The organism is Kitasatospora sp. NPDC032757, from assembly GCF_055579305.1.
Window position 1 is genome coordinate 434,018 of record NZ_JBVINN010000001.1, and the last position, 55,534, is coordinate 489,551.

Below are 55,534 nucleotides of genomic sequence, written 5' to 3' on the forward strand. Positions count from 1 at the left end.
CACCGTCAACGGCTGAAAACTGACGAAACTCCCCCCCCGCAAGGCCCTGGTTTATGGACGGCTGTGCCTGTTGGGGGGTGGTGGCCTGGGGTGCCGCCCACCCCCCTTCGCCGTTTCCGGGGCCCGGAGCCTCGAACTCCCGAGGCCCCAACTGCCCGATCGGGCAGCGTCCTCCGCCCCCTCCGGCACTCGGTGGCGCCGCCATTGACACCCAAAGTTGGTCTAGTCCACCGTAGGGGACAGCGCCACCGCCCCGGCCGGGGCCGTGACCGCAACCCCTCGGCCGGAATCCTGGACTCGCTTGTAAGGCTGCCGAGTTGAAGTACTCGGGCACCCTCACCGCGCACCGCCCGGAACCCCCGCGGCCGCGCGTCCGGCCGCGGCCTCGCCACGCCCCGGGCCGCCCCGGGCCGGCGGCCGCATGCCCCTGACGACCGAACGGAGAACAGGCATGAGCAGAATCTGTCCGGCCCTGCCCACCAACCTGGCCTGCGCAGCCACGATTTCGGCGGTCGGCACGGAGGCGGCGCACGCGGCCGAGCAGTTCGGCGTCGAGGTGCACGCCGAGTCCGCCGACCACCTGGCCCTCCGGCGCGAGCAGCTGCTGGACGAGGCACAGGCCAACGCCGAGTCCTTCGCCCGGCTGATCGAGGCCTGGGGCCCGTTGGTGGCGGCCGCGAGGTGTGCCGGAATCCCGGCCGGAGGGGCCGAGTAGATGACCGACGACATCACCGTGACGGCCGACGACGCCACTTTCCGCCGGCTGGCCGACGCCGACTGGGATGCCGTCGTGGCGCTGGAGTTCGCCGCCTACGCCGCGGACAACCTGTCCGAGGGACGGGCGTCCCTCCAGTCCCGGGGGCGGTCCTCGCCGGACACCTGCTTCGTGGTGGAGCGCCGGGGAGAGGTCATCGGCTACCTGCTGAGCCTGCCCTACCCGCTGTACCGCTGCCCGGACCTCGGCGCGGTCGACGAGGGCGGCACCGAGGCGTCCGAGCCCGCCGCGACCGGGCCCGAGCCCGCGTCCGATCCCGAGCCGCGCAACCTCCACGTGCACGATCTCGTCATCGCCGAGGAGTGGCGCAGCAAGGACGTCGCCCTGCGGTTCATGCGCCACCTCAAGGAGTACGCACGGACCCAGGGGTTCGGGCGGATCTCGATGGTGGCGGTCCGGCGCAGCGACATCCTGCTGGCCATGCTGGGCTACCGCACCCACCGCGAGGTCGCCGTCCCGGAGTGCTACGGCAAGCGCGCGGTCTACATGTCGATGGCGATCTGACAGCCTGCCCGAAACTCGGGGGACGCCGGTTCGATTCGCTCCTAAGCTTCCGATCATGCTTCCCCGACGACTGGCCGCACTGGCCCTCGGCACCCTCGCCCTGGCCACGGCCTGCACCGGCTCGCCGCCCCCCGGTGACGCGCTCGGCTCATCCCCGCCGTCCTCCTCGGCCTCACCCGAGGCGGACGAGTCGGACCCGCCGATCGTGGTCCGCGACCTGACCTCGGCCGAGCTCCAGAACCGTTGGTGGGTCTGGGCCGCGTCGACGGAGTCGGCCCGCAACCCGGTCCTCGACCAGGACGGGCGCCGGTGCGCCCAGGGCCAGAAGGAGGGGATCTGGCTCCTGGCCGGAACGACCGGTGGCGCCGCCGAGCGCTCGTGCACCGTCCCCACCGGGGTCCCGGTCGTGTTCCCGCTCGTCAACCTGATGGGCCCCGCGCACGACTGCCTGGGCTTCATGGATGCGGCCAAGGGCGGTGCAGTCCTCGACGGGAAGGCCCTGACGCCCGAGAAGCTCGACGCGACCCCGATCGACATGTTCACCGCCGCCGGCAACCCGTTCACCGACAAGCGGGACCACTTCCACACCTGGTCGTGCGGTCTCTGGGTGCGCCTGGAGCCGCTCTCACCCGGAAGCCACGAGCTGAGCTTCCACGGCGAGTCGGGCTCGTTCTCCGACTCCGTGGACTACCACCTCACGGTCGCCAAGCCCACCCCCACCGGCGCCGCCTGAGCGGACCGGCCCGATCGGGGCGGGCGGGGGTGGAAGTCGGCCGGTCCGACTTCCACCCCCGTGCGCTCCCGTCCACCCCCGTCCGCGCCGCCGGCTTGCGGGAACTGTCGCCCGCTCAGCCTTGGCGGGGTACCGTCATCGGCACGGTCCGCTCCGACGGAGACGAGGCGTCACATGCCCGACCAACAGCCTGGACGGATATTCGAGACCGCGCGCGAGTTCGCCCGCCGCGACGACTGGGACAACGCGGTCGTCTGGTACCGCCGGGCCGCCGACGCCGGCGTCACCGACGCGATGCTGATCCTCGCGGCCCATCACGCGATGCGCGACGAAATGCGGACGGCCCAGGACTGGTTGAGACGAAACCTGGCCGCCGGCGACGACGACCGGGAGGGCGTGGCCGGGTACCTCCGGGGCGCCATCGCCGCGCACTTCGCGAAGAGCCCCGCCGACGCCCGGCTCTGGGAGACGCGGATCCGGACCAGCGTCGGCTATCCGACGCCGAACGATCCGCTCAAGGTCCGGCAGGACGCCGTGGCGGTCGTGTTCGGACTTCTGGTGGAGGGCATCGATCCTCCCGGCGGCCCGGCGCATGCGGGCGGTTCGGCGAGCAGCACGGCGGGTGCTTCGGGAGGCTGTCTGCTGGCCGTGCTCGCCGTCGGCTTCCTGCCCGCCCTGTTCGCCGTCCTCCTCGCCGTACGCGGCGGCGCCTGACCCTCGCACCGCCTGGCGCTCGCGCTGTCTGACCCTCGCGCTGTCTGCCCCGGCCTCAATTCGCTTTCACACCAGGCTCACCGAGGGCTACTGTTCGAGGCCGGCGAGCAACCCACGAGGAGTCGAGACATGCCCGGCCGTCCGAGCACGCGTTGACGTCGTAGGCCGTGATCGGCCCGTCATCGAGTGCTGCCCTTGATTGCGCGGCACAGCGAGCCTTCCCCCACCTGAACCGTCGGTGCGCCCATCGGTGCGCGCCCGTCGGTACGGGCCTGCCGGGCGCCGGGTGGGGGCCTTGTTCTCGGCAACCCGAGGGGTCCCTGTGCCGTTCGCTTCCTCCGTCGTATCCGATGCGGGCCGGCCCGCGCCGCCGGGCCTCTGGCGGGACGGTGACTTCCGCCGGTTCTGGGTGGGCCAGACGCTGTCCCAACTCGGCGAGCACACGGGCCTGGTGGTCCTGCCGCTGATCGCCGTCGTCTCGCTCGACGCGGACGCCGACCAGGTGGGCACCCTCCGCGCGGTGGGGCAGGCGCCGACTCTGTTGCTCTCGCTCTTCGTCGGCGCCTGGGTGGACGGGTGGCGGACCCGGACCGTCATGGTGCTGGCGGACCTCGGCCGGGCCCTGGCACTGGGCGGGGCCGCCGTGGCCGGCCTCCTCGGCGGACTCGGCCTCCCGGCGCTGCTCGCGGTGGCCCTTGTCGTCGGCGCCCTGTCCGTGTTCTTCGACGTGGCGTACCAGGCATCGCTCGTCCGGCTGGTGAAACGTGATCAGCTCGTGCGAGCCAACAGTGCAGTGGAGAGCAGCCGCTCCGCCGCACAGATCGGCGGGCCTGCTCTCGGCGGAGCACTGGTGTCCCTGCTGTCGGCACCGATCGCCGCCGCGTCCGGCGCGCTGTTCTTCGTGCTGTCGGTCCTGTCGATCCGCCGGATCCGCAGCATCGAATCGGCCCCGGAGCGATCGGACCGCCCCTCCCCGGTCCGGCGGCAGATCCAGGAGGGGCTGCGCTTCGTCGGCGGCAACACCTCACTGCGGGCGGTGGGCCTCGCCTCGGCCGCCTTCCAGTTCTCCTTCGCGGCGATGATGACCGTCTACCTGCTCTTCCTTCCGCGGGACCTCCACCTGTCGGGCGCCGCCGTCGGTCTGGCGCTCGCGGCGACGGGGCCGGGCGCACTCCTGGGCTCGCTGCTCGCCGCCCGTCTTCCGAGCCGGTTCGGTCACGGCCCGGTGCTCGTGTTCGCGGCAGTGCTCGGTGACGGCGCCATGCTCTCTGTACCTGCCCTGCACGGCCCCTCCGTCGTCACGATCCCCGTACTCGTGGCGGTCAACCTCGTGTTCGCAGCCTGCGGCCAGCTGGTGAACGTCACGGTCATGGCCGTCCGGCAGGCCGTCACCCCCGACGGGATGCAGGGCCGCGTGGCCGCGACGATCACGTTTGCCGGCATGGGCCTGACCCCGTTCGGCTCGCTGCTCGGCGGGCTTCTCGCGGAGGAGTGGGGGCTGCGCGGCAGCCTCCTGGTGACGGCCGCCGGCATGCTGCTGTCGCCCGTGCTGATGGCCCTGTCCCCGCTGGCCCGCCTGGGGAGGACGCTTCCGCTCCCGTCTCGAGAGGCGCCGGCGGCCGACGGGCGCCTCGGCACTACAGGTGCGACCCGCAACCGTGACGCCGGGACGGCTCAGCGTGCCCGGCAGTGACACAGGGGCGCGCACCCGGCGATTCACGCCCCTCGTGCGCGCCTCACCCCAGGACGCGCGGCACGGTCACCCGTACCCATTCCTCCGGCTGGGACAGATGCGGAGCGTGACCGGCACCCTCGTACAGGTGCCGTTCCGCCTTCGGCAGCGCGAGGTCGACCAAGTCCAGCACCTCGCCGTACATCGGCGCACTGTCGTCGCTCTGGGTGAGCAGTGCGGGCTCGGTGTAGTGGGCAAGGGCGGCGAGGTCGAGGTCCAGCGCGTCCGGGTCGCGCAGCTCGTCCAGGTACGTCGGCGCGTTGCGGATGTAGGTGTGCCGGATCGGCGCCGGCAGCTGCGCCCACGCCCCCGGCCCGAACGCCAGGGTCTCCACGAACAGCTCGGCCGCGGCGGCCGACTCCGCCTGCTCCAGCAGCTCCCGGACGGCCGCGATCCGCCCGGCGAACGCCGTCCCGATGGGCCGCAGCTCGGGATCGGCCAGCAGCATCCCCGCCCCCGGCGGCTCGTGCACGGCCACGCCGCGCAGCAGGTCGGGGCGGGCGGCCGCCAGGCGGAGCGTGATCAGCGAGCCGTACGAGTCCCCGCAGACGAAGGCGGGGGCGAGGCCGAGCCCCTGGATCAACGCGGCCAGGTCGGCCGCGTCCTCGTACACCGAACCCTGGGTGAGCAGGTCCTCGCTGCGGCTGTGCCCGCGCCGGTCGTACGCGACGACGGTGGCCTGCTCGGCCAGTCCGGGCACCACCCGTGCCCAGTTGTCGGCATCGCTCCAGGACCCGTGGACCAGCACCACGCCCGGCCCGGACCCCCGGGCCTCGTAGTACAACGACACCCCGTTCACCCTGATCTCGGCCATCGCGAGCCTCCCGACCGCAGTCGCGCTCCAGCCCCTCCCCACCAGCCTGACACAACCTGATCGGGCCCGGTCAGATCAGCGGACCGAACACCCCGCGGTCCCAGTGCCCCAACCACGAGCCGGTGACGGACGGCAACTCCTGCCCCTCGGTGGACTCGTCGTAGGGGAGCACGGCCGTCGGCGCGAACCAGCCCTCGCCGGGGTCGATGCGCAGGCGCAGGACGTTCAGAGGACGGCGGAGCGTGACGAAGAGCCGCAGGTCGGCGGTGCGGGGGTGGTGGTCCTCGTAGCGGTCGTGGACGGTGCGGCAGATCGACTTGATGTCGGTGTCGGAGAGGAGGAGGTACCGGCTGCCCGGCCCGAGGTTGACGCAGACCCGCCGGCGGGCGGTCTCCCGGGCGGCGTACGGGAGGTTCTGGTGGTTGTCGACGTGCAGCCCGGGGCGCAGCCCGGTGACGGGGTCGACGTGCGTGAGCAGTTGTCCGGGGTCGTCGTGGGTATCACCGAGGGTGACCGGGGTCGGGTCACCCAGGGTGTGCACGAGGGCGGCGAGGGTGTGGAGGTCGAAGACGGTGTCGGGGACGCGGAACAGCTCGATCAGGCCGCTGTCCCTGGTGAAGATGCTGGGCGCGAACCGCTCGGGATACCCGTCCGGGAGGGGCTTCCAGTCGCCGTCGGGGACGACGACGGTGGTCTCGTAGCCGGGTTCGAGGGTGAGGCGGCGGACGCCGCCGATCTCGCAGCGCTCGTAGACGGCCGCGGGGTCACGGAAGGCGATGGCAGCGGGGTGCATGGGGGCTTGCTCCTTGGTGCGGAGAGTGTGGAAACCGGGTGACCTTCGCCTGCGCGTGATCGCGCCCGGTGGTGATGCGGGGTTGCTTCAACTGGCGAGCGGGGGCTGCTGATTGGCGGCATCCAGCAGGACGCGCACCCAGACGCGCTTGCCGGCGCCCCGGCGGACGACCACCCCGAAGTCGAGGGCGAGGTCGCGGACAAGCTCGATCCCGCGACCGCCCTCGTTGAAACGGCGCGGACGCCGCTCCTGGAGCGGCAGGTCGAAGCGCGAGTCCCAGACTTCGAGGCGACAGTCACCGCCGAACTCCTGGAGGCAGAGCCGGACTTCACCCTGCCCCTGACAGGCGTGGACGACGGCGTTGGTCACGAGCTCGGAGGTGATGAGGACGAGGTCGTCGACGCGCTCGCCCTCCCAGCCCCAGGCGGCGAGTTGGTCGCGGATGTGGCGGCGGGCGGTACGGACCGAGCTGGAGTGCTCGGTGAGGGTGGCCTCCCAGGTACGGAGGGCGGGTGTGCGCAAAGTGGACATAGTTCACCCCTTCGCATCTAGACGCTCCATCAGGAGCGTGTTCGTGCGGTCACGTTGAGTGTGGGGCATGCGAAATCGAACCTGCAACAGCAATGCTCGAAGAAATTAATTGATCTTGAATCGGACTTGAGTCCTCGCCCGCCATCTGGCGAGACTGGTCGTCCACACCCGGAGGGAGGGGCGCCACTTGAGCAAGGACCTGTCAGCGATCCGGCAGATCCGCCTCGGCGACGAACTGCGCGCCTGGCGGCTGGAGAACAACAAGACACTCATCGACGTGACGGCCGGCCTGAAGGGCTGGAGTCCCGGTCGGCTCAGCAGGATCGAACGCGCCCAGCAGCCGATCAGCGCAGCCGACCTGGCCACGCTGCTCGATCACGCCGGCGTCGCGGGTCAGGAACGGGAGGACCTTGAGAACCTTCTGGGAAACGCCCCTACCAAACAATGGTGGCGCGACCTCGACTACGCCGAGGCGATCACGCCGGCCTTCGCGGAATACCTCGCACTCGAAGCCGATGCCTCGCACATACTCAACTACTTCCCCTCCGCGTTTCCCGGCCTGGTCCAGACCGAGGGGTACGCGAAGGAGATGATCGCCGCCGGCTTGGACTCTCCCAACGAGGAACGTGTCGAGGCGGGGGCGGAGGTCCGCATCCTGCGCCAGCGTCGGCTGACCCAGGAGCCGGCACTCACCTTCGAGGCCTACTTCGGCGAGGTCGCGCTGCTCGTGGCCGGCGACGGTACCGTGTTGGTCGAACAGATCCGGCATGCCATCAAGGTCGCCCAGTTCGCCAACGTCACGCTGGGAATGGTGCCACTGAGTGCCGGACGGCCTGGCATTCTGTCGTCCGGAATCACCCTGATGCGCTTCCCCGATGATCCCGAAAACGGCTTCGCCTTCATCGAGGCAGTCGGCGGTATGCTCCCGCGTAGAACGGGACGCGACGTACGACGAGCCGAGCGAGCGCTCGCCCGGGTGAAGCGGTGCGCCCTGTCCCCACAGGACACCATCGCTGCCCTTGAACGCAAGTTGGAAGAGCTGACGTGAGCGAGAAGCAGGATCCCTACGACCACAACCCCGCCGACGCCACCTGGACCAAGTCCCCCTTCTCCGGTGACGGCAACGGCGACTGCGTGATCATTGCCCGCTTCCCCAACGGCGACGTCTGGCTCGGCGACGACAAGCACCCCGACCGCCCCCACCTCGCCTTCGACCAGGCCGAGTGGACCGCCTTCGTGAAGGCCATCGAGACCCGCTCCCCCGACTTCACCGCTTGAGTGCCAACGGCCCTGCCCACCATTGGGGCAGGGCCCAAGGCCCTCTACCGCGACCGCAACGTGCGTGAACGATTCTTCGCGCGCCTCAAGCAGTTCCGCGCGATCGCCACGAGACTCGACAGGCTCGCCGACCGCTACCGCGCCGGAGTCGTCAGGTCTCCGCTCCGCGACTCTAGCGGCAGACCTCGTGCTGCTGCTCGGCCGCGACCTTCCCGGCCAGGGAACCCAGCGCCTTGGTGAGGGCATCCCGGTCGGCGTTCGCCTTGAAGAACATACCGGTGTCCGCGATGACCGACACGATGAACGCCCGGGAGTGGTCGCCGGCACAGTACTCCGTCACTCCGGCGCCCGGCCCCGAGGCCAGGACGCCCCGGCCGATCAGGTCCTTCGTGGTCGCATGGCCCTCCTCCTCCGGGCCTTCGGGATCGACACCGAGCAGGGAGAAACTGAGCACTTGCTCCCCGTCGACCGAGATCTGGCAGGACACCTTGCCGGCGTCCACCTCGCGCTGCTCGGTGCCGGGGCGCCCCTTGGGCAGCAGGGCGCCGAGCGGGGTCCCGTCGGCCCGCTCAAACCCGCACAGCGTCTGCTTCAGCCCCTGCTCGTCACCGCCCCCGAACAGCAGCACGGATCCGACCGCGACCGCTGCCACCGCAACCACCGCCCCACCGAACAGCCAGAGCCGGCGGCGGCTCCGCCCACCCCCCGGGCCGGAGATCGTCTCGGTCGGTACCGGCGCCTCGGCAGCTGCCTGAGTGTCCGTCATGGCTAGTCCCCCTGTGGATGTTGTCCTGATCGACGCAAGAGCGTATCGGGGAACGACGGATTCGATCAGCGCAATTTCGTCACGTTCATCGGCAGACGGGCACCAAGACCTGTCTGACAAGCCGACCGCCGTCGCTCCCTGGCCTCGGCGCCGCCCATCCCCACCCCGTCACACAAGCGTGGAGGCCCTGCCCCACGGCAGGGCCTCCACGCCAACGACCTACCGCAGGGACCACCCGTTCGACGGCTGGTCGAGCCAAGCCCAGTGCCGGCCCTCAGGGGTGACGGAGACGCCGAACCGGCTGGGCCCGGGGCGGCCGCTGTCCGTCCACCACCCATATGCCGCCTCGACCTCGTCCCAGAGCCGGCGCGGCCCGTGCTGGTAGACCGTGAACAGGTCCTCCGCGCTCCCGTCGTGGTCCACTGCTGCCCACGAGCACGCGTCCGTAGTGGCGATCCACAACCGGTCCGCCACCCCTTCCACCGGAACGTCCTCCCAGGTGTGCCAGACATCGCCGAGGCGGTGCCCGATGGCGAACGCCGCCTCTCCCCCCACCACCGCACGGCGGGGCAGCGTCGTCGTGGACTCGGCGGCCCGGTGATCGTCCTTCACCACGTCCCGGTAGATCCCCAGATGAGTACGTTGGGTGCGCATCAGCATGAACGCACTGTCCGGGCTGTACCGGCCGACCGCCGTCCCGTCGTCGCCGACCGCCAGGCGCAGAAGCCCCCAGTGTGCCCAGGGGTTGTCCCACGGGGTGAGGATCACACCGCCCGGCCTCGTCTGGCCGATCCACGCTGCCGGGATCCTCTGAACCGCGCAGGTGGCCACCACCCGGTCGTAGGGGGCATGCCGACCCCACCCCAAAGCCCCGTCTCCGTAGACGACCTCCGGGCCGAACCCGGCTTCCCTCAGGACGGCGCGGGCCCGCACCGTCAGGGAAAGGTCGAGCTCGATCGTCGTCACGTTCGCGTCGCCGAGCCGGTGCGACATCAGGGCGCTCGTCCAGCCGGTGCCGGTGCCGATCTCCAACACCTTCATACCCGGCTGGAGTTCGAGCATCTCAAGCATCCGGAACACGATCGACGGCGCCGAGGACGAGGACGACGGCCACGCGTCGGCCAGATCGTCGGGCACCGCGCCGTCGTTCAGCTGCGTCACCACGGGCTCGTCGTAACCAGCGGCAGCGAACCACTGGTCGGGGCTGCCCCGGCGGTCGCACGGCCGGTAGCCGTCGCCGTCGTCCAGCCAGACCAACTCGGGCAGGAAGCAGTGTCGAGGTGCCGCTTCGGCGGCCTTCGTCCACTCGGGGGCCACGTCGTGGCCGAGGGTGTCGCGAACGGCCTGGAGCAGGCCACGCATGGCGGCCTGCTCCGGGGTGTGCCGGTGCCTCTTCACCGTGAGGTCACTTCCGGTGCTTCGGGTCAGGGGTGGGACCGCTGCCGTCCTTCGAGGGGGAAGGTCCGATCACCGGCCCTCCCGGTTTGGCGTGGCCGCCACCCTTGCCGTCGTTCGGACCGCCCTTGTTGTGGTCGCCCATCAGGGTCGTCCACTTCGTGAAGGTGGTCGTCGCACACCTGACCGCGCCGCTCGCCGGGACCATGGGTCCCGGCCCGGGCGGCGCCGGCGGCTGAGGGGTGGGTGGCCGCGGGGTCGTGAGCGTTGTCATGCCGCTGCTCCTCCTGGTTGTCGCGAGCCGTGCGGTCGACCCGTGTGACCGGCCGCGTCACGGAGGCGTCACATCGGGTGACCAACCACACCGTAGAGAGCACCGGAAAGCGCCCTCAACGAAGTTGCGAAGGATTGCGCAACTTCATCCGAGCGCGGTGTGCGGCTCGTTGCAGCCAGCGCCCCTCCGCGCCCCCGTGCGCCCTTGACCGGGGCTCCGCCAGGCCCAGGAGGCGGTTCGCCCGCTCTACGAGCGCACCCGGTGCTTTCGCGCGTACTCGTCCTGGCTGCTGCCCGGCATCGTCCAGACCTGCGCCTACACGACGGCGATCCTCTCCGCGATCCGTGACCGGCGCGGCCTGGTCGACGACGTCTCCGCCGCCGTGGACGAGCGCATGGCGCGCCAGCACATCCTGACTGACGGCGCCCACCGCTTCGCCCTCCTGATCGAGGAGAGTGTCCTGCGCAACGGCCTGGGTGGCCGGGAGGTCATGCGCGAGCAGTTGCACCACCTCATGGTCGTAGGCAGGCGCCCGAACGTCAGCCTCGGAGTGCTCCCCATGCAGCCGGCCCGCGACAAGGCGTGGCCCGTCGAGGGCTTCTGGATCTACGACACCACGCAGGTCAGTGTCGAGCTGGTCTCCGGATACCTCACGATCACCCAACCGAGCGAAGTAGCCATGTATGGAAGCGTGTTCGCCGAGTTGGGCGAACACGCCGTCCGCGGGCCCGAGGCTCGCGCACTGATCACGGCGGCGATCGACGCTCTCGGGTGAGATCACGCAATCGACCGCAATCGCGTTGGGCGGTGGATCGACCACTCACTACCGTCGTTGAACATCAGCCACCACTGTGGGGCGACTCCCTGCCCCAAGCCGACGTCGCCATCGCGCCGAACCCTCCGCCACATTCGGAACGAGCGCCTTGTCCACCACGGCCGAGAGGCCCCGCATGACCACCGACACCGCCGCCGCCCGCTTCGACCTCGCCCCCGCCGACCTCCGCATCGCCATCGCCGGTGGGCGGCTCTCGCTCACCCCTACAACAGCCTGGCCTTCCTGCCAACGCGCGCTGCCGACGGTGCTGCTCGCGCCGGCGCAGGACAGGCCGACCTCCGGCGAACTCGCCGCCGCACTGGCCGCTCTGTGACGGCCACCTCGGAATCACCCGGCTGAACTCGGCGGCGGAGCTGCTCCAAGGGGCGCGCCGAAGCGCAGTGGCCGTGGGCGTACGCCACCACTGGCGGCAGCCCCGGAGGAGCCCGTCCGGCTGACCGCACCTGCGTGCGCCTGCCCGCCGGCCGCCGAGTCGTCCGCGCTCGCCCGACTCTCGACGCCTCGTGCGAGCGGCGAGCCACGTCTCAGCGCAGTGCGGCAGCCAGGGCCGTGGTCCAGGCCGTGGTGGTGCGGCGGGCGAGCGAGCTGGTGGGGGCGTAGCCCTCGAAGAGGTGGAACGCGCCCGGCACGTGATGGATCTCGGTGGGGACGCCGGCGGTAATGAGCCGTCGCGCGTAGTCCAGGCCCTGGTCGCGCAGCGGGTCCTGCTCGCAGACCACGAGGTAGGTGGGCGGCAGGCCGGCCAGGCTCGTTGCCCGGGCCGGGGCTGCGTACTGGTCGGCCGGCCTCGACCCCAGATACAGCGGCCACATTCCGCGCACTGCTCGCCCGTCGATCACTCGGCCGTCGCTGACCGAGTCGACCGACGGCTGGTCGCACCGGTCGTCCACGGTGGGGACGAGGAGCAGTTGGTAGGCGAGGGCGGGGCCACCACGGTCCCGGGACGCCAGGGCGGTCGCTGCGGCGAGTGCCCCGCCGGCCGAGCGCCCGGAGACGGCGATCCGGTTCGGGTCCGCGCCGAGAGTGTCGGCGTTGGCGGCAGTCCACTGCAGTGCGGCGTAGCAGTCGTCGAAGGCGGCGGGGTAGGGGTGTTCGGGGGCGAGGCGGTAGTCCACCGAGACGACGACGGCGTCGGCGGCGAGGCAGATGTCGCGGCAGTTGGTGTCACCGGTGTCCAGATCGCCGGAGATGAACGCGCCGCCGTGGAAGTACATCACAGCGGGGCGGGTCGACGTCGTCTCACCGGTGGGCCGGTACAGGCGGACCTGCAGGTCGCCCGCCGGGCCGGGGATGGCGAGGTGCTCGACGACCAGGCGGGGGTCCACGAGCGGGGGTTTGGCGGCCAGCACGCTGCGCAGGTGGGCCCGGGTGGCCGGCGGATCGGCCAGCGGGTCGAACTCCGGCAGCGTGGCCAGGACGTCGACCAGCTCGAGGTGCACGTTCATCGGCTCCCAATCATCTCATTGCGACCATCTCAATGGAACTAACCTATAGTCTCATTGAGACGGTTGCAATGGCGTATCTGGTCGACCGCTGGGTCGACCATCGGGTCGACCGGAGGACGGGATGATGGACGAGCTGACGCCCTCGCAGTACGTGGTGCTCGGGCTGATCGCCCGCAACGGCCCGATGACGCCGTACGAGCTGAAGACGCGGGTCGAGCAGAGCATCGACAACTACTGGCCGATCCCGCACGCCCAGCTCTACCGAGACCCGCCCAAGCTGGCAGAACTCGGCCTGCTGACCGAGCACGCCGAGGAACACGGCCGGCGACGCCGCGTCTTCCACCTCACCGACGCCGGGCGCGAGGCCCTGCACCGCTGGCTGGCCGATCCGACCACACCCCCGCCGGAGACCCGCAACCCTTCGCTGCTCAAACTCACCTTCACCGACCTCGCCTCCCCGGCCGAGGTCGCCGTGCTGGCCCTGACCCAGGCCGCCCGGCACCGGAAATGGGCCGACGACTACCGCCGGCGACTCGCCGACCTGGACCCAGCGGATCCGGCCAGTCCATCCCGGGCCCGCCTGCTCGACCTCGGCGTCCGGCACGAGCAGAACTACGTCGACTTCTGGGAGACCCTGGCAGCCGAGTACGCCTGAACCCGGGTTGTCGCTGCTTTCTTGGCGTGTCTCACATTCCTCAACTCCCGTTGGTGGGGTGTGGGGTTAGCAGTTGCTGAGGGGCGTGTCCGGGACCTACCGTCCCGGCGCATGTTGGTGCACTTCTTCTCTGCGGAGGGCTGGCAGTCCTGGGGGCTCGATGGCGAGCCGTTGATCCCCGAGCGGATGCCGGTGCTGTTCGACGACGACTTCCTGTTCGAGGACGAGGCCGGCCCGCGGGCGACGCGGGCGGTGAACACCTGGCTTCGTACGCTGCCGTCGAGTGGGGCGCCGTCGCCGAATTCGTGGCGGGCGTACGCGCTGGCGGCGAGGGACTGGCTGATGCATCTACGGCGGCACCGTGTCGCGGTGTTCGGTACACGGCGGGAGCTGGTGGCCGCGCTCGGTACGTACGCGGACCGCCGGCTGTCGGGGCCGTTGGACGAGAGGCTGGAGTCCTCGTCGTGGGAGTTGCAGGTCACAGCGCTGAGCCGGTTCTACGACTGGGCTGAGGACGAGGGTCTGGCTTCTGCGGTGCCGTTCACGGTGGGCACCGGCAGGCGGATGGTCGAGGGCCGGCTGGTGGAGACGGGGCGGAAATACCGCACGACGTGGATCGACTACGCCTCGCTGGCGGCGGTGCACTCCTACATCGCACTGGACAGGGAGATGTCGCAAGGATCTTGGCGGCCAAGGAGGCCGCTGGTGGTGGAGGCGGCGGACTTCCACGGCGGCCGGGTCAACGGCCGGGCACACGCTGGGCAGCACTTCGGCCGGAGGAACGGCTGCGGCTGGTCGGCCCGGAGGGCGGCTCGCTGCTGCTGGCGCTGAGCTACGACGGGCGGCCCTTCGTGGACTGGGGCACGCTGTTTCGCCGCACGGCCCGCCGGATCCGCGAACGCTTCGAGCCTCGGTTTCCCGATGTCGCGCCGCACCGGTGCCGGCACACCTTCGCGATGGCGACCCTGGAGAAGCTGGTCGAGGGCCACTACCGGCAGGCCGCCCAGCTCGCCGCGGCGACGCAGATGCCTCCGGTCTCGCGCTCTACCTACTGAAAGCCGATCCGCTGCTGATCCTGCGGGACCTGCTGGGGCACTCCAGCGTGGTCACCACGGAGATTTACCTCAAGCGCCTGGATGTCCACTGGATCTATCGCGCGGCCTGGGAGAACGGCCGCGACGTCACCGATGCGGCCGCGTTCGCCGAGGCCGATGCCGAGTTCGCCGAGGAGTTCTGATGCCGGCCGAAGTCCTGCGCGATCCGCTCGCACTGAAGCTGTCCCTTCCCGGCGAGGCGGCGACGGTCATCGTCATCGGTGACCTGCCCAACCCCCGGCTGGCGGCCGATCTGACCGAGGGCCTGGCGGCTGCAGTCCATCCCGACGGGCCGCTCGCCAAGCTGACCACGGTGAAGAGCTTCACCTACAACCTGCGCCGGATGGTCCGCGAACTGGCCGATGACGGCTTCACGGGCTCCGCGGCCGATCTGACTAGGGCGGTGCTCGGCGCGTTCTGGCTGCGGTCGCACTACCTGGTCGAATACCGAACGCGCACGATCCTGCGCGCTTTCGATGCCCGGCACCGGGTGCTTCCCGAACCGGTGCGGCAGATGGTGTTCGGCACGAACTACAAGCGCCCCGCCGTCAAGGGTCCGCTGCCGCCCTACGCGCCGACCGAGTCGAACCGGCTGATCAACCTCTGCAAGCAGGAGGTACGCCGCCTGGGGAACGAACAGAAGGGAATGATCGCCCTCGCTGAAAGGGGCCAGGATCCGGCGGTCGGCGGTTGGAGCAGGGCGAACGGGGCCTGGCTGATGCTTCGGATGGGGCCGGTGACGAGGACGGAGGCCGCCGCCCATCTGGGCATCACGCCGGATGTGTTCACCAAGTGCCACCGGGGCATCGAGGGCGTCCGGGCCGGGCTGTTCCCGTCCCACAGGGACGCTATTACCTTCATGTTGCTGCTGGCGGCCTGGACCGGCATCGTCCCGGACGGGCTGGCCGGCCTGGATGTGTCCGGGATCCGCTGGGCCGGCAGGCAGGCGACGCTGCTGTCCTACACCAAGGGCCGCACTGCGGACGAGAGCCTGGTGCTGTCGCCGCGGGCATCGCTGCTGCTGGAGCAGTGGCTCCAGCACAGCGCCCTGCTGCGCGGGCATGCCCCGGACGGGCTGGCCGGCGATGTGTGGCTGGTGAAGCGGCAGGGCCGGTGCTCCCGCGCCGCCTTCGAGGAATACATGATGCGCGGGTGGGTCAAGGCCCACGACCTGCGCAGTGATGACGGCCACCCGTTGCGCATCGACCGCCGGCGGCTGAGGACGACGTTCATCGCCCAGCGCGGTCACCGGCAGTCGCCGGAGGTCGAGGGCGATCACTACCTGTCGGCCGCGACCCCGGCACAGAAGGCGGTGGTCGAGGACATCGCCCGGGACGCGCAGCGCGATCTGCTGCGGCGCGCCCTTCAGGGTCTGCTGCGGCCCAGTGGGCACCGCGATATCGGCGGGGCACTCCTGGTCCAGGCCCGCCGGCTGCTGGCCGGGCAGCTCCCGCCCGGCGGCGCCTGCGACGTCAAGACGCTCGCCCGTGAGGCGGGCATCTCCCGCGCGTCCCTCTACCGGACCTGGGGCCACCTCAAGGACGAGTTCGAGAAGCGAAGGGCAGCCGCCTCGGCGGCAGGCCAGCAGCCCGACCCACGCGAGGCCCGCATCGCACGGCTGCGGGACCTCAACCAGCGGATCACCGGCAAACTTGCCCGCCCCCACACCGAACTCACCCAGCTCAAGGAGCGCCACCAGCTCCTCCTGTCGGTTTTGGCCGCCAAGGACGACGAAGTCCAGAGGCTTCGCCGCCAGCTCAGTACACCCGTCACGGTCCCCGATCAAAGGCAGGGGGACGGCGCCACAGGCGTCGTCCCCCTGCCCCGCCGCTGATGTCACACCGGCGTGATCAGCAGAGCTGAGCTCAGTCGTTATAGCCATGCACGTCGAGCATGAACTCGTCGCCGTGGACCTCGACCCCGAATCGAGTGAGCTTCGCGCAGACCTGGCAGTCCTCCATGTATTCCTGATCGCCCACCGACAGGTCGACCGTTATCTCGATCACTTCCTCGCAGTAGGGGCAGATATAGAATGCAGTTTCGAGCGCCATGGCAACCTCCGCAGTAGTTGTGCCACTTCGTTGGACAGCTTGGTGTCCCGGACCACGGATGATCTTAGGATCGAGACCGGCGCAGCGAACGAGAAGCACCAACAAACCAACCGCAGGCAGTCATCCAGCCTCGCAGCCACGGCGAAGAAGGCGCGGGTCACAGCCAACACGGCTATGCCCACCGCCAGACCAGGCAAGGACATCCGCAGCGACAGAACGACCCAGACCAACGTCAGCGTCACGCCCATCACCAGGTGGTACTGGGCAACATGGCGCAGGCACGAACCCCAGCCCCGCCGAGGGCTGACACACTCGGCGATCTCTGCCTCCGTCGGCGCCGCCTTCCCCGCGGCCGGCTGGTCGGTCTGCCCAATATCGTGGTCCGCGAGGTTGTGAGCAACAGCGACCACGGCCCACACCGAGCCGAACGTCGCCAAGGTGGCGACTCATCGACGGAGGCCATCAGCGACCGCCCTCAAGAGCGAATCGCGAAGCGAGAGCGTGACGCCGCACGACCGCGACACCGTGGCCTGCAACGGGATGCTGCTGCCCTCGGTCGAGAGCCTCGGGACCGAGACACTTGACATAGTGGACACGGTCCTTGCCGCGTTAACCCAGTGATCCGCCATCGGAGCCGGGCGGACGCACCAACCGACGGCCCGGCCCCAGTGCCGACCGAGTGCTCCCGGACGGGTCCTCACAGGTTCGGCGGACTGGCAAGCTGTCATGGTCGGGCTGCCGCGGGGCGGTCCTCGGACAGGGGGAGGTCCCGTGACGGGCACCGGACGAATGCCGTCGGAGCACGGCCCTGACGGGACAGCCCGGCAGGCACCTCCCTTCGACCCGGAACTGCGGGCCGTACTGGCCGCCACGGGAGCGGAGGCGTGGGAACCGCTCACCCCGGAGAACCTGGCGGCCCGGCAGGAGCAGGATGTCGCGACCCGGCCCAGGCCGACGGTCCGGGAGCTCCGGGCCGACGGCCGCTTCGAGGTGGCGGAGCTGCGTGCACCGGGAGGGCCGGGCGGGCACGACGTCACGCTCGTCAGCGCACGGCCTGCCGGCATCACCGGGCCGCTGCCGCTCCTGTACTACATGCACGGCGGTGGAATGGTCATGGGCAACGCGTGGTCCGTCCTTCCGCAGACGCTTCACGAATGGGCTCTCCCGCTGCAACTCGCCGTCGTCTCCGTCGAGTACCGACTGGCGCCGCAGGTGCGCTACCCCGGCGCCGTGGAGGACTGTTACGCCGGGCTCACCTGGGTGGCCGACCGGGCGGCGGAACTGGGATTCGACGCGGACCGCATCGTCCTGGGAGGGAAGAGCGCCGGCGGCGGACTCGCCGCAGCACTCGCCCTGCTGACCCGCGACCGCGGCGGGCCCGTTCCGATCGGTCAGCTGCTGCTGAGCCCGATGCTCGACGACCGCGACAACACCTTCTCCAGCCACCAGATGGCCGGCATCGACACCTGGGACCGGACCTCCAACGCGGCCGCCTGGCAGGCCCTGCTGGGCGAACGGTACGGCGCCGCGGACCTGCCGCCCTACGCGGCCCCCGCCCGGGCCACGGACCTGTCCGGGCTGCCTGCGGCCTTCCTGGAGGTCGGGTCGGCCGAGAGCTTCAGGGACGAGGCCGTCGCCTACGCCAACGCGCTCTGGCAGGCCGGCGGCGCGGCCGAACTGCACGTATGGCCGGGCGCCTTCCACGGATTCGACAGCCTCGCGCCGCAGGCCGTCCTCACCCGGGACGCCCGCGACGCGCGCACGCGCTGGCTCCGGCGGATCCTCGGACGATGAGCCTTCCCCGGCGCGGCGGCCACTGACGCGGCGGCCACGACCAGGACGCGCACCCGGACGGGCACCGTGGGACGAAACCCGGCGCTTCCGCCCTCACGGCACCACTGTTGGCTGCCAGGTGCAGGGCCTGGAATGATCCCTCCGACCACCGACCGCATCGAAGACAGGGGGAGACCATGGAGGTTGCGGAGTATCTGCGGGAGACGGACGAGCGGGCGTGGCGTCGCGCCAACCGCGTCCAGCACTGGGTGGTCAACACGCTCGGGCTCCTGACGGTCGTCGGATGGATCTGGGCGATCGGCATGGCCTTCCTCCCTGCCACCGCGGGGACCAACGGCCGCATCGAGTGCGGCTCCCCGGTACTCGCCGACGCCTCCTCGGCGACGTACTCCCGCGACCGGTGCGCCCGCGTCGTGGACGACCGCGTCCGCAGCGCCGTCGGCCTCACCGTCGTCACGCTCCCGCTCTCCGCCGCGTGGATCTGGGGCGCGCTCAACCTCCGCCTCCAGCGCCTCCAGGACAAGGACGCCTCCCGGTAGTACGGCCGGCACGTACCCACCGCCGGAGCAGGAAGTCACCCCCGTCGACTTCCTGCTCCGTGCCCTCGGCCCCGGACGGACGAACCCCGCTCGCCCCGCCTCCCTCCGCCGCCTCGCCAACGCACCCCACGGGGCATGACTTGACGATCAGCGCCGGTCCCGTGCCGAATCCCAGACACTGCTCCCGACGAAGTGCACGTCGTAGGTGTCCTGGTCGGGCATCAGGTCGTCGAATCGCTCCCGGCCCCCGGCGATCCTGGACAGCCGGCGGAAGTACTCGAAGCGCTCCACACCCGGTGCGGCGATGACGAGGAGGTCCGTCGCAGCGCCGGGGGCGGCCCCGAAGGCATGGGGCAGTCCCGGGGGTACGGCGACCAGTCCGCCGGCGCCCACGACGGCCATCCGGTCGCCGAGCAGGAACTCGGCGGTGCCGTCGAGGACGGAGAACACCTCCCAGGACACCGCGTGGTAGTGCGGCCTGGCGCCGTCGGCACCCGTCCCGAGCGTCAGCCGGTTGGCACCGAACGCGCCGCCCGTGCTGCCGGCGTCGGCCAGCAACTGGAAGGCGCCGTGCGGCATCTCGACACGCTCCACCTCGGCCAGCTGCACCACGAGCGGGCCCGGCTGCTTGCTTCCCATGATCTCCTCGTCTCCCGGCTTGCGCCGTCCCCGGGCCTCCGACGTCCGGAACCGGGTCGCTCCCCATTGGACCGGCCGGGATGATCCGCGGACCAGAAGGACTTGGAGCACACAGTCATCATCGATCGTGATGAAGAAGGGGGCGCGGGGTGGAGCTGAGGCAGCTTCAGTACTTCGTCGCGGTGGCGGAGAACGGCGGATTCGGCCGGGCGGCCGAACGGCTGGACATCGTGCAGTCGGCCGTGAGCCAGCAGATCCGCAGGCTGGAACGGGAACTCGGCGTGGTGCTCTTCGACCGTTCCACCCGGCACACCCGGCTCTCCGCCGCCGGTGAACGCCTGCTGCCGGAGGCGCGGGCGGCGCTCGCCGCCGTCCGGCAGGTCGGCCTCGTGGCCGCCGAGGTGCGGGGCGGCCGGGACGGGGTGCTGCGGCTCGGCACCGTGCAGGTGCCGGGCGACCGGCTGTACCGGGCCCTGGCCGAACTCGCCGACCGCACGCCGCGACTGCGGGTCCGGCTGCGGCGGGCGTCGCCGGCCGAACGGCTGGCGGCGCTGCACCGGGGCGAGCTGGACGCGGCCCTGGTCCGCGCCGCCGCCCTCCCGGACCACCCCGGTCTCCGGCTGGTCCCGGTGTGGCACGATCCGCTGTTCGTCGCCCTGCCGGCGGGCCACCCCCTCGCGGCAGAATCCGAACTCCACCTTGAGCAACTTGGTTTACTGCCACTGCGATTGGCCCCCCGGGACCGCAACCCGCCGTTCCACGGCCTGGTGACCGACGCCTGCCGGGCCGCCGGGATCGACCCGCCACGCAGAGAGCCGTTCACCAGCCTCCAGGAGACCCTCACGGAGCTGGGCGGCGACGTCGAGCCGTCCTGGACGGTCTTCTACGAGGTCACCGGCCTGCCCCAACTCCCACACGTGGCCGTCCGCCCACTCGCCGGAGCGACCGTCACCACCTCACTCGCCGTCCCCACGGGCCCCCCGACGGCCGCGATCCGGCAGCTGCTGCGGGCCCTGCGAGGGTGAGCAGCGCGGGTGGCCGAGCCCGGCTGCATTCGGTGCAGGCAGCCGGCCCTCAGTGCAGCAACACCGGGGCCAGCTCGCGCCACTCGCGGTCGGGGAGGGCGGCCGGGTCTGCGGTGAGGACCTGGATGCAGACGTGGTCGGCGCCGGCGTCGAGGTGTTCGCGGACGCGGCGGCGGATCGCGGCGGCGTCGCCGTGGGCGACGATCGCGTCGACCAGGCGGCGGCTCGGGCCGCCCACGATGTCCTCGTCGCCGAAGCCGAGCCGACGGACGTTGGCCTCCTGGTGGGCGGCCATCGCGACGTAGCCGGCCACGTGGGCGGTGGCCAGTTCGCGGGCGCGGGCCGGGTCGGTGTCCAGGACGACGGCCTGTTCGACGCCGAGGAAGGCTTCGGGCCCCATCAACTCCCGGGCCCGAAGCGTGTGTTCGACCGGGACGAAGTACGGGTGGGCGCCCCAGGTGCGTTCGGCGGCGAGCCGGAGCATCTTCGGTCCGAGTGCGGCCAGCACGCGGCGGGGCGCCGGGGCCGGCGCGGGGCTGTGCACGGGGACGGCGTCCATCGCGTCCAGGTAGGCGGTCATGGTGGCGACCGCCCGGCCGCGGGCGGGCATCGGGTAGCCGTCGAGTTCGTGGACGGTGTCGTCCACCCGGTGGCCGCCGAGGCCGAGCAGGTAGCGGCCGGGGAAGGCCTCGCCGAGGGTGCGGGTGGCGGTGGCGGCGGCGATCGGGTCGCGAAAGGCGATGTTGGCGATGCCTGAGGCGACGGTGAGCCGCCGGGTCGCCGACAGGAGCAGCCAGGCCTGGCCCGCCGTCTCCCGGCCGAACGCCTCGCCGAACCAGATCGCGCCGTACCCGAGTTCCTCGACCTCCGCGGCGGCCTCCCGGACGCGGCCGGCGGGCTGGGCGTCGAAGGCGAAGGTCCAGATCCCGACCTTGCCGAGGCCGTTCCACGCGGTGTCCGTCATCGGTGCTCCTCGAAGCTCGTCCGTGATCGTCAGGGGCAGGGCGCGTCAGGGCACGCCACAGCGGGGCCATCCGGAGAGGCTCTCCGGTTTGCCGTGGCCTACAATACGGAGAACCTCTCCGCTTGACCACCACCCGGCCGCCACCACCGGACCCAACCCCGGAACGACCGCCCCGGAACGACCGCCCACCGACCGCGAGGACCCCGCCCATGCCCCCGACGCAGCGCACCGACGCCCGGCGCAACCGCGAGCGGCTCCTCGCCGCCGCCCAGGAGGCGTTCGCCGAGGCCGGCGCCGAGGCCTCGCTCAACGACATCGCCCGGCGGGCCAGCGTCGGCCCGGGCACCCTCTACCGGCACTTCCCCAACCGGGCCGCCCTGCTCGCCGCCGTCCTGCAGGAACGCGTCGGCCGACTCTGCGCCCGCGCCGACGAGTTGGGCGCCACCGAGCCCGCCGACCGGGCCCTCGCCGAGTGGCTGCGCGCATTCATCACCCATGCGCGCACCAATCACGGCCTCGGCGGCGCGCTGCTGCTGGAGGTCACCGACGCGCTGGGCGAGGACTGCCACCGCCGGATCGAGGCCGCCGCCACTTCCGTCGTCGCCCGCGCACAGCGCGAGGGCACCGCCCGCCCGGACGTCACCCCGCACGACCTGCTCCGCCTCGCCCTCGGCATCGCCCTCACCACCACCGGGTCCGGACCGGACGACGAGGCGAGCGCCGACCGCCTGCTCGCCCTCGTCCTGGACGCCGCCCACGCCCCGGCCCGCTAGGCGAGCCCGAGCCTCACCCGGAGACCGGGGCCCGGTCGGTGATCCAGCCGAGGGCGTTGACCAGGCCGACCGCGCCGAAGGGCTACGCCCAAAGGCCGCACCGAAAAGGCCACGCCCGCGGCAGGCTGCCGCGGGCGTGGCCCACACAGGGACGGGAGGGTCAGAACTGGGTGCTGACCGTCACCCCGCTGAAGTCGGTGTTGGCGTAGAGGCTGATGTAGCGGTAGCCGGCCGTCGGGTTGGTGACGGTGATGCTCTGCGTCGAGCCCGGGTTGGTGGAGGAGGCGGTGAAGGCACTCGACGAGGCCCAGGTGTTCGCGTTGTAGTACAGGTACGCGGTGCCGGTGCCGCCGGAGGCATTGATCTTCAGGGTGCTGGTGCCGGCCGGCAGGTAGACGTAGAAGTACGTGAGGCCGCCGGCGGTGCCGGCGAGGTTGGAGCGGGAGCAGTTCTGGCCGAGCGCGTCGGTGCGCGGGTCGGTGCAGGTCGGCAGGGTGGTGCCGCCGCCGGTGCCGGTGGTGACGGTGACCGAGGCCGGGGTGCTGGCGGTCCTGCCGGTGTTGTCGGTGACGGTCAGCGCCACGGTGTAGGTGCCGGCCTTGGCGTAGCCGTGGGTCGGGTTCTGCTGGTCGGACGAACCGCCGTCGCCGAAGGTCCAGTGCCACGCGGTGATCTGGCCGGGGCCGGTCTGGACGGACTTGTCGGTCAGGGTGACGGTCGCGCCGTTGACGGCGGAGCCGAACAGGGCGGTCGGGCCGGCCGCGTAGCAGGCGCCGCCGGCGCAGCTGTCGAGCCAGGCGTCGAAGTCGGCGTCGTAACCGGTGCCGACGTTGTTGTAGACCGCGTAGCCGCCCTGGTAGTCACCGGTGCGGAAGCGTGCGAGCATGGCCGCGATGTCGGCCGGGTGCTTCTCGAACATGTACCGGACAGCGAGGTAGCCCCACGGGTAGGTGCGCACCGTGTCCGAGTTGTTGTACGTGTTCTGGAAGACGGTGCTGAGCTTGTAGGTGTGCTTGGCGGCCTCGGCCATCGCCTGGGTGTCAGTGGTGCCGCGGTAGGCGTAGGACTGGTACTCGGCGAAGCCTTCGATCCACCAGATGTCCGGGACGGAGATCTCGGTGGTGAAGTTGCCCTTCATGTCGTGGATGCTGTCCAGGTAGTGCGTGTACTCGTGGTTGAGGTTCCACACGTTGGCGGTGAAGCCGTCGTTCCACGACTTCTGGTACATCACGCACACGGCCTGGTTGTTGGGGTCGGTCGGGTCCATGACGGTCTGGCCGCCGTTGTCGGTGGAGTTCCCGAAGATCGCCCAGGAGTACGTCAGGTAGTCGGCCTGGTTGGCGAAGACCGCGAGGGTGAGGGTCTTGTCGTACTGACCGGGGATGGGGCCGTTGTCCTTCACCAGGCCGTGGAAGAAGGTGTCCTCGCCGCGCAGGCTGGCGCAGACGGCGGCCAGGTCGGCGGGCGACAGGGCCTCGGTCTGGATGGTGCGGTTGTCGCAGACCAGCTGGTTCGGAAGCACCGCCGCCGTCAGCTTTGCCGGCAGGTTGCAGGTGCCGTAGTACGAGCACTGGCCGGGGTCGAATGCGTTGGCCTGGTACGCGGTGTGGACGTAGAGCGGGCCGGTGACGCCGGTGATCTGGCTGGCGTCGAGCACCGCCTTGACCTGGCCCTTGGCCACGGCCTCGACGGCGGGGCCGTCACCGGCCATGCGGCCGAGGTCGTTGCCGGCGTTGGTGTCGAGGTAGGCGTTCGCCGTGCCGAGCAGGTCCTTGTGGTTGATGGCGAAGGTGCCGAGGGTGGTGGCGATGCTCGGGTCGGCGGAGACCGCCTTGACGAAGTCGGCGTTCCAGTTGCCGCGCCAGAGCGGCGCGGAGAGCACGGCGTTGACCGCCTTGAGCATCTTCGGGTACGCGTTGTACGAGTTGTTGTAGCTGTTCAGCACCTGCTTGTAGACGCCCAGGTAGCTGCTCTGCAGGTTGGCGCTGTCGGTGAGGACCAGCACCTCGTTGAGCACGGTGCCGTTGTTGTCGGTGACGTCGGTCCAGTGGCTGCTCCCGAAGAACGCGTCGAGGCCGGCCTTGGAGGCGCTGGTGAGCGCGGCGTCGTACGGGCCGACGGCCCCCGCGTTGTTCGACTGCACGTACCAGCCGGCCCGCATGAACAGCACGAGCTGCAGGATGCCGGTCGAGTTGTCACCGGTGTAGCCGGCCGCCTGGCTCCGGAAGGCGTTGGTGACGGCGAGCATCTTCGGTTCCTTGAAGATGTTGCCCGCGTCGGTGCCGGTGACGTTGTACAGCGTGCTGACGCAGTCCAGGGTCGAGCCCTCGACGAAGGAGACCAGGTCGGCCCCGCTGCGGCTGCCGAAGTCGGCCGGGGTACAGCTCTGCGCGGTCGCGGCGGCGCCGGCGGCGGCCGCAGCGGCGGGCGCCGCACTCAGCGGGCCGGCCGCGCCCGCGGTGGAGTGGGTGGAGGTGCCCGGCTTGGCCGGGGGCGTCTGCTGCGCGCCCGGGCGCGGCGCGGTCTGCACGCTGGTCCCGGCCGGCTGGCCCATCACGACCTGGCCGAGCAGCGCCGGCGGCAGCGGCTTGGCCACGGGGGCCATGTCCTCGGACGGGTCCGCCGCGAGGAAGGCCCCGAGCGGCTTGGGGACGGCCGGGTCCGCGTCGGCCGACGGCTGGGCGGTGACGGACGACTGCGCGGCGGCCGTCGGCTGGGCGGCCTGGCCGGCGGCGGCGAGCGCCGGGACCGGCAGCAGGCCGGCGGTGGCGGCACAGCCGGCGACGAAGCCGGCCATGAGTGCGGGAAGGGGTATGCGGAGACGCACGGTGGGTCCTTCTCCTGTGGGGGAGGGCGCTTGACGACTGCCGAGGCATGGGGGAATCCGACGCGATCGTCCCAGTCATCGGAGGTTCAGAACAATGTCACAGGTCATATGACATCTGTTCGACCGGCCATAACACGGCCTCAGGTGAGGCGAAGGAGCCCCGGCGCACCCCCGAGCCGCCCCGAGCCGCCCGAACCGCCCGAACCGCCCGCTACGGCCTGGTCGGCCGGTACGTCCGCGCGGCCCAGGCCTGGAAGGCCGGCGAGGCGGCGATCAGGTCCCGGTACGCCGCGGCCGCCGCACCGAACAGGGTCTCCACCACCTCCCCGCTCACCCCGCCGGGCCGCCAGACCAGCAGGTGGCGGACCCAGATCGGCGTCCCGGCAAGCGGTTTGACCACCACGTGGGCGAGCGGCCGGGTGGTCGCCTGGACGGCGGAGATCCCCAGCCGGGCGGCGACCATCTCCTGGAGCTCCAGCCGCCCGCCGAGGAACGCGTGCACGGTCGCCGGCGTGAACCCCGCCGCGGCGCAGGCACCGTAGAAGACGCCGTGCCAGCCGGCCCCGTCGTCCGGGGTCAGGAACCAGTCCTCGTCGGCCAGGTCGACCAGGTCGATCTCGGTACGGTGCCGGAGCCGGTGGTCGGCCGGGAGGACGACGAAGACGGGCTCGGTGACGATGCCGCGATGGGCGACGGACGGCGAGTGGCGCAGCTCCTGGCCCGGGTAGTCCACGGCCACGGCGGCGTCCGCGTCCCCCTGCTCCAACAGGTCGACGATGTCGGAGGACCGGTAGACGGAGGTCACCGTGAACCGCTGGTCGGGACGCTGTTGACGAGCCCGGGTGACCAGCCCCGGCAGCATCGGCGAGTTGGTCGCGGCCAGGCGCAGCTCCCGGCGGGCCGGCCCGTCGGGAGAGTCCGGGCGGCGCCCCAGGCCGTCGGCGCGCATCAGCAGGTCGCGGGCGGCGGCCAGCACCTCGACCCCGAAGCAGGTCGGCGCCACCCCCAGGGCCGTGCGCTCGAACAGCGGCGCGCCCAAGTGGCGTTCGATCCGGCGCAGTTGCGTACTGGTGGCCGGCTGCGAGGCGCCGAGCAGTGCGGCGGCCCGGCCGACGCTCCCGGCGTCGGCGATGGCACACAACACCCGAAGGTGCCGCAGCTCCAGCTCCATGGCCTCCCCCTCCCCCTCGCACGACGGCCGGACCCTCCCGGCCGACGGCGTCGGGCGGGTTCCGCCGAGGACGGTGCAACAGCACACATGACATGTCAGCGGCCAACCATCACCCCTCGCGTTTCGCCCCGTCAAGGCCCTCCCGGGGTCCGACCAGCAGGATCGGCACCACCTTTTTCCTGCGCATGGTCTCCACCTGACCACCCCGTGACCTTCCCCGCGCCGGGCCGCCGGCCGGCAACCGCGACCCGCCCCCGGACGCCGGACCCCGGACCGACGGTGCACCTCAGAGGGCGTTCTGTGAGGGTGTGTGAGGTACTGCCACGCTGTGCGGTCGAGAGCTGGTACCGCTGAGCGCCTACACCCCCGAACTCGGTCCCGAACAGGCGAGTTGACCGTAGGATCGAAGCGGTTGCACACGGGGGGAAACATGAAGATTGACTCGCTGCGTCACCATGCCGTCATTTCGGCGGTCATCGGGCTGGCAGTGGCCGCCTTGGTCTCCTGCACCGCTTCCACGCACGCCGGCCCGGCCTCGTCCGCCACGATCCCACCGAGCGCGTTCAAGCTGCCGGTCTCCGGTGAAGTCGCGGCAGGTCTGGCCCGGATCCGCGCCGCCGCGAAGGACAACCAGCCCAAGGATCAGTGGGGACACTACCGGGACGAGGGCGGCACGATCTGGTACTTCTGGCCCCTGCGAGACGGCCGGTTCTGCACCGGGCGGGAGTTTCACATCGAGGACGACACCACTACCCAGGAAGTCGGCTGCACAACCAACCCCCTCCCCGGCGACAGCACGCCAGCCCTGAACGCGCTCGCCGGCCCGGCCAGCGTGCACGGCGGCCGGTGGGTGAGCTTCCTCTACGCCGACCAGGAAGAGGTCCTGGACATCGCCTGCGGCGACCAGCACCTCACCGCCGAACGCATCACCCGCTTCCCGATCCCCTACGGCCAACGCACCATCTACGCCGTCAGGACCCCGTGGGCCGCACTTGGCATCCTGTACGCCCAGGCCCGCCACGCGGACGGCAGTACCACACCCGACCGGGTGCAGTTCCCGGGTGCCGACGGGGCAGCGCACGCTTCCTACGAACACGTCTGCGCCTGAGCAGGCGTTCTGTGGCCTTCGCCGGAGTTCAGCTTGAGTTGACCTCTGGGGTGACCGGCGCCGGGATGGTAAGGGGAACTCCTGCTGCCCTTTCCGGGCAGGGGCCGCCGCCCACCACCGGAGCCGTTTCCACGGCCGCAGGTCCGGCACAGGTCACCGCCTGTCCGGGTGGCCGCAGAAGCACCACCAGGCTCTCCCGGAACAAGGGTTGACATCGCAAGTTGGTCTAGTCCACCGTAGGGGAAAGCACGTTTGACGAGGCGGAAAGTCCTGGCGAGACGCCCTGCCGGATACGCGAGTTGGCCCACAACTCCGCATGTCCGCCAACGGTGTCAACGACCCGCGAGGGGCTTCCAGCACCAGAAGGAGGAAGGAACCCCGGCCCTGTCTCCGCGGACAACCCGCAGCACGCGCAGCGACGCAGCAGCACCCGCAACAGCAACCGCAGCAGCACTCGCAGCGACCGCGTGACCGCGTGACCGCGTGACCGTGAGAACCCGCCCGGGAACCGCGAGCATCGCAACCCTCCATGGCACCCGGCAGCCCTGCCCGGGCGGTCACGCCCCCTGCCCCGGCGGTCACACCCTCACCCGTGGGCGGCAGGCCCGGGCCGGCTTCACCGGCCTCCCCCAGCATCCCCTTCACGACGGTCCGTTGGCGACCGCCGCCCGGCACCTCTCCCCTTCGAGCGCCACGCCGGATCGCAAGCGCCGGCCCCGTCCGCACACGACGCCGGTCCACGGCACCCGTCGTCACCACCACACGCCCACACGCCCGCACGCCCACACGCCCGCACGCCCACAGACCCGCACGCCCGTACGCGCGCGACCGGCCGGACGCGACCGCCGGACGCGACCGCCACCGACCCACCGCCAGGCCGCGGTTCACGCCTGGCCGCACGAAGTATTCCGATCCTTGGAGTGATTGCATGCCGACCCCTGACGGATATCTCTACCGGGCCGCGTCGGACCGTCCGTACTTCAGCAACGACGGCGAGGCCTACCTCGCCCGGACGCCGCTGAAGGACATCGAGAAGTCCCGGCCGCTGCGCGTGCTCTCCGAGGACGACTTCACCTTCTGGCAGACCTACGGCTACGTGGTCGTGAAGGAGGCGATTCCCGCCGAGGCGGCCAAGCGCCTGCTGGACTTCGCCTGGGACTTCCAGGGGCTCGACCCCGAGCGGCAGGAAACCTGGTACGAGGAGCGGGAGTTCCGTGACGAGCTGGACCAGCACCTGCACGTCTACGGCTTCGTGGAGGCGTACCAGCACCAGCTGATCTGGGACAGCCGCCAGGCGCAGCGGGTGTACGACGCGTTCGTCGACGTCTGGGACTGCGAGGAGCTGTGGGTCACGCTGGACCGGCTCAACCTCAACCCGCCGAACGTGAAGAACCGTGACCGCGCGCTGATCGAGCCGACCGACACGGGGTTCGACATCGAGCTGCACTGGGACGTCGACACCACGCAGGGCATGCTGCCGCAGCGCGTCCAGGGCATCATCGCGCTCAACGACACCCGGGCGGACCACGGCGGCTTCCAGTGCAACCCGGAGCTGTTCCGGCAGTTCAACCGGTGGCAGGCTGCCCAGCCGGCCGACCGGGACCCGATCCGGCCCGCCGTCGACCGCGCCGAGTTCCCGGTGGTCCGGCCCGAGCTGAGCGCCGGCGACCTGCTGATCTGGAACGGCATGCTGGCCCACGGCGTGGCCCGGAACACCTCGGCGGGCGGCGTCCGCGCGGTCCAGTACCTGTCGATGATGCCGGCGTTGGAGGAGCACGAGGAGCTGAGGCGCTCGCGGATCGAGTCCTGGCACGACCTCTCCACGCCGACCTGGAACAGGACGCTGGTCGGCGACGCGCGCCGGCACGAGTCGTTGCGGTACGGCCGCGCGGAGCTCAACGGCCTCGGCACCAGACTGCTCGGCCTCGAGTCCTGGCACGAGCAGGACCGGAAGCCCGCCACCGACCAGGACCCCCAGCACGCCGAGGCGCAGGACGCCGAAGGGTGAAGCGGAGAACCGGCATGCACAGGATCTGCCTGACCCTGCCCACCAACCGGCCCTGCGCCGCCACGATTTCGGCGGTCGGCGAGGAGGCGGCGCACGCGGCCGAGCACTTCGGTGTCGAGGTCCACCTGCTCCTCCTGGACTCCTCCGACGAGCCGACGTTCGCCGTGCACGCCAAGGCGGCCGCCGCGCTGCCCGAGACGCCGAACGTCACCGTGCACCACCTCGACGAGGCCCGCCAGCGCGCGTTCCTGCGAGCGGTGATCCACCGCTCCGGCGTCGCCGATCCGGACACCGTCCTCGGCCTGATGCTCCCCGACGCCGTCTCCTACGGCGCCTGCACCAACCGCGCCTTCCTGCTCGCCGCCGCCCTCGGCTGCACCTCCGTCCACCGCCGGGACTCCGACAGCGCCTACCAACTCCTCGACGGAAACCCGGTGTTCCCGATCCACCACGAGCTGCTCTCGCTCGGCAAGCGGGCCGCCGACGCGAGACCCGGCGTCACCCACAACACGCTCGACCCGGTGCACGCCGAGAAGCCGGTGGCCATGGTAGGCAGCTCCTTCGTCGGCGAACTCTCGGTCGACATCGGCGAGATCAGGGAACTGGACCCGGCCCTCTACTACGAGGTGGTGGGCCTCTGGGCCCCGGCCGGGGCGTCGGAGGAGGAGAAGCGGGAGCTGGTGGAGGACTCGTTCACCGGAGCCGGCACCGAGCCGTTCACCGCCGACCGGTCGGTCCTGGACCTCCCCGACATCTGGCGGGTGGACATGTGCAACCTCGGCCTCGACCACGAGGTGTACGAGCGCGTGCCGCTGCCGCCCGCGACCGACACCATCGGCAGCGACTACTTCCTCCTCCACGTGGTCCGCGACGCGACACTCCCCGGCGTCGTCCACAACCGCAACATCGTGAACTACTACACCCCCGAGCGGCGGACCGGTCCCGGATTCACCGCCTACCAGGTGCGGTTCACCAAGTTCCTGCTGTCGATGCTCTACCTCTACCCGGTCTACTTCGACATGGAGGAGGCACTCGACGCCCTCCTCGACGGCGAGCACCACGTCCGCGTCGACGCGATCCTCGACTCGGTCCGGCGCAGCATCGGCACCGACCGCGCCGAGAACCACCGCCGGCTCGCCGTACTCGACCGCTGCTACCGCGAACTGGGCGGCAAGTACGCCGAGTTCGCCGATCACCTGGCCCCCCGCCGCGAGCAGCTGCTGGACGAGGCACAGGCCGACGCCGAGTCCTTCGCCCGGCTGATCGAGGCCTGGGGCCCACTGGTGCGGGCGAGCCGGGCCACCGGCCTCGGCCGGACGGCCCGGTAGCCGGGCCCATGGAGCTGCTGACGATGCATCAGAAAAGGTTTTTCCCTGCCGGCGCCGCCGTTCCCGGCGCGCCCCTACGCGACCCGGGCATTCCCCACACGCCCCTACCTGCCAGAGCCCTGCCCAGCGCGACCCTCCCCAGCGCGGCCCTGCGCGCCGCCCTGGCCGCGGGCACCGACGACCGGATCATCTACGACCTCGACGGCATCGCGGGCCAGTACGCGGCGCTGCTGCGGGAACTGCCCGGCATCACCGTCCGGTTCGCCATGAAGGCGTGCCCGGTCGACGAGGTGCTCGCCACCCTGGCGCAGCTGGGCGCCGGCTGCGACGCGGCCAGCCCGCACGAGATCGGACAGGCGTTGCGGGCCGGCGTCCCGGTCGGGCGGATCCACTACGGCAACACCGTCAAGTCCGACCGGAACATCGCCGAGGCGTACCGGCTCGGCGTCCGCGACTTCGCGACGGACAGCCTGGCGGACGTCGCCGCGCTGGCCGTTCACGCCCCGGGTGCCCGGGTGTTCTGCCGGCTCGCGACCACCGGGCAGGGGGCGCTCTGGGGCCTCAGCCGGAAGTTCGGCTGCTCGCCCGAGGACGCCGTCCTGGTCCTGGAGGCGGCGCGGGCGGCGGGGCTGACCCCGTCCGGGCTCTCCGTCCACGTCGGTTCGCAGCAGATGACCTCCGGCGCCTGGCAGAGTGCACTGGACGAACTGGTCGCCCTGGTCGAGACATTGACCGGCCGGGGCATCCGGCTGGACCACGTCAACCTCGGCGGCGGGCTGCCCGCCCTCGGCGTCCTCGACAAGCGGGGGCGGCCGCTCGACCCGCCGGTGGACAAGATGTTCGCCGTGATCCGGGAGGGCATGCAGCGCCTGCGGGAGGTGTCGGCCTCGCCGCTGGAGTTCCTGCTGGAGCCCGGCCGTCACCTGGTCGCCGACCACGGTGCCATCCGGGCCCACGTCGCCCGCCTGTCGGCGCGGCAGCAGCTCTCCGGCGAGCGGCAGCACTGGCTCTACCTGAGCTGCGGCAAGTTCAACGGCCTGTACGAGATGGACGAGTTGCAGTACCGGCTGGAGTTCCCCACCCACGCCTCCGGAGCGAACGGCGGGAACGGCGGAAAGGGCGGAAAGGGCGGAAACGGCGGGAACCGCGGGGACCGCGGCGCCGGCCGGGACAGCCGGGACGGCGTGCCCGTCCAGGTCGTACCCGCCGTCGTAGCGGGCCCGACCTGCGACAGCGACGACGCGTACGCCCACGAGGACGGCCTGGTCCGGGTGCCGCTCGCCGCCGCCTCGGGGGACCCGGTCTGGATCTTCTCCTGCGGCGCGTACGCCACCGCCTACATGACGCAGGGCTTCAACGGCTTCCAGCCGCTCCCGTACACCTGCATCGGCAGGGGCGACGTCTCCATGGGAGGTTCCGAGTAGATGTCCGACGACATCCGCATCCGCCAGCTGGCCGCCGGTGACTGGGACGACGTGGTCGCGCTGGAGGAGCGCGCCTACGCCGCGAGCGGCCTGTCCGAGGGCCGGGCCGCCCTGGAGTCCCGGGGCCGCGCCTCGCCCGGCTCCTGCTTCGCGCTGGAGTACCGGGGCCGGTTCGGCGGTTACCTGCTCGCCCTGCCGTACCCGCTGTTCCGGTGCCCCGACCTGAGCCTGGCGGAGGCGTCCGACGACCTGGCGGAAGCATCCGACAGCCTGGCGGAAACGTCCGACGACCTCGCGGAAGCGTCCGACGGCCTTCCGGGGTGGCCGACCGGCAGGCCGACGAACATGCACGCCCACGACCTCGTCATCTCCGAGGAGCTGCGCGGCCGCGGGCTGGCGCCGCTGATGCTCGGCCATCTCGCCGAGACCGCCCGGGCCCGGGGGTACGCCACCATCTCGCTGGTGGCCGTCCGCGGCAGCGAGGTCGTCTGGGCGCCGCTCGGCTACCGGGCCGACCCGGAGGTCGCGCTCCCGGAGAGCTACGGCGACCGCGCGCTCTACATGTCGATGGCCCTGCCACCCCTGAAGCCCGTCCCGACCGCCACCACCGTCACGGCGGGCGCCGGGGCCGGGGCAACCGCGCACACCAACGACCCGCTGGCCGGGTCACCACCGAGAGTCGAAGTGGGCTGATGCACATGTTCCGCGTTCGCGATGACTACCGCCGGGCACAACTGGCCATCGCGGCACTGTTCCTCTTCCTCGGCTTCCAGTACGCGACCTGGGTCTCCCGGCTCCCCGCGCTCCGCACCCGGCTCGACCTGGGGGAAGCCGAGATCGGCCTGCTGCTGATGGTCTGCGGCGTCGGCGCCGCCGTCTCCTTCCCGCTCGTCGCGGTCCTGATGAGGCGCCTGGGCTCGCGCGTGCTGGCGTCCGTCTCGGCACTCGCGCTGGGCGCCGTGCTGCTCGCCCTCTCCGTGGTGCCCAACTACCCGGTCACCCTGCTGGTCGTGTTCTGCGACGGCGTCGCCGTCGGCTGTCTGAACGTCGCGATGAACGCCCAGGGCGCGGCGCTGGAGGTCAGGTACGAGCGGACCGCGATGTCCCGGCTGCACGCGACGTTCAGCGGCGGCTCGCTGCTGGCCGCGCTGCTCGCCTCCGGCATCAACGCCTTCACCACCACCCTCGCCGTCCACTTCGGCGTGGCGACCGCACTGCTCGTACTCGTTCTCGGCCTCGCCCAGCCGGGCCTGCTCCGTGAGGGCCGGCCCGCGGAGAAGACCGCCCCGAACGAGCCCGCGACGGAGAAGCGCCGCAAGCTCTCCCTCCCCTCCCGCGTGACGATCTGGATGGGCCTCGCCATGGTCTTCGGCACCGTCACCGAGGGCGCGATGAACGACTGGTCGGCGCTCTACATCAAGGACGTGGTGCACGCCGCGCCGTCGCTGGCGCCGATGGGCATCGCGGTCGTCTCGGTGATGATGGTGCTGGCCCGGATCTTCGCCGACGGCTGGCGCCGCCGCATCGGCGACGGCCGGATCGTCCGGGCCGGCGGCGTGCTGGCCGGGTCCGGCCTGGCGATGGCCCTGCTGGTCGGCGGCCTGGTACCGACGCTCATCGGCTTCGCCTTGGTCGGCGTGGGCGTCGCAGCCGTGACCCCCTGCGTGTACGTGGCGGCGGCCCGACAGGGCTCGGACGCGCTCTCGCTGGTCGCCGCCATGGGCACGACCGGCCTGCTGGCGGGCCCGGCCGTGATCGGCTTCATCGCCGACGCGGGCAGCCTGGCCTGGGGCATGGGAGCGGTCGCCGCCTCGGCGGGGACCGTCTCGCTCTGCGCCACCCGGATCCGCTGGCCCGCACTCAGGGAACCCGCGGCATCGAAGCCCGCAGCACAGGAGGACCCCACCGGCGGCACCGTCCCGGGCCCGGCGGCCCTCACGGAGGCCTGAGCCACACCAGGGTCCCTCCGCCCCCAGGCACCCTCACGCGGCCCCCGCCCCTCACCGGGCGGGGGCCCTCGACGCCCGGCCTCCCCAGGTGGCGTCCCGACGCCCCCCGGCCGAAACACGGTGGAACCGGCCCCGCCCCGCTGGCTAGGGTCGAGGGATGACCACTCGCACCTTCCGCATCATGGTCCGCGGCGTTTTCGACGAACTCACCGCCGACCAGCGCGCCCGGCTCCTCGCCGACGCCGCCGAGCACAGCATCCTCCGCGCGGCCTTCACCCCCGAGGGCCACCTCAGCTACGACCTCACCGCCCGTACCGCCTTCACCTTCCGCTTCCTCGACTCCGGCGAGGCGGAGGAGGACATCCTGGACGCGACCGAACGCGCCGAGGAGGCGGCGAAGGCCTGGCTCGCCGAAGGCGGCTTCGGCTACAAGAACCTGCGTTCCCAGGCCGAGGACCTCTCCCAGGCCGCCCTCGGCAAGCGGCAGCGCCGCGCCGCCGCCGGCCGCACCGACTGACCCCACCCCCTCCGACCCCACCCCCTCCCCCCTTCTGCCCGTCCTTGACTGCTCAGTCCGCTGATATGCTTGAGCAGTCAAGGAGGCAGCAATGAGTGAGACCCTGGACGCGTCCCTGCGTCTGCTGCGCGCACAGGCGGCACTGGTGAAGCGGTTCGACGCGAGCCTGAGCGGCCTGCACGGCGTCAGCCTGGCCGACTTCACCCTGCTGCTCCGCCTGGGGCAGGCGCCCGGCGGCCGTCTGCGCCGGGTGGACCTCGCCGAGGCGCTCGGCCTGACCGCCTCCGGCGTCACCCGCGGGCTGGCACCACTGGAGCGCATCGGCCTGGTGACCCGCGAGTCGGACGCGCGCGACGCCCGGGTCGCCTACGCCTCGCTCACCGACACCGGCCGCGAGCGGCTCACCGACATGCTGGCCACCGCCCGGCACGTCGCCGACGAGGTGTTCGCCGCACCGCACTGGAGCCCTCAGGACGTCGGCCTGCTCTCCGAGCTGACCACCCGCCTCGGCGGCACCGGCCTCGACGGCACCCGCCGCCCGTAGCCACCGGCCCGTCCACCCTGACCGGATCGTTCCGCACCCGGCCCCGATGATGCCTTCAGGCGCGTGCCCGCACCCACCATGATCGAGGCATGAACAGCGCACTCGTCGTCATCGACGTCCAGGAGTCCTTCCGGCAGCGGGCCAACTGGGCGGCCGTCTCCAACCCCGGCATCGTCGGCCAGGTGAACCGCCTCGTCGAGCACACCCGCGCCAACGGTGACCTCGTCGTCTGGGTCCTGCACGCCGAGCCCGGCACCGGCAACGTCTTCGACCCCGCCCTCGGCCACGTCCGCCCGATCGAGGGCCTCACCCCCGCCGCCGGCGAGCCCGTCATCACCAAGACCTCGCACAACGCCTTCACCACCACCAACCTCCAGCAGCTGCTCACCGAGCGCGGCATCCGCGAACTGGTCGTCAGCGGCATCCGCACCGAGCAGTGCTGCGAGACCACCACCCGGATCGCCGCCGACCTCGGGTACCGGGTCACCTTCGTCACCGACGCCACCGCGACCCACCCCATCGAGCACCGCGACGCCCCGCCCGGGCGCAGCCTGGACGAGATCCTCGCCGACCCGCTCACCCTCTCCACCGACGAGGTCATCGCCCGCACCGAGTACGCTCTCGCCGGGCGGTTCGCCCGGATCGCCACCGTCGAGGAGCTGACCGGATCGTGACACGTGTCGTCTTCCTGCTCGTGCCGCAGCTGCACCTGCTCGACCTCGCCGGGCCCGCCCAGGTGTTCTCCACCGCGGCCGACCACGGCCTCGGGTACGAGATCGGCTACGTGGCCGAGCAGGAGGACGTCCCGACCGCCCAGGGCCTCACTCTCCGGGCCGCCACCGCGTGGCCGGAGCTGACCGCCGACGACCTGCTCGTCGTCCCCGGCTGGCGCGCCCCCGTGCTGCGGGCCCACGGCGAGCTGCTGCCGGCCACCCTGGGCCGGCTGGCCGCGCACCACGCGGCGGGCGGCACCGTCGCCAGCGTCTGCGCGGGTGCCGACGCCCTCGGCCGTGCCGGGCTGCTGGACGGCCGCCGCTGCACCACCCACCACGACGTGCAGGACGAACTCGCCCTGCGCCATCCTCGGGCGACCGTCGTCCGCGACGTGCTCTACGTGGTGGACGACCGCGTGGTCACCTCCGCCGGCATCGCCAGCGGCATCGACCTCGCCCTGCACCTCGTCGCCGTGCGCCACGGACCCGCTGCGGCCGCCCGGATCGCCCGCGAGATGGTCGTCTACGCCCGGCGCAACGGCGACGAGCAGCAGACCAGCGCCATGCTCCGGCACCGCGCCCACCTGGTCGACGCCGTCCACCGCGCGCAGGACCTCATCGACGCCCGCTTCACCACCCGTCTCGGCCTCGCCGGCCTCGCCGCGGCCTCCGGCGTCAGCGAACGGACCCTGACCCGCCACTTCACCGAGGCCACCGGGCTCACGCCGCTCCGCTACCAGCAGGAACTCCGGGTCGAGCGCGCCGAACACCTCATCTCCCACGGCGCGACCGCCGAGTCCGCCGCCCGGGCCGTCGGCTTCCAGGACGCGCGCATGCTCCGGCGCCTCCGCGCCCGCGGCTGAAACGCCGCCGCCCGGACCGGCTGCCGGAAGCCTCGCGGCAGTGCCAGAATGACCCTTGACACCAGATCAACCACTCCCGGGGCCGATCCGTTGAGCGCAGAGATCGCCGAACTCCTGACCCAGGCCGGCCCCTACCTGACGGGCGCCCTGGGCGCCTACGGCACCGCCGTCCTCACCCGCGCCGAGGACGCCGCGGCCGACGCCACCGCCAATGCCGGCCGCCGTCTGCTCCAGCGCGTCTGGCGCCGCGGCGACGCCACGCGGCGCGCCGAACTGGAGGCGACGGTCGCGGACGCGGACGAGGACCCGGATGCCGTCGCATCGGCACTGCGCCTGCACCTCCGGCGCGCCCTGCGCGATGACCCCGAACTCCGCAGCGAGCTCGCCGAGTTCCTCGCCGCCCCGCCGGCGCCCTCGATCACCGTCACCGCGGCCGGCGAACGTTCGATCGCGGCCCACACCATCCGCACCGCCATCACCGGCGACGGGCACCGCACCGACTCGTGACCGACCCCGCCGCCACGTCGGCCACCGCCGCGGGCCCGCGCTCGATCGCCGCCGGCTCGATCGGCACCGTCATCACCGGCGACGTCATCACCGGCAACGTCATCCTGACCGCCGACGCGCTCGCCTCGGCCCGCGGCACCCCCGCCCCGCCCGGCACCAACAACCTCGGCCCGCGCCCGCTCTGTGTCGGCCGCGAGGACGAACTCGCCTGGCTTCAGCGCGTGCTGACCTCCGACGGCGGCTCCGCCGTCACACCGGTGCCGGCCGTCCACGGGCTCGGCGGCATCGGCAAGACGACCCTCGCGCTGTACTACGCCCACTGCCGGCGCGACGACCACACCCTCATCTGGTGGATCAACGCCGAGTCCCCGGCCCGGCTGGAACAGTCCCTCGCCGCGCTGGCCGCACGGCTCGCCCCCACCTGGGCCGCACACGCCGCCGATCAGGAGCGGATCACCTGGGCGCTCTCACCCAGCACGAGCAGCTCTTCGGCGAGACCCACCCCGAGACCCTGAACAGCCGCACCGACCTCGCCTACGCCTACCGCAGGGCGGGCGACCTCGAACGCGCCATCGCCCTCTACGAAGCCACCCTCGCCCAACGCGAACAGGTCCTCGGCGACACCCACCCCGACACCCTGACCAGCCGCAGGTACCTCGCCCAGGCCCGTGCGAAACGCGACAAGCGTCGACCCCGCCCCTGATCCGCCGCGACCTGCCGGCGGCGAACGCACCCCGGGCCGCACCCAGGCCGCCGCTCTCCTCACCGCGCTCGCAGCGCCCTGACCGCCCAGTCCAGCACGGCGGCCGAACTCTCCGGCACCGACCAACCGTTGACCACCGCGAGCAACTCCAGGTAGCGCTCCCGCCGCGGGTCGTTCATCCGCTCCAGGCGCACCACCAACTCGCCAGCCCCGTCCACGAGTTGCGCGCACCTCAGGACGATCGCCGCGGCCACCTCCCCGGCCTGCGGAGAGTCCGGTTCGACCCCGGCCGCCACCGCCGGACCGGCCGACTCCTTGACGACGGCAGCCAGATCACGCCGCACGCCCACAGCGCCCACCCGCGCCCGCTCGGCCGCCTCGTCCTCGACCAGCCGCCGCAGCGCGGACCGGAACCCCGCGTCCCGGGACAGCTCGGCCAACTCCAGCCACGCCTCCACCTGTTCCGCCGTCGGCTCGTCCGGAAGCTCGGGCGTCAGCGACCGCCGGACCCCGTCGAACCCACCGAACCTGCCGGCCCCACCAGGCCCACCGTTCCCACCACTCCCGCCGGACCCGCCACTCCCACCGAACACCGCATCCAGGAACTCCCCCGTCAGCCGGTGCCGTTCGTCCTCCGAGAGGCGCGCCAACCGGTGCATCAGATTCGTCTCGTCCTCGGTCGATCCGCACCGCGCCACCGCCGTCAGCACCGCCCGCCGCAGCCGTAGCACCCGGATCTGGACCTCCAGGGCCTCGGCGTGTGCAGCGGCCACCTCCGGCAGCGGGCGTTCCCGCTCCACCACCTGCCGGATCTCCGGCAGCCCGATCCCCAGCTCGCGCAGTGTCCGGATCAGGTCCAGGCGGGCGAGCGCATCGACGCCGTACCGCCGGTGACCGGCCGGGTTGCGGCCGGCCGGCACCACCAGACCCTGGTCGGAGTAGAACCGGACGGTCTTCACCGTGAGCGCCGTCCGCCGCGCCAGATCACCGATCGAATAGAGCGTGTCGCCGTTCATGCCCCCACCCTCGCGCCTCCCCCTACGGGAGATGCAAGCCCGCCGCCCCGACCGGGGCACCGCCCAAAGGCGAGGGCGCCGAGCACCCGTCGCCACGCGACCGGCCCTCGGCGCCCCTGACGCCCCCGCCCCGAACGGCTACGCGGTCCGCCGCAGCAGCGCCAGGTACATCGCGTCCGTCCCGTGCAGGTGCGGCCAGAGCTGCACGTCCGGCCCCTCGCCCAGCGACGGGACGCCCGGCAGCAGCGGGCGCGCGTCGATCCACTCGACCCGGCCGCCCTGCTCGCGCAGCACGTCGTCCACGACCGCGCGCGTCTCCGCGAGGTGCGGCGAGCAGGTCGCGTAGCCGACGACGCCACCGACGCGGGTGGCCTCGATGGCCGAGCGCAGCAGGTCCCGCTGGAGCGGGCCGACGGCGGCGACGTCCTGCGGGCGGCGGCGCCAGCGGGCCTCCGGGCGGCGGCGCAGCGCGCCGAGGCCGGAGCAGGGGACGTCCACCAGGACCCGGTCGAAGCCGCCGGACTTCCACGCCGGCCGGGTGCCGTCGGCGGCGATCACGGTGTACGGGCCGGGGTTGCCTTCGAGTGCGCGGGCGACCAGCCGGGCGCGGTGCGGCTGCCTCTCGCTGGCGACCAGCGCGGCGCCCCGCTCGGCGGCCAGCGCGCCGAGCAGCGCGGCCTTGCCGCCGGGGCCGGCGCAGCCGTCCAGCCAGAGCCGGTCGGGGCCGTCGAGCGGTGCCGCGGCGAGTGCGAGCGCGACCAGCTGGCTGCCCTCGTCCTGGACGCCGGCCCGGTTCTGCTGCACGGCCTCCACCGAGCCCGGGTCGCCGCCCTCGGCGAGCCGCAGCGCGTACGGGGACCAGCGGCCGGGCTCGGCCTCGGGGAGGGCGTCGGCGAGTTCGCCGACGGTGGCCCGGCCGGGGCGCGCCACCAGGGTGACCTCGGGCCGCTCGTTGTCGGCGCGCAGCAGCTCCTCCACGGCGGCGCGCCCGGAGGCGTCGGGCTGCCAGCGGCCGAGCGAGTCCCAGAGGGCGGCGACGACCCAGCGGGGGTGGGAGTGGACGACGGCGAGGTGGTCCTCGGCGTCCTGGTCGTACGGCGGGGCGACCTGCCCGATCCAGGTGTCGAGGTCGTGGGCGCTGATCCGGCGCAGCACGGCGTTGACGAACTTGGCCTTGCCGTCGCCGAGGACCACCCGGGCCAGTTCGACGGTGGCCGAGACCGCCGCGTGGCTGGGGATGCGGGTGGTGAGGAGCTGGTGCGCGCCGAGCGAGAGCACGTCGAGCACCGGCGGGTCGACCTTGCTGAGCGGGCGGTCGATGCAGGCGGCGATGACCGCGTCGTAGGTGCCCTGCAGGCGCAGGGTGCCGTAGACGAGTTCGGTGGCGAGCGCGGCGTCGCGCCGGTCCATGCCCTTCTGCTCGGCCTCACGGAGCAGGGAGGGCAGGATCAGGTTCGCGTAGGCGTCGCGCTCGTCGACGGCGCGCAGGGCGCGGAACGCGACGATCCGGGCCGGGTCCTTCTTCGGGCGGCGGTGCGGCCGGGGCGCGCGCTTGGCGCCGGGGGTGCTGCTGGGCGTGCTCATACCTGTGTGCCTCAAAGTGCTGCGGGGTTATCAAGGGAACAGTAACGCGAAACCCGCGCCCGGGCTCCCAGGCCCGGCTTCCGGCGCTCTCCGCCGCCCGTTCGTCCAAGTAGGGTGATCATCTGCCCGCCGGGGAGGCGGGCCGACGACAAGGGGGTCGACGGGAATGAGTTCACGCCTGGTTTCGGGACGGGTTTCGGGAGTTCCGGGACGGATCGCAGCCGCCGCCGCGGCGCTGCTGCTGGCCGGCGCCTGCAGCAGCGGGGGCGGCGGCCAGAGCGGCGGCAGCAGCCAGGGCGGCACCGGCGGCACCACGGGAACGGCCACGGCGACAGCAACGCCCACCGCCTCGGCCACGCCCCGCAAGAGCTTCGACCCGCCGTCCGCGTTCGACCGGGCCAAGGGCGTGCCGTTGCCCGTCCAGGCCAAGGCCTCCGCGGTCCTCCTCGACGGCCTGACCGCCTACTTCCCGGCCAAGGAGGGCCTCCAGGCGGTCGACCTGACCACCGGCCAGGTGGTCGGCACGGCCGCCACCCAGCAGCCCTCCGGTCTCGCCGAGGTTCCGGTGCTCGCCGAGGTGGGCGGCAAGCGCCTGGTGATCGGTTCCTTCCCGGAGCTCGTCCACGGCCAGGGCACCGCCGTGGACCACGCGGTCGCAGAGCTGGTGGCCATGGACGCCGGCACCCGCGCGCCCGCCTGGTCGCTGCCGCTCGACCTGCCCCAGGGCTTCGCCGAGTCCAAGTACGCGACCCTGCTCGGCGTGCGCGGCAACACGGCCGTGGTCGCCGTCTCGGACTCCGACCACGGCGCCGTCCTCGCCGTGGACCTCGCCACCAGGAAGACCCTCTGGACCCAGAACGGCTTCTTCGGCGCCGCACTCACCGAGGGTCAGATCGTCGGCATCGTCACCCAGGACGGCGTCAGGCAGAAGCTGTCGGCGCTCAACCTCGCCGACGGCAAGACCGCGTGGAGCGCGGAGGCCGACTCGTACCAGACGACGGTGCGCCCGGCCGGGCCGGCCACCGTGGTCGTCCAGGGCCGGGACTACGGCTCGGCCAAGAACTTCGCCTGGCTGGTGGACGGCACGACCGGCAAGCGGACGCTCGACTTCTCCGGCGGGTTCACGCACGTCTGCACCTACGACGGCCGCTCGGTGACCGTCTGCGCCACCGACTCAACGGCCTTCGCAGTCGAGCCCGCCACCGGCAAGGTGCTCTGGAAGCTCCCGGACGACGCGAACACCCGCGTCGCACCGAGGGTCACCGCGGTCCGGCACGGCGTCGTCTACGGGACCACAAAGAACGGCCCGGTCATGCTGGACGCCTCCACCGGCCAGGACCGGCCCGGCAGCCCCCAGCTCGCGCCGGTCGCCGTCAACGAGTACGTCGGCCTCGCCCCGGCCGAGGGCACCGGCCAGGTCCTCACCGCCTACCCCGCCACCGGCTGACTCCCGCACGGGTGGCGGCCGGGCGCGGCCGGCCCGCCACCCGGTCAGTCCTCGCCGACGAGGCCGAACCGCTCGCCGGACTCGATCCGCGCCCCCCGGGCCCAGTCCGCGGCCCGCATCGCCTTCTTGCCCTGCGGCCGCACCTCGCCCAGCTCCACCTCGTGGCTGCCGGTGCCGACCCGGACGCTGTTCTTGCCGACAGCCAGCTCCCCGGGTGCGAGCGCCGACGAGTCCGTCACCAGCTTGACGGGGCCGGTGACCTTGAGCCGCTCGCCGCGGAACGTGGTCCAGGCGCCGGGGGCGGGGGCGCAGCCGCGCACCACCCGGTCGACGCGGAGCGCGGGGTGGGTCCAGTCGATCCGGGCGTCCTCGACGGTGATCTTCGGCGCGAGCGTGATGCCCTCGGCGGGCTGCGGGACGGCGTGCAGGCTGCCGTCGGCGATGCCGTCCATGGTGGCGGTGAGCAGGTGGGCGCCGGAGCGGGCGAGCCGGTCGAGCAGTTCACCGCTGGTGTCGGTGGCGCGGATCTCCTCGGTGAGGACGCCGAAGACCGGGCCGGAGTCCAGGCCCTGTTCGATCAGGAAGGTCGACGCGCCGGTGACCTCATCGCCGGCCAGCACCGCGTGCTGGACGGGGGCGGCGCCGCGCCAGGCGGGGAGCAGCGAGAAGTGCAGGTTGACCCAGCCGTGCTTGGGGATCTCCAGCGTGCCGGGGCGCAGCAGCGCACCGTAGGCGACCACCGGGCAGCAGTCGGGGGCGAGTTCGGTGAGGCGGGCGACGAACTCCGGGTCGCTGGGCTTCGCCGGCTTGAGGACCTCGATCCCGGCTTCCTCGGCGCGCTGGGCGACGGGGCTGGCGACCAGCTTGCGGCCGCGTCCGGCGGGGGCGTCGGGGCGGGTGACCACCGCGACGACCTCGTGCCGGTCGGAGGCGAGCAGGGCGTCCAGGGCGGGAACGGCGACCTCGGGGGTGCCGGCGAACACGAGGCGCATCAAGTGCCTTTCTGGTGGCGGGAGTTCAAATAGTCAGAACTGAAGGAAAGCGGCTGGGGCCCGGTCCGGCGTCAGCGCGCCGACCCGAAGGTGCTGTGCGGCGAGACCTTGACGACGGGCGCGGGGGCACCGCCCCAGTCGGTCTCGCGGATCGCCTTCAACGCGGCCTTGCGCTGCTCGCGGTCGAGGCGGTCGATGAAGATGATGCCGTCGAGGTGGTCGGTCTCGTGCTGGATGCAGCGGGCGAGCAGGTGGGTGCCCTCGACGGTGACCGGGTCGCCGTACATGTTGAAGCCCTTGGCGACGACGCCGTACGCGCGCTTGGTGTCGTAGCGCAGGCCCGGCAGCGAGAGGCAGCCTTCGGGGCCGTCCTGCTCCTCCTCGGTGAGCGACAGGTCGGGGTTGATCAGGTGCCCGGTGACGCCGTCCACGTGGTAGGTGAACACCCGCAGGGAGATACCGAGTTGAGGCGCGGCCAGGCCGGCACCGGGGGCGTCGAGCATGGTGTCGGTGAGGTCCCTGACGAGGGTGCGCAGCTCCTTGTCGAAGGTGATCACCGGCTGCGCGGTGGCCCGGAGGACGGGGTCTCCGAAGATGCGGATCGGCTGGATCGCCACGGGCTACGGGCTCCTGTCCGTCGGGAGGTCGGGGCGGGCGGGGCTGCTGAAGTTGGGCCGGCCACCGGCCAGTCTATGCAATCCCACCCGTCCTCCTCCGGCCGCGCCCGGGCATCTGGCATATCCCGACTCGCCGGGCTGCGTGACCCCGGCCCCCGGTCGGGCGTTGGTCAAGTGAGATTGACCAGGGCCGGAACGCGCGGGACACCGCGTTCCGGCCGAGCTGAACCGTACGGAAGGTGGCACGTAGGCCATGGCCGAGCAGATCAATCACGACGCCCGGGCGCGGGCGAGCCTGCACCTGCTGGTGCGGGACATCGAGCGGGTGAGGCGGCAGGTCGACGCTCTGCGGACGCTCACCGCCCAGTTGGGCAACGTCTACCGTCCGCGCCGCCCCAGCACCTCTGCGGGGTTCGTGGTGTACGGACGGGCGCCGGCGCCGACGGTACGTCTCGCGCAGGAGCTGCGCGAGAGCGTGGAGACGCTGGTGGCGGCGGCGGTCGAGTTCGACCGGGCGCTGGGCTTCTCCTGGGACTCGGTGGGCTCGGCCCTCGGGGTCACCAAGCAGGCGGTGCACCGGCGGTACGGGATGCGCCGGCCGACCAGCGAGCTGCTGGCGGCCGGCGGGGTGCCGGCCTCCGACGTGCCGGGCCCGAGCCGGCCGGACCGCTCCGAGGAGCTGCCGGCCGCCGCGCCCGCCCCGACCGGGCTGGCCGCGACCGTCCCGGCGGCCCGCCAGGGCGGCCTGGACCGCGCCGCGCTGGACCGCTCCACCCACGAGCGCTCCACCCACGACCGCGGCAACCTCGACCGCAGCAGCCTCGACCGCACCGGCGTCCCCCTACGCGGCTGAGCGGCAGCACGCCCCGGGTGGGGGACGGAGCATCCCGCCGTCCCTCACCCGATGTCGGTCGGATCGATCCGCACCTTCACCGCCTCCGGCGTCCGCAGCGCGATCCGCGCGATCTGCGCCGCCTTGAGCGCCGCCGCCAGCGCCGCGCCCTGCCCGGGCGGCACCCTCAGCAGCGCCCGCTCCTGCTCCTCCCCCCGCAGCGCCGGCGCCGGCACCGGCCCGAGCACGTCGGCCTCCGACGGCAGCCGGATCAGCCCTAGGAGGTCCGCTACCGCCGCCGGGCTGCCGGCCACCGAGGCCATCCGCGACACCGGCGGGAAGTGCAGCTGCGCCCGTTCGTCCAGCTCCAGCCCGGCGTGGCCGAGCGGGTCCCAGCGGACCAGTGCCTGCACCGGCCGCGCGGTCGGCTCGGCGACAACGACCACCGTGCCGCCCTCCGTCGAGGGCTTGACCAGGGCGGCGGCGGCCAGCCAGAGCCGAAGCGTCTCCTCCCCGGCCCGCAGGTCGGGGCGGCTGAGCAGGGCCCATCCGTCCAGCAGCAGCGCGGCCGCGTACCCGCCGCCCTCCACCACCGGCTCGGCGCCCGGGGTGGAGATCACCAGCGCAGGCTCGTCGGGGACGGTCGCCAGCACGGCATCCCGTCCGGAGGTCCGCACCGGGACGCGCGGGAACGCCTTGCCCAGCTCCTCCGCAGTCCGCCGCGCGCCGACCACCTGGGCCCGCAGCCGGAACGAGCCGCACTCCTGGCAGTGCCAGTCGTTCTCCGGCTCCCCGCACCACGCGCAGCGCAGCGGCGCATCGGCGGAGGACGCCTCCAGCGGCCCCTCGCACCGCCGGCACCGGGCGGGCGTCCGGCAGCGGCCGCAGGACAGCCGGGGGACGTAGCCCCGCCGGGGCACCTGGATCAGCACCGGCCCGCCGCTCGCCAGCGCCTCCCGGGCGACCTCCCAGGCCACCGAGGGCAGCCGGGCGGCCTGGGCGGCGGCGTCCCGGTGCTGGTCCTGGTCGGTGACGGTGCGGACCCGCGGCGCCACCTGCCGGACGGTCTCCCGGTCGGCGGCCAGCGGCCGGGCCCACCCGGTGCGGACCAGCTGCGCGCCCTCGACCGTCACGGCGTGCCCGCCGAGCAGTACGCCCGCGCCCTCCTCGGCGGCGCGCAGCAGCGCCACCTCGCGCACGTGCGGGTGCGGGGCGCGCGGGTCGCTGTGGCTGCCGTCGCCGTCGGACCAGACGACCACCAGCCCGAGGTCACGCACCGGCGCGAACATCGCGGCGCGGGTGCCGACGGCGGCGTGCACCGAACCGCGGCTGACCAGCAGCCATCGCCGGTACCGCTCCCGGGGGCCGAGGTCGGCGGCCAGGGTGGCGTGCATGCCCTCGCCCAGCAGTTCGGTCAGCGCCTGGTCCACCCGGGCCACCGAGCGCCCCTCCGGCAGCACGACCAGCGCGCCCCGCCCGCTCGCCAGGGTGGCGGCGACGGCCCGGGCGATCTCGTACGGCCAGCCGGGGCCGGGCAGCGCCGTCCAGACCGCGCGCGGCGAGCCGCCGCCGGCCAGCGAGGCGAGGAAGTCCGGTCCTGCGGGGTACCGCGACCAGCCGCCCGGCGCCGGAGCGGCGGGCCGCGGCCGGGGGGCCGGCGAGGGCTCGGCCTCGGCCTTGGCGTGCCGGGGCGGCACCGCGAGCTGGAGGACGTCGGCCAGGGTGCCGGCGTACCGGTCGGCGACGGTCCGGCAGAGCCGCAGCAGGTGCGGGGTGAGCACCGGCTCGGGCGAGAGCACCTGGGCGAGTGGCGCCAGCGGGCCGGCGAAGTCGCTCTTCTCCAGCCGGGCGACGATGAATCCGTCGTGCAGCTCCCCGCCCTCGCGCTGGCCCTTCACCACCCGGGCCCCGAACCGCACCCGGACCCGGACCCCGGGGAGTGCCTCCTCCGCCATCGCGGCGGGCACCTCGTAGTCGAAGAACTTGTCGATGGTCAGCACGCCCTTGTCGACCACCACCCGGGCGACCGGCAGGTGCTCGGCCCGCTTGGCGCCACGCCACGTCCGGGGCTTGGCCCGGCGGACCGTCTCGCGGATGAACGCCAGCTGCTCCGGGCCCCCGCCCTCGTCCTCACTCCCCTGCGCGCTGCTCATCGCTCCCAGTACTACCAGGTCACACCGACAGAACCCCAACAACCCCCGCACAACGCCGCAGGCGGCGGCTCCCCGGTACCCGGGGGGCCGCCGCCTGCGGTGAGCCGATCAGATGATCAGTCCTGCACAGCCTTCTTCAGCTGCTCGACCCGGTCGGTCCGCTCCCAGGTGAAGTCCGCCAGCTCACGGCCGAAGTGGCCGTACGCGGCGGTCTGGGCGTAGATGGGCCGCAGCAGGTCGAGGTCGCGGATGATCGCGGCCGGGCGGAGGTCGAACACCTCGGTCACGGCCTTCTGGATCGCCAGCACCGGAACGGTCTCGGTGCCGAAGGTCTCCACGAAGAGGCCGACGGGCTCGGCCTTGCCGATCGCGTACGCGACCTGCACCTCGGCGCGGCGGGCGAGGCCGGCGGCGACGATGTTCTTCGCCACCCAGCGCATCGCGTACGCGGCCGAGCGGTCCACCTTGGACGGGTCCTTGCCCGAGAAGGCGCCACCGCCGTGACGGGCCATGCCGCCGTAGGTGTCGATGATGATCTTGCGGCCGGTCAGGCCGGCGTCGCCCATCGGGCCGCCGATCTCGAAGCGGCCGGTCGGGTTGACCAGGAGGCGGTAGCCGTCGGTCACCAGCTTGATGCCCTGCTCGGCGAGCGCCTTCAGCTCCGGCTCGACGACGAACTCGCGGATGTCCGGGGTCAGCAGCGAGTCCAGGTCGATGTCACTGGCGTGCTGCGAGGACACGACCACGGTGTCCAGGCGGACGGCCTTGTCGCCGTCGTACTCGATGGTGACCTGGGTCTTGCCGTCCGGGCGCAGGTACGGGATCGTCCCGTTCTTGCGCACCTCGGACAGGCGGCGCGACAGGCGGTGCGCCAGGGTGATCGGCAGCGGCATCAGCTCCGGCGTCTCGTCCGAGGCGTAGCCGAACATCAGGCCCTGGTCACCGGCGCCCTGCTTGTCCAGGTCGTCTGCGTCGTCCCCCTGGGCGGAGCCCTCGACCCGGGCCTCGTACGCCGTGTCGACACCCTGTGCGATGTCGGGCGACTGGGCACCGATGGACACCGACACGCCGCAGGAGGCGCCGTCGAAGCCCTTCTTCGAGCTGTCGTAGCCGATCTCCAGGATCTTGTCCCGGACGAGCTGCGCGATCGGCGCGTACGCCTTGGTCGTCACCTCGCCGGCCACGTGCACCTGGCCGGTGGTGATCAGCGTCTCCACGGCGACCCGCGAGGTCGGGTCCTCCCGCAGCAGAGCGTCGAGGATGGTGTCGCTGATCTGGTCAGCGATCTTGTCGGGGTGTCCCTCGGTCACGGACTCCGAGGTGAACAGGCGGCGAGACACAGCGCTCCCTGGGGTTGCAGCGGCTGCTGACTGAAGGCCCCCGGCGAACCGGGGACATCCGGAAAGACTTGATTCCTGGAGTGTAACGGTCAGCTACCGGCACGCGTCACTCCAATCCGAAATTTTGAGATCGGACGATCACCGGTCTGGATCAGTCGGCGATCGTTTCCAGCCGCTCGGCGACCAGGTCCCAGACCACGTCGGCGAGCGCCTCCTTGAGGCCCACCGGCACCGCCGTCTCACTGCCGTCCGAACCCAGGACAACGGCCTCGTTGACGTCCTGGCCGAAGGCCTTTCCGTTGCCCACCTCGTTGACGACCAGCAGGTCACAGCCCTTGCGGGCGAGCTTGGCCCGGCCGTTGGCGAGCACGTCGTCGGTCTCCGCCGCGAAACCCACGACCAGTTGAGCCGAACGGGGCCGGTGGGCGGAGATCTCGGCCAGGATGTCCGGGTTCCGCACCAGTGCGACCGGCGCCGGCTCGACCCCCTCGACCTTCTTGATCTTGCCGGTGGCGTACTCGGCCGGCCGGAAGTCGGCGACCGCCGCGGCCATCACCACCGCGTCCGCGTCGGCCGCCGCCTTCAGCGCGGCGTCCCGCAGCTCCAGCGCGGTCGAGACGTGCACCACATCGACGCCGGCCGGGTCGGGCAGCTCGGCGTTGGCCGAGAGCAGCGTCACCCGCGCGCCGCGCGCGGCGGCGGTCACGGCCAGCGCGTAGCCCTGCTTGCCGGAGGAGCGGTTGCCGAGGAAGCGCACCGGGTCGAGCGGCTCCCGGGTGCCGCCGGCCGAGACCACCACGTGCCGGCCGGCCAGGTCGGAGCGGACGCCGCCGTGCCGCAGCACGGCCCGGCAGGCGTCGAAGATCGCGGACGGCTCGGGCAGCCGTCCCTTGCCGGTGTCCTTGCCGGTCAGCCGCCCGACGGCGGGCTCCAGCACGATCACGCCCCGGCGGCGCAGCGTGGCGACGTTCTCCCGGGTGGCCGGGTGCTCCCACATCTCGGTGTGCATCGCGGGCGCCAGCACCACCGGGCAGCGCGCGGTGAGCAGCGTGTTGGTGAGCAGGTCGTCGGCGAGCCCGTGGGCGGCCTTGGCCATCAGGTCCGCGGTGGCGGGGGCGACCACCACCAGGTCGGCGGTCTGCCCGATCCGCACGTGCGGCACCTCGTGGACGCGGTCCCAGGTCTCGGTGGCGGCCGGCCGGCCGGAGAGGGCGGCCCAGGTGGCCTCGCCGACGAAGTGCAGCGCGGCCTCGGTGGGCACCACGGTGACCTGGTGGCCGGACTCGGTGAACCGTCGCAGCAGCTCGCACGCCTTGTACGCGGCGATCCCGCCGCTGACGCCGAGGACGACGCGCGGGGCGTCCGTCCGGTCCGAAGTCGCGCTCATTCTCCCGGTCTCCTCCACCTCGGCGCCTTCCTCCACATCTGGAGCGTGCTCACCCTACGGCCCCCCGGCGAGCACCCGCACAGTGCCCGTCCTGTGGCGGATCCCACAGCCCCCGGGAACGCCGAAGGGCCCGCCGGAACAAGTCCGACGGGCCCTTCGGGAGAAGGCTCAGGCCGCCTCGATCGCCTCGGCGGTCAGCATGCCCGCGTTGATCTCGCGCAGCGCGATCGACAGCGGCTTCTCGTGCACGTGGGTGTCGACCAGCGGGCCGACGTACTCCAGCAGGCCCTCACCGAGCTGCGAGTAGTACGCGTTGATCTGACGCGCGCGCTTGGCGGCGTAGATCACGAGGCTGTACTTGGAGTCGGTGGCCTCAAGCAGCTCGTCGATCGGCGGGTTGATGATGCCCTCGGGCGCGGTCATGGAAGAGGACACGCGAAAACCTTCCGAAAGGGTGGAAAAGACAGACAGGTCAGGCTACACCGAGCAAGGCTAGCAGTTCGGTCGCTACCTGCTCGACGGAGGTGTTGACAAGGGTGGTGTCGAACTCCGTCTCGGCGGCCAGCTCGACCTTGGCTGCCTCCAGCCGCTTCTCGATCACGTCCTGCGGCTCGGTGCCCCGGCCGGTGAGCCGGCGGACCAGCTCGTCCCAGCTCGGCGGAGCCAGGAAGACCAGCTGCGCCTCGGGCATCGACTCGCGCACCTGGCGGGCGCCCTGCAGATCGATCTCCAGCAGGACGGGCTCGCCGCGCTCCAGCTTCTCCAGCACCGCCGAACGCGGGGTGCCGTAGCGGTTGCCGGCGAAGACGGCCCACTCCAGCAGCTCGCCGTTGGCGATCAGCTTGTCGAACTCGTCGTTGTCGACGAAGTGGTACTGGACCCCGTTCTGCTCGCCCGGCCTCGGGTGGCGGGTCGTCGCCGACACCGAGAGCCAGACCTCGGGGTGCTGCTTCCTCATATGAGCGACGACCGTGCTCTTGCCGACCCCCGAAGGGCCGGAGAGCACGGTCAGCCGCGGACGCTCACTCATGCACCGATTATCCCGGATCTCGGACGATCCCGGGACCACGGGGGCACGGTCAGGCGGCACCGCCGCCGAACTCCCGCTCCAGGGAGGCGATCTGGTTCGTACCGAGGCCACGGACGCGACGGCTCTCACTGATGCCGAGGCGCTCCATGATCTGCTTGGCGCGGACCTTGCCGACACCCGGAAGGGACTCCAGCAGAGCGGAGACCTTCATCTTGCCGATCACGTCGTTGTCGGCCTTGCCGGCCTTGATCACCTCGTGCAGGGAGGCGCCGGAGTGCTTGAGCCGGTTCTTGACCTCGGCGCGCTCCCGGCGAGCCTCGGCGGCCTTGGCGAGCGCGGCGGTGCGCTGTTCAGGGGTAAGGGGCGGAAGAGCCACGCCGTTCACCTCAGGGTGTGGAAGGAAGGGATTGAGCTATGACTGGTTTGGTTCCCAGGACACCGGCCGCAGTGGAACCTCACGGCTCTGACCTGCGAGAGCAACGGGAATCGCCGCTCTTCGATGACCTATCGCCGGACACTACCCGGATTGCGGCGCCACGTCAGGAAAAGAACACGAAAAGTCCTGGTCAGCCAAGGCCGACCAGGACTTTCCCGGGCAAAATGACCGCGATTGCGGACCTTTGGCGGTACCGATGTGACCGCGCTCACGTCAGGCCGTGAGACGCCGCGCCGCCCCCTCGCGCCACTGCGCAGGGTCATCGGGCCGCTTCACCGCGTCCGCGCGGCTCGTCCCACCGCCCCGTCGAGGTTCGCCGCCCCGCGTCCGCGGACGCGCTTCACCGCCTCCGTGGGCTCACTTCACCGCCTCGCGGACTCACTTCACCGCGTCCGCGTACTCCTGGACGAAGCGGTCCGCCGCCTCCCGCAGGGCCGGCACCGACGGGCCGTGCTTCAGCACGTCCCGGCTGACGCTCGGCACCACGTTGCGCACCGAGGCGCCGAAGACGCGCGGCAGGTCCGCCATGGTGGCGCCCTGGGCGCCGATGCCGGGAGCCAGCAGCGGGCCGTTGATCGCCAGGTCCACGCCCGCGTCGGCCAGGGTCGCGCCGACCACCGCGCCGAAGGAGCCGAGCGGCTCGGCGCCGGCGTTCTCGGCAGCCAGCTGCCGCAGCACCGAGGCGGCCACCGTCTCGCCGCCGGCGCCGACCGCGCGCTGCACCTCGGCGCCCTCGGGGTTCGAGGTGAGCGCCAGCGCGAAGACGCCCGCGCCGTTGGCGGCGGCCAGGTCGAGCGCCGGGCGCAGCGAGCCGAAGCCGAGGTAGGGGCTCACGGTGACGGCGTCGGAGAAGAGCGGGCTGCCCGCGGCGAGGAAGGCCTCCGCGTAGGCGGCCATGGTGGAGCCGATGTCGCCGCGCTTGGCGTCCATCAGGACGAGGGCGCCGGCCGAGCGGGCCTCCTCGACGGACTTCTCCAGCACCGCGACGCCCTTGGAGCCGAAGCGCTCGAAGAAGGCGGCCTGCGGCTTGAGCACGGCCACCCGGTCGGCCAGGGCCTCGACGACGGTCCGGCTGAAGGTCTCCAGGCCCGCGACGGAGTCCTCCAGCCCCCAGGCGGCGAGCAGGGAGGCGTGCGGGTCGATGCCGACGCAGAGCTGGCCGCGGGTGTCGAGGGCCTGGCGCAGGCGGGCGCCGAAGGGGGCGAGGGTCATGACGTCCTTTCCGGAGGGGCGGGAGAGCGTGGGGGGGTTCAGGAGGCCTTGCGGGCGGGGACGGCGCTGCCGACGGCGGCGGCCAGGTCGCGGAAGCCGCCGGCCCGGACCCGGGCGGAGAGGCCCTTGTGGATGCCGCGGCACCAGAACGGTCCCTGGTAGATGAAGGCGCTGTAGCCCTGGACAAGGTCGGCGCCGTGGACGATGCGCTGCCAGGCGTCCTCGGCGGTCTCGATGCCGCCGACCGAGACCAGCGTCAGCCGGCCCTCGGTGCGAGCGCGCAGGCGCTGGAGCACCTCCAGCGCGCGCTCCTTGAGCGGGGCGCCGGACAGGCCGCCCATGCCGATCTCCTCGACCCGGGCGGCGGGGGTGCGCAGGCCCTCGCGGCCGATGGTGGTGTTGGTGGCGATGATGCCGTCGAGGCCCAGCTCCAGGGCGAGGTCGGCGACCGCGTCGACGTCCTCGTCGGCCAGGTCGGGGGCGATCTTGACCAGCAGCGGCACGTGGTGCGCGGTGGAGCGGTCGGCGGCCTCACGGACGGCCTCGAGCAGCGGCCCGAGGTGCGAGACGGCCTGGAGGTTGCGCAGCCCGGGGGTGTTCGGGGAGCTGACGTTGACCACCAGGTAGTCGGCGTACTTGGCGAGCCGCTCGGTGGACTTGACGTAGTCGCCGATCGCGTCGGCCTCCTCGACCACCTTGGTCTTGCCGATGTTGATGCCGACGACCGGGGTGGAGGTGGTGTGCGGGCGCTGGGCGAGGCGGGCGGCGACCCGGGCCGAGCCCTGGTTGTTGAAGCCCATCCGGTTGATCAGCGCGCGGTCCTCGACCAGGCGGAACAGCCGCGGGGCCGGGTTGCCCGGCTGCGGCTCGCCGGTGATGGTGCCGATCTCGACGTAGTCGAAGCCGATCATCGACAGGCCGTCGATGCCGACGCCGTTCTTGTCGAAGCCGGCCGCGAGGCCGAACGGGCCGGGCAGGTCGAGGCCGAGGGCCGTGGTGCGCAGCGCCCGGTCGCGCGGGGCGAGCACCAGCTTGACCACGGTGCGCAGCCCGGGCACCGAGGCGGCCAGCCGGATCCAGAAGAAGGCGAGGTGGTGGGCCTTCTCCGGGTCCATCTTCTTGAACACGAGGTCGAACAGCAGCTTGTACAAAACAGGGCTCCCATCGGGGGCGGGCGCAGCCCGTCGGCAGGGTGGCGGTGGCGGGCCTGGGGGTCCCCCCGGCCGAAAGGCTGGGGAGGGTGGGCATGGCAGTGGGGGGCACCCGGCGGTTCGGTGCCCCCCACTGCGGTGGTGCTACTTGCTGCGGCCGGCGTTGATCAGCTCGGCGTGCTCCTGGAGCGACATCACCCCGACCTCGTCGCGCAGCAGCGCGTCGATGCCCTGGACGGCGGCGCCCATGGCCTGGACGGTGGTCAGGCAGGGCACGGCGCGGGCGACGGCGGCGGTGCGGATCTCGTAGCCGTCGAGGCGGCCGCCGGTGCCGTACGGCGTGTTGATGATGAGGTCGACCTCACCGTCGTGGATCAGCTGGACGATGGTCTTCTCACCGTTCGGGCCCTCGCCCTCGCTGTGCTTGCGCACCAGCGTGGACGGGATGCCGCCGCGCTGGAGCACCTCGGCGGTGCCGGCGGTGGCGAGCACCTCGAAGCCGAGGCCGACCAGCGCGCGGGCCGGGAAGACCAGGTTGCGCTTGTCCCGGTTGGCGACCGACACGAAGACCTTGCCCCGGGTCGGCAGCGCGCCGTACGCACCGGACTGGGCCTTGGCGTACGCGGTGCCGAAGACCTTGTCGATGCCCATGACCTCGCCGGTGGAGCGCATCTCCGGGCCGAGGACGGTGTCCACGCCGCGGCCGTGCACGTCGCGGAAGCGGCTCCACGGCATCACGGCCTCCTTGACGGAGATCGGGCAGTCGGCGGGCAGCGTGCCTCCGTCGCCGTCGGCCGGGAGCAGGCCCTCGGCGCGCAGCTCGGCGATGGTGGCGCCGAGCGAGATCCGGGCGGCGGCCTTGGCCAGCGGCACCGCCGTCGCCTTGGAGGTGAACGGCACCGTGCGGGAGGCGCGCGGGTTGGCCTCCAGCACGTAGAGGATGTCGCCGGAGAGCGCGAACTGGATGTTGATCAGGCCGCGGACGCCGACGCCGCGGGCGATCGCCTCGGTGGAGGCGCGAAGCCGCTTGATGTCGTAGCCGCCGAGGGTGATCGGGGGCAGCGCGCAGGCGGAGTCGCCGGAGTGGATGCCGGCCTCCTCGATGTGCTCCATGACGCCGCCGAGGTAGAGCTCGGTGCCGTCGTAGAGCGCGTCGACGTCGATCTCGACCGCGTCGTCGAGGAAGCGGTCGATCAGCACCGGGTGCTCGGAGATGAGGCCCGCGTGCCGCTCCAGGTAGGAGGCGAGGGAGGCCTCGTCGTAGACGATCTCCATGCCGCGGCCGCCGAGCACGTAGGACGGGCGGGCCAGGACGGGGTAGCCGATCTCGTCGGCGATCGCCTTGGCCTCCTCGAAGGAGAAGGCGGTGCCGTGCTTGGGCGCGGGCAGGCCCGCGTCGCGCAGCACGCGGCCGAAGGCGCCGCGCTCCTCGGCGAGGTCGATCGCCTCGGGCTGGGTGCCGACGATCGGCACGCCGTTGTCCTTGAGCGCCTGGGCCAGGCCGAGCGGGGTCTGGCCGCCGAGCTGGACGATGACGCCCGCCAGCGGGCCGGCCTGCTGCTCGGCGTGGACGATCTCCAGGACGTCCTCCAGGGTGAGCGGCTCGAAGTAGAGCCGGTCGGAGGTGTCGTAGTCGGTGGAGACGGTCTCCGGGTTGCAGTTGACCATCACGGTCTCGTACCCGGCGTCGGCCAACGCGAAGGAGGCGTGCACGCAGGAGTAGTCGAACTCGATGCCCTGGCCGATGCGGTTCGGGCCGGAGCCGAGGATGATCACGGCGGGCTTGGTGCGCGGGGCGACCTCGTTCTCCTCGTCGTAGGACGAGTAGAAGTACGGGGTCTTGGCGGCGAACTCGGCGGCGCAGGTGTCGACGGTCTTGAACACCGGGCGGATGCCGAGCGCGTGCCGGACCTCGCGGACGATGTCGGGGCGCAGGCCGCGGATCTCGCCGATCTGCTGGTCGGAGAAGCCGTGCCGCTTGGCGTGGCGCAGCAGCTCGGGGGTGAGGCGCTCGGCCTCGGCCAGCTCGGCGGCGATCTCGTCCAGCAGGAAGAGCTGGTCGACGAACCACGGGTCGATCTTGGTGGCCTCGAACACCTCCTCCTGGGTGGCGCCGGCCCGGATGGCGTCCATCACGGTGTTGATCCGGCCGTCGGTGGGCACGACCGCCTTGGTCAGCAGCTCGTCCTTGTCGCCGATCTCGCCGGCCCAGGAGAACTGCGAGCCCTTCTTCTCCAGCGACCGCAGCGCCTTGTTGAGCGCCTCGGGGAAGTTGCGGCCCATGGCCATGGCCTCGCCGACCGACTTCATGGTGGTGGTCAGCGTGGCGTCCGCGCTCGGGAACTTCTCGAACGCGAAGCGCGGGACCTTCACCACGACGTAGTCGAGGGTCGGCTCGAAGGAGGCCGGGGTCTGCTCGGTGATGTCGTTGGGGATCTCGTCCAGCGTGTAGCCGACGGCCAGCTTGGCGGCGATCTTGGCGATCGGGAAGCCGGTCGCCTTGGAGGCCAGCGCCGAGGAGCGCGAGACACGCGGGTTCATCTCGATGACGA

55 protein-coding genes and 2 pseudogenes (1 of these 57 only partly in view) are annotated in these 55,534 nt (G+C 72.2%); 33 read left to right on the plus strand and 24 right to left on the minus strand.

Translation table 11 applies throughout. From position 1 onward, the window contains the following. Positions 1–451 precede the first annotated feature (451 nt). The 5 genes from ACZ5WK_RS01880 to ACZ5WK_RS01900 all read left to right on the plus strand — a co-directional run bounded on the left by ACZ5WK_RS01880 (position 452) and on the right by ACZ5WK_RS01900 (position 4,419). Positions 452–715 (plus strand): DUF6271 family protein, encoded by a 264-nt coding sequence (locus ACZ5WK_RS01880; RefSeq protein ID WP_465543944.1) that lies wholly within the window; start codon positions 452–454, stop codon positions 713–715. After that, positions 716–1,279: a GNAT family N-acetyltransferase gene (locus ACZ5WK_RS01885; protein ID WP_465543945.1), complete on the plus strand. Its 564-nt coding sequence runs from the start codon at positions 716–718 to the stop codon at positions 1,277–1,279. 55 nt (positions 1,280–1,334) lie between these two features. Next, the gene (locus ACZ5WK_RS01890; RefSeq protein ID WP_465543947.1) at positions 1,335–2,012 is read left to right on the plus strand and encodes a signal protein; all 678 of its coding nucleotides are present in this window, start codon (positions 1,335–1,337) and stop codon (positions 2,010–2,012) included. Between the two features lie 174 nt (positions 2,013–2,186). Beyond that, a complete protein-coding gene (locus ACZ5WK_RS01895) occupies positions 2,187–2,726 on the plus strand; it encodes a hypothetical protein (RefSeq protein ID WP_465543949.1) in 540 nt (179 codons plus the stop codon). Between the two features lie 322 nt (positions 2,727–3,048). Continuing rightward, a complete protein-coding gene (locus ACZ5WK_RS01900; protein ID WP_465543951.1) occupies positions 3,049–4,419 on the plus strand; it encodes an MFS transporter in 1,371 nt (456 codons plus the stop codon). 43 nt (positions 4,420–4,462) lie between these two features. Here ACZ5WK_RS01900 and ACZ5WK_RS01905 read toward each other — a convergent pair whose 3' ends face one another. From ACZ5WK_RS01905 to ACZ5WK_RS01915, 3 genes are all read right to left on the minus strand, one after another. After that, entirely contained in the window at positions 4,463–5,272 is an 810-nt protein-coding gene (locus ACZ5WK_RS01905) for an alpha/beta fold hydrolase (protein WP_465543953.1), read from the minus strand. 70 nt (positions 5,273–5,342) lie between these two features. Beyond that, the gene (locus ACZ5WK_RS01910) at positions 5,343–6,065 is read right to left on the minus strand and encodes a hypothetical protein (RefSeq protein WP_465543955.1); all 723 of its coding nucleotides are present in this window, start codon (positions 6,063–6,065) and stop codon (positions 5,343–5,345) included. 87 nt (positions 6,066–6,152) lie between these two features. Next, a complete protein-coding gene (locus ACZ5WK_RS01915; RefSeq protein WP_465543957.1) occupies positions 6,153–6,596 on the minus strand; it encodes an ATP-binding protein in 444 nt (147 codons plus the stop codon). Between the two features lie 187 nt (positions 6,597–6,783). Between ACZ5WK_RS01915 and ACZ5WK_RS01920 the strand changes: the two genes are divergently transcribed. The 3 genes and pseudogenes from ACZ5WK_RS01920 to ACZ5WK_RS01930 all read left to right on the plus strand — a co-directional run. Beyond that, entirely contained in the window at positions 6,784–7,644 is an 861-nt protein-coding gene (locus ACZ5WK_RS01920) for a helix-turn-helix domain-containing protein (protein ID WP_465543959.1), read from the plus strand. Then, on the plus strand, positions 7,641–7,874 hold the full coding sequence (locus ACZ5WK_RS01925) for a DUF397 domain-containing protein (RefSeq protein ID WP_465543961.1): 234 nt from the start codon (positions 7,641–7,643) through the stop codon (positions 7,872–7,874). The genes ACZ5WK_RS01920 and ACZ5WK_RS01925 overlap by 4 nt, the downstream gene beginning before the upstream one ends. 39 nt (positions 7,875–7,913) lie before the next feature. Beyond that, positions 7,914–8,114: pseudogene (locus ACZ5WK_RS01930) on the plus strand (hypothetical protein); the annotation flags it as partial. On the opposite strand, the gene ACZ5WK_RS01935 reads toward ACZ5WK_RS01930, so the two are convergent. Both ACZ5WK_RS01935 and ACZ5WK_RS01940 read right to left on the minus strand, forming a co-directional pair. After that, the gene (locus ACZ5WK_RS01935) at positions 8,047–8,640 is read right to left on the minus strand and encodes a hypothetical protein (protein ID WP_465543963.1); all 594 of its coding nucleotides are present in this window, start codon (positions 8,638–8,640) and stop codon (positions 8,047–8,049) included. The pseudogene ACZ5WK_RS01930 and the gene ACZ5WK_RS01935 sit on opposite strands and share 68 nt — an antisense overlap. A gap of 219 nt (positions 8,641–8,859) precedes the next feature. Further along, positions 8,860–10,038, minus strand: a complete 1,179-nt coding sequence (locus tag ACZ5WK_RS01940; protein WP_465543965.1) for an rRNA adenine N-6-methyltransferase family protein — start codon at positions 10,036–10,038, stop codon at positions 8,860–8,862. Between the two features lie 482 nt (positions 10,039–10,520). Here ACZ5WK_RS01940 and ACZ5WK_RS01945 point away from each other — a divergent pair. Together ACZ5WK_RS01945 and ACZ5WK_RS01950 are read left to right on the plus strand one after the other, a co-directional pair. After that, positions 10,521–11,084 (plus strand): annotated as a pseudogene (locus ACZ5WK_RS01945) (DUF5753 domain-containing protein); the annotation flags it as partial. Between the two features lie 175 nt (positions 11,085–11,259). Continuing rightward, positions 11,260–11,457 (plus strand): hypothetical protein, encoded by a 198-nt coding sequence (locus ACZ5WK_RS01950; protein WP_465543967.1) that lies wholly within the window; start codon positions 11,260–11,262, stop codon positions 11,455–11,457. Positions 11,458–11,668: 211 nt separating this feature from the next. Here ACZ5WK_RS01950 and ACZ5WK_RS01955 read toward each other — a convergent pair whose 3' ends face one another. Further along, positions 11,669–12,589, minus strand: coding sequence for an alpha/beta hydrolase (locus ACZ5WK_RS01955; RefSeq protein ID WP_465543969.1), 921 nt, complete (start codon positions 12,587–12,589; stop codon positions 11,669–11,671). Between the two features lie 121 nt (positions 12,590–12,710). Between ACZ5WK_RS01955 and ACZ5WK_RS01960 the strand changes: the two genes are divergently transcribed. The 4 genes from ACZ5WK_RS01960 (at position 12,711) to ACZ5WK_RS01975 (ending at position 16,172) form a co-directional block, all read left to right on the plus strand. After that, a complete protein-coding gene (locus ACZ5WK_RS01960) occupies positions 12,711–13,244 on the plus strand; it encodes a PadR family transcriptional regulator (RefSeq protein ID WP_465543971.1) in 534 nt (177 codons plus the stop codon). A gap of 111 nt (positions 13,245–13,355) precedes the next feature. Beyond that, positions 13,356–14,075 carry a hypothetical protein gene (locus tag ACZ5WK_RS01965; protein WP_465543973.1) on the plus strand — a complete coding sequence of 240 codons (720 nt, stop codon included), beginning with the start codon at positions 13,356–13,358 and terminating at the stop codon, positions 14,073–14,075. A 271-nt stretch (positions 14,076–14,346) separates the two neighbouring features. Then, entirely contained in the window at positions 14,347–14,481 is a 135-nt protein-coding gene (locus tag ACZ5WK_RS01970) for a hypothetical protein (RefSeq protein WP_465543975.1), read from the plus strand. Then, positions 14,481–16,172, plus strand: a complete 1,692-nt coding sequence (locus ACZ5WK_RS01975; protein ID WP_465543977.1) for a hypothetical protein — start codon at positions 14,481–14,483, stop codon at positions 16,170–16,172. Before ACZ5WK_RS01970 ends, ACZ5WK_RS01975 begins: the two co-directional genes overlap by 1 nt. A 31-nt stretch (positions 16,173–16,203) precedes the next feature. Here the strand turns inward: ACZ5WK_RS01975 and ACZ5WK_RS01980 are convergent, their stop codons facing one another. After that, positions 16,204–16,389 carry a CPXCG motif-containing cysteine-rich protein gene (locus tag ACZ5WK_RS01980; RefSeq protein ID WP_465543978.1) on the minus strand — a complete coding sequence of 62 codons (186 nt, stop codon included), beginning with the start codon at positions 16,387–16,389 and terminating at the stop codon, positions 16,204–16,206. A 789-nt stretch (positions 16,390–17,178) separates the two neighbouring features. On the opposite strand from ACZ5WK_RS01980, the gene ACZ5WK_RS01985 reads away from it, so the two are divergent. Continuing rightward, positions 17,179–18,183, plus strand: coding sequence for an alpha/beta hydrolase (locus ACZ5WK_RS01985; RefSeq protein WP_465544346.1), 1,005 nt, complete (start codon positions 17,179–17,181; stop codon positions 18,181–18,183). 176 nt (positions 18,184–18,359) lie between these two features. Beyond that, positions 18,360–18,722, plus strand: coding sequence for a hypothetical protein (locus ACZ5WK_RS01990; protein ID WP_465543979.1), 363 nt, complete (start codon positions 18,360–18,362; stop codon positions 18,720–18,722). Positions 18,723–18,869: 147 nt separating this feature from the next. On the opposite strand, the gene ACZ5WK_RS01995 is transcribed toward ACZ5WK_RS01990, so the two are convergent. After that, positions 18,870–19,361: a cupin domain-containing protein gene (locus ACZ5WK_RS01995; RefSeq protein ID WP_465543981.1), complete on the minus strand. Its 492-nt coding sequence runs from the start codon at positions 19,359–19,361 to the stop codon at positions 18,870–18,872. Positions 19,362–19,510: 149 nt separating this feature from the next. Here ACZ5WK_RS01995 and ACZ5WK_RS02000 point away from each other — a divergent pair, with 149 nt between their 5' ends. Further along, a complete protein-coding gene (locus ACZ5WK_RS02000) occupies positions 19,511–20,386 on the plus strand; it encodes a LysR family transcriptional regulator (protein ID WP_465543983.1) in 876 nt (291 codons plus the stop codon). Between the two features lie 49 nt (positions 20,387–20,435). Here the strand turns inward: ACZ5WK_RS02000 and ACZ5WK_RS02005 are convergent, their stop codons facing one another. Beyond that, entirely contained in the window at positions 20,436–21,350 is a 915-nt protein-coding gene (locus tag ACZ5WK_RS02005) for a TIGR03620 family F420-dependent LLM class oxidoreductase (RefSeq protein WP_465543985.1), read from the minus strand. A gap of 209 nt (positions 21,351–21,559) precedes the next feature. Between ACZ5WK_RS02005 and ACZ5WK_RS02010 the strand changes: the two genes are divergently transcribed. Next, positions 21,560–22,123 (plus strand): TetR/AcrR family transcriptional regulator, encoded by a 564-nt coding sequence (locus ACZ5WK_RS02010; protein WP_465543987.1) that lies wholly within the window; start codon positions 21,560–21,562, stop codon positions 22,121–22,123. A gap of 160 nt (positions 22,124–22,283) precedes the next feature. Here the strand turns inward: ACZ5WK_RS02010 and ACZ5WK_RS02015 are convergent, their stop codons facing one another. After that, the gene (locus ACZ5WK_RS02015; RefSeq protein WP_465543989.1) at positions 22,284–24,950 is read right to left on the minus strand and encodes a collagenase; all 2,667 of its coding nucleotides are present in this window, start codon (positions 24,948–24,950) and stop codon (positions 22,284–22,286) included. A gap of 211 nt (positions 24,951–25,161) precedes the next feature. Beyond that, positions 25,162–26,121 (minus strand): LysR family transcriptional regulator, encoded by a 960-nt coding sequence (locus tag ACZ5WK_RS02020; RefSeq protein ID WP_465543991.1) that lies wholly within the window; start codon positions 26,119–26,121, stop codon positions 25,162–25,164. A gap of 430 nt (positions 26,122–26,551) precedes the next feature. Between ACZ5WK_RS02020 and ACZ5WK_RS02025 the strand changes: the two genes are divergently transcribed. The 13 genes from ACZ5WK_RS02025 (at position 26,552) to ACZ5WK_RS02085 (ending at position 37,785) form a co-directional block, all read left to right on the plus strand. Beyond that, positions 26,552–27,229 carry a hypothetical protein gene (locus ACZ5WK_RS02025; protein WP_465543993.1) on the plus strand — a complete coding sequence of 226 codons (678 nt, stop codon included), beginning with the start codon at positions 26,552–26,554 and terminating at the stop codon, positions 27,227–27,229. Positions 27,230–28,157: 928 nt separating this feature from the next. Next, complete coding sequence (locus ACZ5WK_RS02030) at positions 28,158–29,237, plus strand: phytanoyl-CoA dioxygenase family protein (RefSeq protein WP_465543995.1); 1,080 nt, start codon at positions 28,158–28,160, stop codon at positions 29,235–29,237. A 14-nt stretch (positions 29,238–29,251) separates the two neighbouring features. After that, the gene (locus ACZ5WK_RS02035) at positions 29,252–30,565 is read left to right on the plus strand and encodes a DUF6271 family protein (RefSeq protein WP_465543997.1); all 1,314 of its coding nucleotides are present in this window, start codon (positions 29,252–29,254) and stop codon (positions 30,563–30,565) included. 23 nt (positions 30,566–30,588) lie between these two features. Further along, entirely contained in the window at positions 30,589–31,989 is a 1,401-nt protein-coding gene (locus ACZ5WK_RS02040; protein WP_465543999.1) for a type III PLP-dependent enzyme domain-containing protein, read from the plus strand. Further along, a complete protein-coding gene (locus ACZ5WK_RS02045) occupies positions 31,990–32,682 on the plus strand; it encodes a GNAT family N-acetyltransferase (protein ID WP_465544001.1) in 693 nt (230 codons plus the stop codon). Positions 32,683–32,687: 5 nt separating this feature from the next. Beyond that, a complete protein-coding gene (locus ACZ5WK_RS02050) occupies positions 32,688–33,938 on the plus strand; it encodes an MFS transporter (RefSeq protein WP_465544003.1) in 1,251 nt (416 codons plus the stop codon). A gap of 157 nt (positions 33,939–34,095) precedes the next feature. Further along, the gene (locus tag ACZ5WK_RS02055; RefSeq protein WP_396321625.1) at positions 34,096–34,455 is read left to right on the plus strand and encodes a DUF6204 family protein; all 360 of its coding nucleotides are present in this window, start codon (positions 34,096–34,098) and stop codon (positions 34,453–34,455) included. Between the two features lie 91 nt (positions 34,456–34,546). Beyond that, positions 34,547–34,999 (plus strand): MarR family winged helix-turn-helix transcriptional regulator, encoded by a 453-nt coding sequence (locus tag ACZ5WK_RS02060; RefSeq protein WP_465544006.1) that lies wholly within the window; start codon positions 34,547–34,549, stop codon positions 34,997–34,999. An 89-nt stretch (positions 35,000–35,088) separates the two neighbouring features. After that, positions 35,089–35,673 carry a cysteine hydrolase family protein gene (locus ACZ5WK_RS02065; RefSeq protein WP_465544008.1) on the plus strand — a complete coding sequence of 195 codons (585 nt, stop codon included), beginning with the start codon at positions 35,089–35,091 and terminating at the stop codon, positions 35,671–35,673. After that, the gene (locus ACZ5WK_RS02070; RefSeq protein ID WP_465544010.1) at positions 35,670–36,575 is read left to right on the plus strand and encodes a GlxA family transcriptional regulator; all 906 of its coding nucleotides are present in this window, start codon (positions 35,670–35,672) and stop codon (positions 36,573–36,575) included. Before ACZ5WK_RS02065 ends, ACZ5WK_RS02070 begins: the two co-directional genes overlap by 4 nt. A gap of 90 nt (positions 36,576–36,665) precedes the next feature. Beyond that, positions 36,666–37,082, plus strand: coding sequence for a hypothetical protein (locus ACZ5WK_RS02075; protein WP_465544012.1), 417 nt, complete (start codon positions 36,666–36,668; stop codon positions 37,080–37,082). Continuing rightward, positions 37,079–37,597 (plus strand): hypothetical protein, encoded by a 519-nt coding sequence (locus ACZ5WK_RS02080; RefSeq protein ID WP_465544014.1) that lies wholly within the window; start codon positions 37,079–37,081, stop codon positions 37,595–37,597. Before ACZ5WK_RS02075 ends, ACZ5WK_RS02080 begins: the two co-directional genes overlap by 4 nt. After that, positions 37,594–37,785: a tetratricopeptide repeat protein gene (locus tag ACZ5WK_RS02085; RefSeq protein WP_465544348.1), complete on the plus strand. Its 192-nt coding sequence runs from the start codon at positions 37,594–37,596 to the stop codon at positions 37,783–37,785. Before ACZ5WK_RS02080 ends, ACZ5WK_RS02085 begins: the two co-directional genes overlap by 4 nt. Positions 37,786–37,844: 59 nt before the next feature. Here the strand turns inward: ACZ5WK_RS02085 and ACZ5WK_RS02090 are convergent, their stop codons facing one another. Continuing rightward, positions 37,845–38,801 (minus strand): MerR family transcriptional regulator, encoded by a 957-nt coding sequence (locus ACZ5WK_RS02090; protein ID WP_465544016.1) that lies wholly within the window; start codon positions 38,799–38,801, stop codon positions 37,845–37,847. A 138-nt stretch (positions 38,802–38,939) separates the two neighbouring features. Continuing rightward, entirely contained in the window at positions 38,940–40,385 is a 1,446-nt protein-coding gene (locus ACZ5WK_RS02095) for an RsmB/NOP family class I SAM-dependent RNA methyltransferase (RefSeq protein WP_465544018.1), read from the minus strand. A gap of 166 nt (positions 40,386–40,551) precedes the next feature. On the opposite strand from ACZ5WK_RS02095, the gene ACZ5WK_RS02100 reads away from it, so the two are divergent. Next, positions 40,552–41,832: an outer membrane protein assembly factor BamB family protein gene (locus ACZ5WK_RS02100; RefSeq protein ID WP_465544020.1), complete on the plus strand. Its 1,281-nt coding sequence runs from the start codon at positions 40,552–40,554 to the stop codon at positions 41,830–41,832. 44 nt (positions 41,833–41,876) lie between these two features. Here ACZ5WK_RS02100 and fmt read toward each other — a convergent pair whose 3' ends face one another. Then, positions 41,877–42,824: a methionyl-tRNA formyltransferase gene (gene fmt / locus ACZ5WK_RS02105; RefSeq protein WP_465544022.1), complete on the minus strand. Its 948-nt coding sequence runs from the start codon at positions 42,822–42,824 to the stop codon at positions 41,877–41,879. Between the two features lie 71 nt (positions 42,825–42,895). Continuing rightward, on the minus strand, positions 42,896–43,441 hold the full coding sequence (def, locus tag ACZ5WK_RS02110; RefSeq protein WP_465544024.1) for a peptide deformylase: 546 nt from the start codon (positions 43,439–43,441) through the stop codon (positions 42,896–42,898). Between the two features lie 253 nt (positions 43,442–43,694). Between def and ACZ5WK_RS02115 the strand changes: the two genes are divergently transcribed. Then, entirely contained in the window at positions 43,695–44,294 is a 600-nt protein-coding gene (locus ACZ5WK_RS02115) for a hypothetical protein (RefSeq protein WP_465544026.1), read from the plus strand. Between the two features lie 44 nt (positions 44,295–44,338). On the opposite strand, the gene ACZ5WK_RS02120 is transcribed toward ACZ5WK_RS02115, so the two are convergent. The 9 genes from ACZ5WK_RS02120 to carB form a co-directional block, all read right to left on the minus strand. Beyond that, positions 44,339–46,426 (minus strand): primosomal protein N', encoded by a 2,088-nt coding sequence (locus ACZ5WK_RS02120; protein WP_465544028.1) that lies wholly within the window; start codon positions 46,424–46,426, stop codon positions 44,339–44,341. A gap of 116 nt (positions 46,427–46,542) precedes the next feature. Then, positions 46,543–47,766 (minus strand): methionine adenosyltransferase, encoded by a 1,224-nt coding sequence (gene metK / locus ACZ5WK_RS02125; RefSeq protein ID WP_465544030.1) that lies wholly within the window; start codon positions 47,764–47,766, stop codon positions 46,543–46,545. Positions 47,767–47,917: 151 nt separating this feature from the next. Next, positions 47,918–49,153: a bifunctional phosphopantothenoylcysteine decarboxylase/phosphopantothenate--cysteine ligase CoaBC gene (gene coaBC, locus ACZ5WK_RS02130; protein WP_465544032.1), complete on the minus strand. Its 1,236-nt coding sequence runs from the start codon at positions 49,151–49,153 to the stop codon at positions 47,918–47,920. A 168-nt stretch (positions 49,154–49,321) separates the two neighbouring features. Then, the gene (rpoZ, locus tag ACZ5WK_RS02135) at positions 49,322–49,588 is read right to left on the minus strand and encodes a DNA-directed RNA polymerase subunit omega (RefSeq protein WP_030240625.1); all 267 of its coding nucleotides are present in this window, start codon (positions 49,586–49,588) and stop codon (positions 49,322–49,324) included. A 37-nt stretch (positions 49,589–49,625) separates the two neighbouring features. Then, positions 49,626–50,183: a guanylate kinase gene (gene gmk / locus ACZ5WK_RS02140; protein ID WP_396321638.1), complete on the minus strand. Its 558-nt coding sequence runs from the start codon at positions 50,181–50,183 to the stop codon at positions 49,626–49,628. Positions 50,184–50,232: 49 nt separating this feature from the next. Further along, on the minus strand, positions 50,233–50,559 hold the full coding sequence (gene mihF, locus ACZ5WK_RS02145) for an integration host factor, actinobacterial type (protein ID WP_030056187.1): 327 nt from the start codon (positions 50,557–50,559) through the stop codon (positions 50,233–50,235). A 438-nt stretch (positions 50,560–50,997) separates the two neighbouring features. Then, a complete protein-coding gene (pyrF, locus tag ACZ5WK_RS02150) occupies positions 50,998–51,831 on the minus strand; it encodes an orotidine-5'-phosphate decarboxylase (RefSeq protein ID WP_465544035.1) in 834 nt (277 codons plus the stop codon). A gap of 38 nt (positions 51,832–51,869) precedes the next feature. Continuing rightward, positions 51,870–52,982, minus strand: a complete 1,113-nt coding sequence (locus tag ACZ5WK_RS02155) for a quinone-dependent dihydroorotate dehydrogenase (RefSeq protein ID WP_465544037.1) — start codon at positions 52,980–52,982, stop codon at positions 51,870–51,872. Positions 52,983–53,126: 144 nt separating this feature from the next. Then, positions 53,127–55,534, minus strand: partial view of a carbamoyl-phosphate synthase large subunit gene (gene carB / locus ACZ5WK_RS02160; RefSeq protein ID WP_465544039.1) — the 3' portion only. Its footprint extends 904 nt past the window's final position; the window shows 2,408 of its 3,312 coding nt (coding positions 905–3,312); the start codon falls outside the window, past its right edge — the gene reads right to left on this strand; the stop codon is at positions 53,127–53,129.

Bases quoted from the DNA above. Each gene is read 5' to 3' on its own strand.
- ACZ5WK_RS01880 (WP_465543944.1), top strand. From the start codon at position 452: ATGAGCAGAATCTGTCCGGCCCTGCCCACCAACCTGGCCTGCGCAGCC.
- ACZ5WK_RS01885 (WP_465543945.1), top strand. From the start codon at position 716: ATGACCGACGACATCACCGTGACGGCCGACGACGCCACTTTCCGCCGG.
- ACZ5WK_RS01890 (WP_465543947.1), top strand. From the start codon at position 1,335: ATGCTTCCCCGACGACTGGCCGCACTGGCCCTCGGCACCCTCGCCCTG.
- ACZ5WK_RS01895 (WP_465543949.1), top strand. From the start codon at position 2,187: ATGCCCGACCAACAGCCTGGACGGATATTCGAGACCGCGCGCGAGTTC.
- ACZ5WK_RS01905 (WP_465543953.1), bottom strand. From the start codon at position 5,272: ATGGCCGAGATCAGGGTGAACGGGGTGTCGTTGTACTACGAGGCCCGG.
- ACZ5WK_RS01910 (WP_465543955.1), bottom strand. From the start codon at position 6,065: ATGCACCCCGCTGCCATCGCCTTCCGTGACCCCGCGGCCGTCTACGAG.
- ACZ5WK_RS01915 (WP_465543957.1), bottom strand. From the start codon at position 6,596: ATGTCCACTTTGCGCACACCCGCCCTCCGTACCTGGGAGGCCACCCTC.
- ACZ5WK_RS01935 (WP_465543963.1), bottom strand. From the start codon at position 8,640: ATGACGGACACTCAGGCAGCTGCCGAGGCGCCGGTACCGACCGAGACG.
- ACZ5WK_RS01950 (WP_465543967.1), top strand. From the start codon at position 11,260: ATGACCACCGACACCGCCGCCGCCCGCTTCGACCTCGCCCCCGCCGAC.
- ACZ5WK_RS01955 (WP_465543969.1), bottom strand. From the start codon at position 12,589: ATGAACGTGCACCTCGAGCTGGTCGACGTCCTGGCCACGCTGCCGGAG.
- ACZ5WK_RS01960 (WP_465543971.1), top strand. From the start codon at position 12,711: ATGATGGACGAGCTGACGCCCTCGCAGTACGTGGTGCTCGGGCTGATC.
- ACZ5WK_RS01965 (WP_465543973.1), top strand. From the start codon at position 13,356: ATGTTGGTGCACTTCTTCTCTGCGGAGGGCTGGCAGTCCTGGGGGCTC.
- ACZ5WK_RS01975 (WP_465543977.1), top strand. From the start codon at position 14,481: ATGCCGGCCGAAGTCCTGCGCGATCCGCTCGCACTGAAGCTGTCCCTT.
- ACZ5WK_RS01980 (WP_465543978.1), bottom strand. From the start codon at position 16,389: ATGGCGCTCGAAACTGCATTCTATATCTGCCCCTACTGCGAGGAAGTG.
- ACZ5WK_RS01985 (WP_465544346.1), top strand. From the start codon at position 17,179: ATGCCGTCGGAGCACGGCCCTGACGGGACAGCCCGGCAGGCACCTCCC.
- ACZ5WK_RS01990 (WP_465543979.1), top strand. From the start codon at position 18,360: ATGGAGGTTGCGGAGTATCTGCGGGAGACGGACGAGCGGGCGTGGCGT.
- ACZ5WK_RS01995 (WP_465543981.1), bottom strand. From the start codon at position 19,361: ATGGGAAGCAAGCAGCCGGGCCCGCTCGTGGTGCAGCTGGCCGAGGTG.
- ACZ5WK_RS02005 (WP_465543985.1), bottom strand. From the start codon at position 21,350: ATGACGGACACCGCGTGGAACGGCCTCGGCAAGGTCGGGATCTGGACC.
- ACZ5WK_RS02010 (WP_465543987.1), top strand. From the start codon at position 21,560: ATGCCCCCGACGCAGCGCACCGACGCCCGGCGCAACCGCGAGCGGCTC.
- ACZ5WK_RS02020 (WP_465543991.1), bottom strand. From the start codon at position 26,121: ATGGAGCTGGAGCTGCGGCACCTTCGGGTGTTGTGTGCCATCGCCGAC.
- ACZ5WK_RS02025 (WP_465543993.1), top strand. From the start codon at position 26,552: ATGAAGATTGACTCGCTGCGTCACCATGCCGTCATTTCGGCGGTCATC.
- ACZ5WK_RS02030 (WP_465543995.1), top strand. From the start codon at position 28,158: ATGCCGACCCCTGACGGATATCTCTACCGGGCCGCGTCGGACCGTCCG.
- ACZ5WK_RS02035 (WP_465543997.1), top strand. From the start codon at position 29,252: ATGCACAGGATCTGCCTGACCCTGCCCACCAACCGGCCCTGCGCCGCC.
- ACZ5WK_RS02040 (WP_465543999.1), top strand. From the start codon at position 30,589: ATGCATCAGAAAAGGTTTTTCCCTGCCGGCGCCGCCGTTCCCGGCGCG.
- ACZ5WK_RS02045 (WP_465544001.1), top strand. From the start codon at position 31,990: ATGTCCGACGACATCCGCATCCGCCAGCTGGCCGCCGGTGACTGGGAC.
- ACZ5WK_RS02050 (WP_465544003.1), top strand. From the start codon at position 32,688: ATGTTCCGCGTTCGCGATGACTACCGCCGGGCACAACTGGCCATCGCG.
- ACZ5WK_RS02055 (WP_396321625.1), top strand. From the start codon at position 34,096: ATGACCACTCGCACCTTCCGCATCATGGTCCGCGGCGTTTTCGACGAA.
- ACZ5WK_RS02060 (WP_465544006.1), top strand. From the start codon at position 34,547: ATGAGTGAGACCCTGGACGCGTCCCTGCGTCTGCTGCGCGCACAGGCG.
- ACZ5WK_RS02065 (WP_465544008.1), top strand. From the start codon at position 35,089: ATGAACAGCGCACTCGTCGTCATCGACGTCCAGGAGTCCTTCCGGCAG.
- ACZ5WK_RS02090 (WP_465544016.1), bottom strand. From the start codon at position 38,801: ATGAACGGCGACACGCTCTATTCGATCGGTGATCTGGCGCGGCGGACG.
- ACZ5WK_RS02095 (WP_465544018.1), bottom strand. From the start codon at position 40,385: ATGAGCACGCCCAGCAGCACCCCCGGCGCCAAGCGCGCGCCCCGGCCG.
- ACZ5WK_RS02100 (WP_465544020.1), top strand. From the start codon at position 40,552: ATGAGTTCACGCCTGGTTTCGGGACGGGTTTCGGGAGTTCCGGGACGG.
- fmt (WP_465544022.1), bottom strand. From the start codon at position 42,824: ATGCGCCTCGTGTTCGCCGGCACCCCCGAGGTCGCCGTTCCCGCCCTG.
- ACZ5WK_RS02115 (WP_465544026.1), top strand. From the start codon at position 43,695: ATGGCCGAGCAGATCAATCACGACGCCCGGGCGCGGGCGAGCCTGCAC.
- ACZ5WK_RS02120 (WP_465544028.1), bottom strand. From the start codon at position 46,426: ATGAGCAGCGCGCAGGGGAGTGAGGACGAGGGCGGGGGCCCGGAGCAG.
- coaBC (WP_465544032.1), bottom strand. From the start codon at position 49,153: ATGAGCGCGACTTCGGACCGGACGGACGCCCCGCGCGTCGTCCTCGGC.
- gmk (WP_396321638.1), bottom strand. From the start codon at position 50,183: ATGAGTGAGCGTCCGCGGCTGACCGTGCTCTCCGGCCCTTCGGGGGTC.
- pyrF (WP_465544035.1), bottom strand. From the start codon at position 51,831: ATGACCCTCGCCCCCTTCGGCGCCCGCCTGCGCCAGGCCCTCGACACC.